At 46.6% G+C, this 57671-nt stretch carries 53 protein-coding genes and 5 pseudogenes (1 of these 58 running past the window's edge); 28 read left to right on the plus strand and 30 right to left on the minus strand.

Annotated elements, in window-relative coordinates; all coding sequences use genetic code 11:
* The 9 genes from ACK5NH_RS12840 to ACK5NH_RS12880 form a co-directional block, all read right to left on the minus strand.
* A partial coding sequence (locus tag ACK5NH_RS12840) for an ABC transporter permease (RefSeq protein ID WP_416920628.1) occupies window positions 1-509 on the minus strand: 509 nt, incomplete at its 3' end.
* Window positions 506-1444 carry an ABC transporter ATP-binding protein gene (locus tag ACK5NH_RS12845; protein WP_416920630.1) on the minus strand — a complete coding sequence of 313 codons (939 nt, stop codon included), beginning with the start codon at window positions 1442-1444 and terminating at the stop codon, window positions 506-508. The genes ACK5NH_RS12845 and ACK5NH_RS12840, both read right to left, overlap by 4 nt.
* Window positions 1445-1695: 251 nt before the next feature.
* On the minus strand, window positions 1696-2226 hold the full coding sequence (gene hpt, locus ACK5NH_RS12850; protein WP_011623888.1) for a hypoxanthine phosphoribosyltransferase: 531 nt from the start codon (window positions 2224-2226) through the stop codon (window positions 1696-1698).
* A 7-nt stretch (window positions 2227-2233) separates the two neighbouring features.
* The gene (locus ACK5NH_RS12855; protein WP_416920632.1) at window positions 2234-2893 is read right to left on the minus strand and encodes a flavin prenyltransferase UbiX; all 660 of its coding nucleotides are present in this window, start codon (window positions 2891-2893) and stop codon (window positions 2234-2236) included.
* 1 nt (window position 2894) lies between these two features.
* Window positions 2895-4292, minus strand: coding sequence for a UDP-N-acetylmuramate:L-alanyl-gamma-D-glutamyl-meso-diaminopimelate ligase (mpl, locus tag ACK5NH_RS12860; protein ID WP_416920634.1), 1398 nt, complete (start codon window positions 4290-4292; stop codon window positions 2895-2897).
* 171 nt (window positions 4293-4463) lie between these two features.
* A complete protein-coding gene (locus ACK5NH_RS12865; protein WP_416920636.1) occupies window positions 4464-5096 on the minus strand; it encodes a hypothetical protein in 633 nt (210 codons plus the stop codon).
* A gap of 196 nt (window positions 5097-5292) precedes the next feature.
* Window positions 5293-6156 carry a sterol desaturase family protein gene (locus tag ACK5NH_RS12870; protein ID WP_416920638.1) on the minus strand — a complete coding sequence of 288 codons (864 nt, stop codon included), beginning with the start codon at window positions 6154-6156 and terminating at the stop codon, window positions 5293-5295.
* Between the two features lie 54 nt (window positions 6157-6210).
* On the minus strand, window positions 6211-7242 hold the full coding sequence (locus ACK5NH_RS12875; RefSeq protein ID WP_416920640.1) for a DUF2804 domain-containing protein: 1032 nt from the start codon (window positions 7240-7242) through the stop codon (window positions 6211-6213).
* A gap of 241 nt (window positions 7243-7483) precedes the next feature.
* Window positions 7484-8047 carry a porin family protein gene (locus ACK5NH_RS12880; RefSeq protein WP_416920642.1) on the minus strand — a complete coding sequence of 188 codons (564 nt, stop codon included), beginning with the start codon at window positions 8045-8047 and terminating at the stop codon, window positions 7484-7486.
* Window positions 8048-8183: 136 nt separating this feature from the next.
* Between ACK5NH_RS12880 and ACK5NH_RS12885 the strand changes: the two genes are divergently transcribed.
* The 4 genes from ACK5NH_RS12885 (at window position 8184) to ACK5NH_RS12900 (ending at window position 11303) form a co-directional block, all read left to right on the plus strand.
* Window positions 8184-8750 carry a YajG family lipoprotein gene (locus ACK5NH_RS12885; protein WP_416920644.1) on the plus strand — a complete coding sequence of 189 codons (567 nt, stop codon included), beginning with the start codon at window positions 8184-8186 and terminating at the stop codon, window positions 8748-8750.
* 33 nt (window positions 8751-8783) lie between these two features.
* The gene (locus ACK5NH_RS12890; RefSeq protein ID WP_416920646.1) at window positions 8784-9371 is read left to right on the plus strand and encodes a peptidylprolyl isomerase; all 588 of its coding nucleotides are present in this window, start codon (window positions 8784-8786) and stop codon (window positions 9369-9371) included.
* 68 nt (window positions 9372-9439) lie between these two features.
* Window positions 9440-9760, plus strand: a complete 321-nt coding sequence (locus ACK5NH_RS12895; RefSeq protein ID WP_416920648.1) for a hypothetical protein — start codon at window positions 9440-9442, stop codon at window positions 9758-9760.
* 148 nt (window positions 9761-9908) lie between these two features.
* Window positions 9909-11303 carry an AmpG family muropeptide MFS transporter gene (locus tag ACK5NH_RS12900; RefSeq protein WP_416920650.1) on the plus strand — a complete coding sequence of 465 codons (1395 nt, stop codon included), beginning with the start codon at window positions 9909-9911 and terminating at the stop codon, window positions 11301-11303.
* Between the two features lie 98 nt (window positions 11304-11401).
* Here ACK5NH_RS12900 and ACK5NH_RS12905 read toward each other — a convergent pair whose 3' ends face one another.
* Window positions 11402-11887, minus strand: coding sequence for a YajQ family cyclic di-GMP-binding protein (locus tag ACK5NH_RS12905; protein WP_011623899.1), 486 nt, complete (start codon window positions 11885-11887; stop codon window positions 11402-11404).
* Window positions 11888-12049: 162 nt separating this feature from the next.
* Here ACK5NH_RS12905 and ACK5NH_RS12910 point away from each other — a divergent pair, with 162 nt between their 5' ends.
* The 4 genes from ACK5NH_RS12910 to ACK5NH_RS12925 all read left to right on the plus strand — a co-directional run bounded on the left by ACK5NH_RS12910 (window position 12050) and on the right by ACK5NH_RS12925 (window position 15427).
* Window positions 12050-12412, plus strand: a complete 363-nt coding sequence (locus ACK5NH_RS12910; protein WP_416920652.1) for a VanZ family protein — start codon at window positions 12050-12052, stop codon at window positions 12410-12412.
* Window positions 12412-13395 carry a ketopantoate reductase family protein gene (locus tag ACK5NH_RS12915; protein WP_416920654.1) on the plus strand — a complete coding sequence of 328 codons (984 nt, stop codon included), beginning with the start codon at window positions 12412-12414 and terminating at the stop codon, window positions 13393-13395. The genes ACK5NH_RS12910 and ACK5NH_RS12915 overlap by 1 nt, the downstream gene beginning before the upstream one ends.
* Before the next feature lie 296 nt (window positions 13396-13691).
* On the plus strand, window positions 13692-14030 hold the full coding sequence (locus ACK5NH_RS12920; RefSeq protein ID WP_011625272.1) for a P-II family nitrogen regulator: 339 nt from the start codon (window positions 13692-13694) through the stop codon (window positions 14028-14030).
* A complete protein-coding gene (locus ACK5NH_RS12925; RefSeq protein WP_416920657.1) occupies window positions 14027-15427 on the plus strand; it encodes an ammonium transporter in 1401 nt (466 codons plus the stop codon). Before ACK5NH_RS12920 ends, ACK5NH_RS12925 begins: the two co-directional genes overlap by 4 nt.
* A gap of 54 nt (window positions 15428-15481) precedes the next feature.
* Here ACK5NH_RS12925 and ACK5NH_RS12930 read toward each other — a convergent pair.
* The 5 genes and pseudogenes from ACK5NH_RS12930 to ACK5NH_RS12950 all read right to left on the minus strand — a co-directional run.
* Window positions 15482-15675 (minus strand): annotated as a pseudogene (locus ACK5NH_RS12930) (EAL domain-containing protein); the annotation flags it as partial.
* Between the two features lie 44 nt (window positions 15676-15719).
* On the minus strand, window positions 15720-16592 hold the full coding sequence (locus ACK5NH_RS12935) for a multidrug transporter (protein WP_416920659.1): 873 nt from the start codon (window positions 16590-16592) through the stop codon (window positions 15720-15722).
* A gap of 197 nt (window positions 16593-16789) precedes the next feature.
* Window positions 16790-18013 carry a DUF819 domain-containing protein gene (locus ACK5NH_RS12940; protein WP_416920661.1) on the minus strand — a complete coding sequence of 408 codons (1224 nt, stop codon included), beginning with the start codon at window positions 18011-18013 and terminating at the stop codon, window positions 16790-16792.
* A gap of 21 nt (window positions 18014-18034) precedes the next feature.
* Window positions 18035-18916: a LysR family transcriptional regulator gene (locus ACK5NH_RS12945; protein WP_416920663.1), complete on the minus strand. Its 882-nt coding sequence runs from the start codon at window positions 18914-18916 to the stop codon at window positions 18035-18037.
* A gap of 114 nt (window positions 18917-19030) precedes the next feature.
* Window positions 19031-20059: a porin gene (locus ACK5NH_RS12950; protein WP_416920665.1), complete on the minus strand. Its 1029-nt coding sequence runs from the start codon at window positions 20057-20059 to the stop codon at window positions 19031-19033.
* Window positions 20060-20288: 229 nt separating this feature from the next.
* Here ACK5NH_RS12950 and ACK5NH_RS12955 point away from each other — a divergent pair, with 229 nt between their 5' ends.
* Window positions 20289-22058, plus strand: coding sequence for a flavocytochrome c (locus ACK5NH_RS12955; RefSeq protein WP_416920667.1), 1770 nt, complete (start codon window positions 20289-20291; stop codon window positions 22056-22058).
* 144 nt (window positions 22059-22202) lie between these two features.
* Here ACK5NH_RS12955 and kdsA read toward each other — a convergent pair whose 3' ends face one another.
* From kdsA to ACK5NH_RS12975, 4 genes are all read right to left on the minus strand, one after another.
* On the minus strand, window positions 22203-23051 hold the full coding sequence (gene kdsA / locus ACK5NH_RS12960; protein ID WP_416920669.1) for a 3-deoxy-8-phosphooctulonate synthase: 849 nt from the start codon (window positions 23049-23051) through the stop codon (window positions 22203-22205).
* Window positions 23052-23108: 57 nt separating this feature from the next.
* Entirely contained in the window at window positions 23109-24356 is a 1248-nt protein-coding gene (locus tag ACK5NH_RS12965) for a DUF819 domain-containing protein (protein ID WP_416920671.1), read from the minus strand.
* 144 nt (window positions 24357-24500) lie between these two features.
* Window positions 24501-25289, minus strand: coding sequence for a tetratricopeptide repeat protein (locus ACK5NH_RS12970; RefSeq protein ID WP_011623907.1), 789 nt, complete (start codon window positions 25287-25289; stop codon window positions 24501-24503).
* A complete protein-coding gene (locus ACK5NH_RS12975) occupies window positions 25289-25684 on the minus strand; it encodes a SirB2 family protein (RefSeq protein ID WP_011623908.1) in 396 nt (131 codons plus the stop codon). Before ACK5NH_RS12975 ends, ACK5NH_RS12970 begins: the two co-directional genes overlap by 1 nt.
* A gap of 118 nt (window positions 25685-25802) precedes the next feature.
* Between ACK5NH_RS12975 and ACK5NH_RS12980 the strand changes: the two genes are divergently transcribed.
* On the plus strand, window positions 25803-26216 hold the full coding sequence (locus ACK5NH_RS12980; RefSeq protein WP_416920674.1) for a GNAT family N-acetyltransferase: 414 nt from the start codon (window positions 25803-25805) through the stop codon (window positions 26214-26216).
* Window positions 26217-26343: 127 nt separating this feature from the next.
* On the opposite strand, the gene prmC is transcribed toward ACK5NH_RS12980, so the two are convergent.
* Genes prmC through hemA form a run of 3 tightly spaced genes read right to left on the minus strand, consistent with a single transcriptional unit; the run spans window position 26344 to window position 29563 of the window.
* Complete coding sequence (prmC, locus tag ACK5NH_RS12985; protein WP_416920676.1) at window positions 26344-27204, minus strand: peptide chain release factor N(5)-glutamine methyltransferase; 861 nt, start codon at window positions 27202-27204, stop codon at window positions 26344-26346.
* Between the two features lie 2 nt (window positions 27205-27206).
* Window positions 27207-28298: a peptide chain release factor 1 gene (gene prfA, locus ACK5NH_RS12990; RefSeq protein ID WP_416920678.1), complete on the minus strand. Its 1092-nt coding sequence runs from the start codon at window positions 28296-28298 to the stop codon at window positions 27207-27209.
* 14 nt (window positions 28299-28312) lie between these two features.
* Window positions 28313-29563, minus strand: coding sequence for a glutamyl-tRNA reductase (gene hemA / locus ACK5NH_RS12995; protein ID WP_011715924.1), 1251 nt, complete (start codon window positions 29561-29563; stop codon window positions 28313-28315).
* Between the two features lie 254 nt (window positions 29564-29817).
* Here hemA and lolB point away from each other — a divergent pair, with 254 nt between their 5' ends.
* From lolB to ACK5NH_RS13010, 3 genes are all read left to right on the plus strand, one after another.
* Window positions 29818-30462, plus strand: coding sequence for a lipoprotein insertase outer membrane protein LolB (gene lolB, locus ACK5NH_RS13000; protein WP_416920680.1), 645 nt, complete (start codon window positions 29818-29820; stop codon window positions 30460-30462).
* A 1-nt stretch (window position 30463) separates the two neighbouring features.
* Window positions 30464-31318, plus strand: a complete 855-nt coding sequence (gene ispE / locus ACK5NH_RS13005; protein WP_416920682.1) for a 4-(cytidine 5'-diphospho)-2-C-methyl-D-erythritol kinase — start codon at window positions 30464-30466, stop codon at window positions 31316-31318.
* A 112-nt stretch (window positions 31319-31430) separates the two neighbouring features.
* Entirely contained in the window at window positions 31431-32378 is a 948-nt protein-coding gene (locus ACK5NH_RS13010) for a ribose-phosphate pyrophosphokinase (protein WP_011623915.1), read from the plus strand.
* Between the two features lie 191 nt (window positions 32379-32569).
* On the opposite strand, the gene ACK5NH_RS13015 is transcribed toward ACK5NH_RS13010, so the two are convergent.
* Window positions 32570-34432, minus strand: a complete 1863-nt coding sequence (locus tag ACK5NH_RS13015) for a methyl-accepting chemotaxis protein (protein ID WP_416920685.1) — start codon at window positions 34430-34432, stop codon at window positions 32570-32572.
* Between the two features lie 401 nt (window positions 34433-34833).
* Between ACK5NH_RS13015 and ACK5NH_RS13020 the strand changes: the two genes are divergently transcribed.
* The 3 genes from ACK5NH_RS13020 to ACK5NH_RS13030 are packed head-to-tail and all read left to right on the plus strand — an operon-like array spanning window position 34834 to window position 36904.
* Window positions 34834-35367: an RNA polymerase sigma factor gene (locus tag ACK5NH_RS13020; protein ID WP_416920687.1), complete on the plus strand. Its 534-nt coding sequence runs from the start codon at window positions 34834-34836 to the stop codon at window positions 35365-35367.
* The gene (locus ACK5NH_RS13025; protein WP_416920689.1) at window positions 35367-35951 is read left to right on the plus strand and encodes an anti-sigma factor; all 585 of its coding nucleotides are present in this window, start codon (window positions 35367-35369) and stop codon (window positions 35949-35951) included. Before ACK5NH_RS13020 ends, ACK5NH_RS13025 begins: the two co-directional genes overlap by 1 nt.
* Window positions 35948-36904: a DUF4097 family beta strand repeat-containing protein gene (locus ACK5NH_RS13030; protein ID WP_416920691.1), complete on the plus strand. Its 957-nt coding sequence runs from the start codon at window positions 35948-35950 to the stop codon at window positions 36902-36904. Before ACK5NH_RS13025 ends, ACK5NH_RS13030 begins: the two co-directional genes overlap by 4 nt.
* Window positions 36905-36988: 84 nt before the next feature.
* Here the strand turns inward: ACK5NH_RS13030 and rsuA are convergent, their stop codons facing one another.
* Entirely contained in the window at window positions 36989-37696 is a 708-nt protein-coding gene (gene rsuA, locus ACK5NH_RS13035; RefSeq protein WP_416920693.1) for a 16S rRNA pseudouridine(516) synthase RsuA, read from the minus strand.
* 337 nt (window positions 37697-38033) lie between these two features.
* On the opposite strand from rsuA, the gene ACK5NH_RS13040 reads away from it, so the two are divergent.
* The 4 genes from ACK5NH_RS13040 (at window position 38034) to ACK5NH_RS13055 (ending at window position 42329) form a co-directional block, all read left to right on the plus strand.
* On the plus strand, window positions 38034-40118 hold the full coding sequence (locus ACK5NH_RS13040; protein ID WP_416920695.1) for a M13 family metallopeptidase: 2085 nt from the start codon (window positions 38034-38036) through the stop codon (window positions 40116-40118).
* Window positions 40119-40331: 213 nt separating this feature from the next.
* Window positions 40332-41117, plus strand: a complete 786-nt coding sequence (locus tag ACK5NH_RS13045) for a RelA/SpoT domain-containing protein (RefSeq protein WP_416920697.1) — start codon at window positions 40332-40334, stop codon at window positions 41115-41117.
* 262 nt (window positions 41118-41379) lie between these two features.
* Complete coding sequence (locus ACK5NH_RS13050) at window positions 41380-41787, plus strand: SMI1/KNR4 family protein (RefSeq protein WP_011623923.1); 408 nt, start codon at window positions 41380-41382, stop codon at window positions 41785-41787.
* Window positions 41788-41828: 41 nt separating this feature from the next.
* Window positions 41829-42329 carry a DUF4447 family protein gene (locus ACK5NH_RS13055; protein ID WP_416920699.1) on the plus strand — a complete coding sequence of 167 codons (501 nt, stop codon included), beginning with the start codon at window positions 41829-41831 and terminating at the stop codon, window positions 42327-42329.
* A gap of 72 nt (window positions 42330-42401) precedes the next feature.
* On the opposite strand, the pseudogene ACK5NH_RS13060 reads toward ACK5NH_RS13055, so the two are convergent.
* Together ACK5NH_RS13060 and ACK5NH_RS13065 are read right to left on the minus strand one after the other, a co-directional pair.
* Window positions 42402-43032: pseudogene (locus ACK5NH_RS13060) on the minus strand (glutathione S-transferase family protein).
* A gap of 105 nt (window positions 43033-43137) precedes the next feature.
* Window positions 43138-45723 (minus strand): TonB-dependent receptor plug domain-containing protein, encoded by a 2586-nt coding sequence (locus tag ACK5NH_RS13065; protein WP_416920701.1) that lies wholly within the window; start codon window positions 45721-45723, stop codon window positions 43138-43140.
* A 201-nt stretch (window positions 45724-45924) separates the two neighbouring features.
* On the opposite strand from ACK5NH_RS13065, the gene ACK5NH_RS13070 reads away from it, so the two are divergent.
* The 4 genes from ACK5NH_RS13070 to ACK5NH_RS13085 all read left to right on the plus strand — a co-directional run bounded on the left by ACK5NH_RS13070 (window position 45925) and on the right by ACK5NH_RS13085 (window position 50409).
* Window positions 45925-46467 (plus strand): PH domain-containing protein, encoded by a 543-nt coding sequence (locus ACK5NH_RS13070; RefSeq protein WP_416920703.1) that lies wholly within the window; start codon window positions 45925-45927, stop codon window positions 46465-46467.
* Window positions 46468-46550: 83 nt separating this feature from the next.
* Entirely contained in the window at window positions 46551-47837 is a 1287-nt protein-coding gene (locus tag ACK5NH_RS13075) for an Nramp family divalent metal transporter (RefSeq protein ID WP_416920705.1), read from the plus strand.
* A gap of 150 nt (window positions 47838-47987) precedes the next feature.
* Window positions 47988-48452, plus strand: coding sequence for a DUF1456 family protein (locus ACK5NH_RS13080; RefSeq protein WP_416920707.1), 465 nt, complete (start codon window positions 47988-47990; stop codon window positions 48450-48452).
* Window positions 48453-48720: 268 nt separating this feature from the next.
* Window positions 48721-50409 carry an NAD-dependent malic enzyme gene (locus ACK5NH_RS13085; protein WP_416920709.1) on the plus strand — a complete coding sequence of 563 codons (1689 nt, stop codon included), beginning with the start codon at window positions 48721-48723 and terminating at the stop codon, window positions 50407-50409.
* Window positions 50410-50479: 70 nt separating this feature from the next.
* Here ACK5NH_RS13085 and ACK5NH_RS13090 read toward each other — a convergent pair whose 3' ends face one another.
* Window positions 50480-50914: a DUF3069 domain-containing protein gene (locus ACK5NH_RS13090; protein WP_416920711.1), complete on the minus strand. Its 435-nt coding sequence runs from the start codon at window positions 50912-50914 to the stop codon at window positions 50480-50482.
* A gap of 24 nt (window positions 50915-50938) precedes the next feature.
* Window positions 50939-51466, minus strand: a complete 528-nt coding sequence (locus ACK5NH_RS13095) for a phosphatase PAP2 family protein (RefSeq protein WP_011625247.1) — start codon at window positions 51464-51466, stop codon at window positions 50939-50941.
* Between the two features lie 113 nt (window positions 51467-51579).
* Here ACK5NH_RS13095 and ACK5NH_RS13100 point away from each other — a divergent pair, with 113 nt between their 5' ends.
* Window positions 51580-53520, plus strand: coding sequence for a diguanylate cyclase (locus tag ACK5NH_RS13100; RefSeq protein ID WP_416920713.1), 1941 nt, complete (start codon window positions 51580-51582; stop codon window positions 53518-53520).
* Here the strand turns inward: ACK5NH_RS13100 and ACK5NH_RS13105 are convergent.
* A pseudogene (locus ACK5NH_RS13105) lies at window positions 53517-54325 on the minus strand (substrate-binding periplasmic protein). The gene ACK5NH_RS13100 and the pseudogene ACK5NH_RS13105 overlap by 4 nt on opposite strands.
* 161 nt (window positions 54326-54486) lie before the next feature.
* On the opposite strand from ACK5NH_RS13105, the gene queG reads away from it, so the two are divergent.
* Window positions 54487-55662, plus strand: a complete 1176-nt coding sequence (queG, locus tag ACK5NH_RS13110) for a tRNA epoxyqueuosine(34) reductase QueG (RefSeq protein WP_416920715.1) — start codon at window positions 54487-54489, stop codon at window positions 55660-55662.
* A gap of 17 nt (window positions 55663-55679) precedes the next feature.
* Here queG and ACK5NH_RS13115 read toward each other — a convergent pair.
* Window positions 55680-56458: pseudogene (locus ACK5NH_RS13115) on the minus strand (TOBE domain-containing protein).
* Window positions 56459-56660: 202 nt separating this feature from the next.
* On the opposite strand from ACK5NH_RS13115, the pseudogene modA reads away from it, so the two are divergent.
* Both modA and modB read left to right on the plus strand, forming a co-directional pair.
* A pseudogene (gene modA / locus ACK5NH_RS13120) lies at window positions 56661-57445 on the plus strand (molybdate ABC transporter substrate-binding protein).
* A protein-coding gene (modB, locus tag ACK5NH_RS13125) for a molybdate ABC transporter permease subunit (protein ID WP_416920717.1) crosses the window boundary here: on the plus strand, window positions 57445-57671 show its 5' end (the start). 511 nt of this gene lie beyond the right edge of the window; only the first 227 of its 738 coding nucleotides appear in the window; the start codon lies at window positions 57445-57447; its stop codon lies beyond the right edge, outside the window. Before modA ends, modB begins: the two are co-directional and overlap by 1 nt.

Raw genomic sequence — 57671 nt, forward strand, 5'->3', positions numbered from 1 at the left:
ATATCATCGAAACTCTTGGCAAATACCGCATTAATTAATCCCCCTAAGGAGAACAGCACTGAGGTTAAAAATACCGTCATGACCACAAGGCCTGCATGGTGCAAGCTGATGTCGACAAAGAACATGGCGACAAGCGTGACGATTAAACCAACGCATAAGCCGCGAGCGACACCGCCACCCACGTAGCCTGCGATCATCACATAGTGAGGTACGGGCGCGACCATTAACTCCTCGAGATTGCGTTGAAATTTCGCGCTATAGAAAGAGCTCGCCACATTCGAATAGGAGTTAGTAATCACCGACATCATGATTAGACCTGGCGCGATAAACTCCATATAAGATACGCCCCCCATATCGCCAATGCGGCTACCGACCAAGTTGCCAAAAATCAAAAAATACAAGGTCATAGTGATTGCAGGCGGAACTAAGGTCTGGATCCAGATCCGGGTAAAACGATTGATTTCCTTAGTTAATATGCTTTTGAAGGCGATAAAATACAGCTGTTTCATGCCTTAGCTCCTTGGGTTTTCTTCACTAACTCGACGAAGAGTTCTTCTAAACGATTGGATTTATTACGCATCGACAAAACCTCTACCTTAGCGGCGGTTAATTGCGTAAATACATCATTGAGATTGTGATCCTTCGCCACATCGACCTCTAAGGTATGCGGATCGGTTAAACGGCACACCATGCCTTCGAGAGTAGGGGCGACATCGATGTCGCGACGTAGATCGAGGATAAAGGTTTCGAGATTCAGCTTACTCAGCAAAGCTTTCATGCTAGTACACTCCACCAGCACGCCCTTATCGATAATGCCGATATTACGACACAGCATTTCAGCTTCTTCAAGGTAGTGGGTGGTCAGAATGATAGTCACGCCCTGCTGGTTGATTTGCTTGAGGAATTCCCACATTGAGCGGCGCAGCTCAATATCGACCCCCGCAGTTGGCTCATCTAAGATCAGTAACTTAGGTTCGTGCATTAGGGCCCTAGCAATCATTAAGCGCCGCTTCATCCCCCCCGACAGCGTACGGGACTGACTATTGCGCTTATCCCACAAATCCAGCTGGCTTAAGTATTTTTGGGCTCGCTCAAGAGCCACGGCTTTAGGCACACCATAATAACCTGCCTGATTCACTACGATTTGCAGTACCGTTTCAAACTGGTTGAAGTTAAATTCCTGCGGCAGTAAACCTATACACAGCTTGGCTTCTTCAAGCTGCTTATCGATATCAAAATCAAAAACGTGAACAGAGCCAGCGGTTTTCTGTACCAAGGAGCTGATGATGCCAATGGTAGTCGACTTACCTGCGCCGTTCGGGCCTAGCAGGGCGAAAAAGTCTCCCTGCTCAACGGTAAGGCTAATCCCCTTTACCGCCTCAACACCGCCTTTGTAGGTTTTTTTTAGCCCCTCGAGTACGAGAGCATGGGCATGATTGGCCATAGTGCTATCTGATCCTGAAAGAATGAACAAAACAATAAGATGGTGTCGAAAACAGCAAATGCAACACGCCAAGCTGTATAAAAACGAAGTATGACTCTAGTTGATTGAATCAATACAGATTAATTTATTAAAAATAACTAATAGATCACCAAACACGGTTAAGTAACCCCAAACAACATTTGCGTCGCCAACTTTCGGCACAAAACAAAACTCCCGCCTAGGCGGGAGTTTAAGTCATAACGCATCGGGGCTTATTCGAGCGGCACCACTTTGGCGATATAAGGCAAGTTGCGGTATTGCTCAGCATAATCGATGCCGTAACCCACAATAAACTCGTCAGGAATCGTAAAACCGATAAAGTCGACTTTAACATCCACTTCGCGGCGCTCGGGTTTATCCAACAGAGTGCACAGGGCTAAGCTCTTTGGCTCACGCAATAACAGCATTTCGCGCACTTTGTTTAAAGTGTTGCCCGAGTCAATTAAGTCTTCCACAATCAGCACGTCGCGGCCAGCGATATCCGATTGCACATCCTTCAGCACTTTCACATCCCGTGAGCTGGTCATGGCATTGCCATAGCTCGAAACCGACATAAAATCGATTTCAACATGGCCTTTAATACGGCGGCACAGATCAGCCATAAATACGACTGAGCCTTTTAACAATCCCACCATCAGCAAACGCTCGCTGTTGGCATAGTGGGCATTGATTTGCTCGGCCATTTGATCCAATTTTTGGCTGATCTCTTCGGCGGAGATCATCACTTCGGTGGTGTGTTTCATATCAGTCTCAATTGTCGATGTCATTGGGGGAGTGTTTGTCGTAGCCCCAGCGACTCGTTAATGCATGGTCAACGCCCAAATGATCGAGGATTCGAGCGACCATGAAGTCTACCAGATCTTCTACAGATTTGGGATTATGATAAAAGCCCGGTGCCGCAGGCATAATAGTTACACCTAAGCGAGACAGGTTTAGCATATGCTCTAAGTGTATGGCATTAAACGGGGTTTCCCGCGGAACCAGGATCAGCTGACCGCGCTCTTTTAACACCACGTCCGCCGCACGTTCGAGCAAATTATTGCTCATCCCCGTTGCAACAGCCGCAAGAGTCCCCGTCGAGCAAGGGCAAATCACCATTTGCTTAGGTGCCGCGCTACCGGATGCTGGCGGCGAAAACCATTCATCTTTGCCTAAAACCACTAGCTCGCCAGATAAAGTCGTATTCTTTTCTGCAAGCACTTGCTGCAATTGCGCCTTGGCTTTATCGCTGTTAGCACTAAGCTGCAGGCCATGTTCTGTGGCCAGCACCACACGGGCAGCGCTCGAGATCATTAAAAACACTTGATAGCCCGAGGCCAATAAGCATTCTAATAATTTCAAACCATAGGGCGCGCCCGAGGCACCTGTCCATGCTAAACTAATGGACTTTGATGATTTGGCATAGGCCATATTAGTTCGCCTGCTCGACAAACTGTGGACTGACTTCGAGCGCTGCCAACAGTTTCTTATGTAAGCCGCCAAAACCGCCGTTACTCATGACAACGATAGTGTCACCCGCTTTTGCCGAGGCGGCCACTTTAGCCACAACTTCATCAATTTGGTGCAATACAGTAACGGGGATCACCGCCGCTTCCATCGCCTCTTTCATATTCCAATCGATAGTATCGGCTTGATATAAAAAGGCTTCGTCCGCTTGCAGCATTGAATGGGCCAACGTGTCTTTGTGCACACCACTCTTCATCGTGTTTGAGCGCGGCTCTAATACGATAGTGATTTTGCTTTGACCCACCTTGGCACGTATACCTTTGATTGTTGTCGCAATCGCTGTCGGATGGTGGGCAAAATCATCGTATATGCTCACACCGTGGACAGTGCCCAACAGCTCAAGACGACGTTTAGGCGGTACAAAGCGGGTTAATGCATCAATCGCAGCACTCGGTTTAACCCCCACATGGCGCGCTGCCGCGATCGCCATCATAGCGTTTTCGATATTGTGTTGACCAATCAGCGCCCACTCGAGCACGCCTTGGGATTCGCCATCGAAGAAAACCTCAAACTCATGGCAATCATCACTTAACGCCTTAGCATGCCAACCCTTGGTCACTTCAGCGGTATGGAAAGTCTCTTGTTCGCTCCAGCAGCCCATATCGATAGTTTGCCTCACCGCGTGGGAATCGGCTGGCCAAATCACTTTGCCTTGTCCTGGCACGGTTCGGATCAGATGATGGAACTGTTTTTGGATCGCCGCTAAATCGGCAAAAATATCGGCATGGTCAAATTCGAGGTTATTAATCACCAGTGTACGTGGATGATAATGCACAAATTTAGAACGCTTATCGAAGAAGGCGCTGTCGTATTCATCGGCTTCAACGACAAAAAACGCCGATTCGCCTAAACGGGCCGATACGCCAAAGTTTTGCGGCACGCCACCAATCAAAAAGCCTGGTTGATAACCGCAGTCCTCTAAGATCCACGCCAGCATGCTTGAGGTGGAAGTCTTTCCGTGGGTGCCAGACACGGCTAACACCCAACGCTCAGGCAAAATATGATCGGCTAAAAACTGTGGTCCTGAGGTGTAAGGGATCCCAAGGTTTAATACCGCTTCGACACAAGGATTGCCTCGGCTCATGGCATTACCTATCACCACGAGATCGGGATAACTGCCCGCTTCACCTAACTGACTTGGGTCGAAACCTTGAATGAGTTCAATACCTTGCTCTTCAAGCTGCGTACTCATCGGTGGGTAGACGTTGGCATCCGAGCCTGTCACTCTGTGCCCTTTTGCCCTAGCCAAGAGTGCTAGGCCACCCATGAAGGTTCCACAAATTCCTAAAATATGTACGTGCATACCGCTCGCTCTGATGTTTTTGAATTCAAGGCTATTCTAATCCATAGCACCGCAGATTGGCAGGTTAGGATCTCGGAAAAGCCACCTGTTTGGCAAAGAACTTGATAGCGAAAGGGATTTTTACAATTGGATGAAATTTAGCTAACAGAATTGTGCCACTACGCTCACTTATTAGCGCAAGCTGGCATAAAGTTTAGGGTACTGACTGCGGTGACGATTAAAGAGGAACTGACGCAGGGCCTCACGCTCTTCGGTTTCGGCCTCAAATCTGACAATTGCTAACCCTTGTTCGTGACGTATGGGCTCAATCTTTACCCGCATGGTTTCGCCATCGGGCAGCTGTAACTGCAATTCCTGGCTATCGATCAATTGCTCAAACTGTTGTGGTGATTTAGCACGAATCGCCATACCGGAACTCGACAAAGACACCACAGACCATTGCTCGCCCTGATCTTGGTCGAATATCCACACATCCTCAGGCTGTGCCACACGCCAACTCCGCTCCGCACCAATAGTGTCGAACACTTCTGGTACACCCAGAGTAGGTTGCAATTGACCAAAATCATCGAGGCGCATCTCGAGGGGAAACCAGAGTTTATAAGGACCGACTTCAGCCAACAGAGTCAACTTAGCCTTACCTAATAGTGAGGCAAGCACCTGCGGTACATCAGTTTTTACCGTCAGCACATGGTTAACCAAAGACTCGGTATTAGCGTCTTCGGTACTATGAGTTATACGATTAGGGGAAAATAGCTCTCTAAAACAAGCCAATTCCTCTAAGGTTAAATGCGGCTCATCAACCATACGGCAACCTACTCAGATGAATCACTTGTACAAAAAATTACCACCAAAGCATGGCGCTGTACATTTTTTCAGCGTGCAATTTGCAAAAAAAGAAAAGTAGGCTAACAAGGCTGAGGTCTGACTCCAATTAGCCATTTGCACTATTTGGAGGTGACATTTGTCGTATTTGAGAGTGGAAAGTGAGTATTAAGGTAAATCACTCATCCTTTTGCTGACTGGCGGGTGGCGCAAAGAGCAGCTTGAATCGCTCCGAAAAACTCAGCTCCTTAGTCGTTACATCCCTAAACATATCGCGCCATTCACTGAAGGTGACTTTGAGCGGATTAAAACTGTTAACGGGTTTAGTGATACCATAAATCACTGTTTCCTCCTCTGGGACAAAGGTACCGAAGAGTTTGTCCCAAATGATCAAGATACCGGCATAATTTTTATCGATATATTGGGGATTGCGCCCATGGTGCACCCTATGATGGGAAGGCGTATTAAAAAGCCATTCTAATGGCCCAAGCTTTCTTACCGCTTGAGTATGTACAAAAAACTGTAATCCCAAGTTCAGCAGCACCACGAAGACCACCCAATTAGGATCAAAGCCAATAATCACCAGCGGCAACCAAAACAACCACATGCCAGCGAAGGGATACATCAAACTCTGCCGAAACGCGGTGCTGAAGTTCATATTCTCCGAGCTATGGTGTACCACATGGGCCGCCCACATCCAGCGCACCCGATGGCTCGCACGGTGAAACCAGTAATAGCAAAAATCTTGGGCAATCATCAGCAACACAAAGCTGAGTGGCCCCATTTGAATATCGAATAATTTCCAGCCAAATACCGCCAGATACAACTTAGCGATCAATACCCCCGCTAGAATATCCGCCCCTTGATGCATGGCGGCAAGACTAAAATTACACAGCACTTCCTTCGGGTGGTATCGGGCACTCATTGGCAATTTTTGTCTTCTGTCGCCGAAGTACCATTCCAGCAAAATGCAGACAAAAAATAGTGGAGCCAGTACCAGCAACAATATCTCAGGGTGATTGATTAACGCGGCGATATCCATATACCTTATCCTATTGTTATTCTTGTTATATTAAAGCGTAAATCAGCCCTTAACCTACCAGCGGGCGTAATGATCCTCGGTCAATCCCAACACATTATCGAGTTGGAATTTACGTCCCTGATTGTCAATAATGAAGCCACTAAAAAGCCCCAGATATTGACGAAAATTACTCTTAAGTAAGATAAAATTGCGCTTCTCACTACGGCAATTACGTGCCGAAAACTCTAAATCGACCCGACCATCGTGGCTATGAATACGCCAAAGATCAGTGCCCTGCTGGCCATGACGATCAAATTCAAATTGTACCGGCCCGAGTAAATGCCGCTCACCATTGATCCAAAATACGTTCTCATTGCCCCCGGTTTCATTAACGCCAGCGGCAAGATTTAATCCAATCACCCCTTCATCAATTTGGCTATTGATGGATGCCCAGCGCCAACTGGTGTCCCTACGCATAAACCCCGCGGAAAAATCATAACCTGCAAGGGCAAAATTCAATGGTTGCGGTTCATGGTCTATGGTGAGTTGTCCTTTGACCGATAAGCCATTGTGTTTTTGGGTATAGGTCCAGCCGTTGTATCCCGTGGGACTACACATGGCCATAGGTAAACTTAAGGGTAAGGCATGCAGGGTTAAATCGGCTTGAATACTTTTAGTATCAATGACTAAATGCCAATTACCCTCTTGGATCTTAAAAGTCACGCTAGCGCCTTTACCGCCGATTGCGGCAACCCCGTTGGCGGGTGAAGGCGTCATCCGGTAGCCAATCCCAAAGGGTTTTAGCCAGTCCTGTTGAGTTAAGCTGTTGTTTTTAATGTTATATAAATAACAGAAACCACTCCCCAGATAAGCGATATCCGCCAGTGCAATGCCAATGATGTAGCGCGGCGTGATAATCGAAATAAACTGGAACTGCTTAAAATCAAACCGTTTTGCCCAGGCCGATGCGGGCTTGTCCATGGTATCGAAATAGGCAAAATCCGCTAAACCTAAGCTACCGACTATGCCATCGAAATGGCCGAAATGTGGCTGACCTTTGGCATTGATTAAACTGTCGGGGGCGATTTGGGTAATAATCCTAGACATAAACTCGCCTTTGCTTGTGCTGTCGAAGGAGCATTTATGCTCTCTTATTTAATGTTGAATTTTTACTCTAACCTGTCGCCCATTGCATTAAAAGAGTGCAAGCTCAAATTGTTGTGATTTTGTTGCCGGCGAGAATTTGGTTTAATCTCCCCCCTAAAGCCATTAAAAAAGCGCCTGAGGGCGCTTAATTGAAACAAACTCATACGCCAACTATGACGATTGAACCTGTAGCGGGAAACCGTTAGAAACGATAGCTCATGCCAAAGTTTACCCCTTGTAACTCTAACTCTTTCATCGGCACATATTGGTATTCTAGGTTCAGCCCAAAGCCCGACTGGAAACGATATTGCCAACCGACCGCGCCGTAAAAGCCTACATCGTCCGAATCCATCTCTTGCTTATCCATCTCATAACTCACTTGGGTGTAAGCAGCGCCGAGTTTGGCGTACAAACTATTACCACGGGAGAGCGCATATTCGCCATAGGCGGTAGCTCTAACACCTTGGAAGCGTAAATCTTTTATGTCGCTGAATGTACTAACGAGCGCACTTGCCACGCCACCAGACCCCGCTAAATACCCTGCTTCAAACCCCAAATTCTCGTTGAACATATAGCGATAATATAAGTCGCTGGTGAAGGTATCGCCGGCATCATATTTACCGCTCTTGGTCTCAAATTCTTGAGTGCCATAACCTAAGCTGCCACCTAACACATGGGGTGAATCTGTGGCATTCGCTTTACCCACAACAAGACTCGCAAACAACACGCAGGACAATATCCAAGTGTTGATTGTTAAGTATTTCATATTATTTAAATTCAGTATTCAAATGAAGGCACATCATAACCTTTGCACCTGTATAAGGACTGAACCCGAGTGCATTGTGGTATCGGGAGGGATTTCTGGTATGCTGTAGCCACTTTTTACTTGCATGAGATCCCCCATGAAAAGGTTATTTTTGACGCTGACTTTCCCCCTGCTCTTCGTGGGCTGCGCGAGCCAAAATCCGACTCATATGGCATTTAGCCCACAGGTTCCCGATATTAGCCAACAGACTTCCAGACCCGTACAGATCTCATTGGATACTGTCGATACCCGTAACGTCGAATACGTGGCGCGCTTTATGGAAGAAGGTACTAAGACTCGTCTCGTCGGTCCGAGTGAGCCACCTAAATTATTGCTTGATGAAGTATTCCGTAACGGTTTCACTCAAGCGGGCTATCAGATTGATCCAAGTGCGACCAACTCTGTTCAAGTTCAACTAGAAGAATTACAGATGGATGTCACTAAAAAGACCTTCGGTTACGAGGCCAAACACAGCGTGCTGATTGCCGTACAAGCCCGAAATTCCAGTCAAGAATTGGTCAAACGCTATAAAGCCAAGGGCACATTAAAGGGCCCCTTAACGCCAGACTTTGCCACTCTAGAGCTGGATATGAACAAGTTACTCGGCCAACTCACAGGGGAAATTTTGAATGACCCTGAGTTAAACCAATTCCTGCAACAATAATAGTGCTAATCGGTAATTAATAAGGAAATCATAATGTTTCGTTGGATATCTGCACTCTTAGTTCTCTGTGCCAGCTATAGCAGTTGGGCGGCAATCGACATTCAACCCGATACCTTGTATCCCCAAGTCGAGTTTGATACTAGCTTAGGTAAGATAGTGGTCGAACTCGATAGAACCCGCGCACCGATTACCGTTGATAACTTTCTGACCTATGTAGTCAAAGGCGAGTACAACAATACGATTTTCCATCGCATTATCAGTGACTTTGTCGTTCAAGGTGGCGGACTAAACCCACAATTAGAAGAGTTACCCACAGGCAAGGCAATATTTAACGAGTCTGGCAACGGCTTATCCAACAGCATGGGCACTATTGCGATGGCGCGCGACAACGATCCTCATTCGGCTACCCGTCAGTTTTACTTCAACGTGGCGGATAACACTAAGCTGGATCCATCCAAACGTCGTTGGGGTTATGCGGTATTTGGTGAAGTAATTGAGGGTAAGCAAGTACTGGAAGCCATGGCCGTGGTCGAGACTACCACCAATGCCAAACTGAATTGGCCCGATGTGCCTGTGACACCTATCATATTGAAAACAGCTAAATTACTGCCGAAAAAATAATCGAAAAAATTTGAGCAAAAGCCCTAATCCTCTGTCTATACTCAAAAGGCAACAGAAAGGAGGCAAGGGTGACGATTGAAGAATTTATCGATAATAAAGCGCCCCAACTTGCTATGTATGGCAAAGCATTTTTGAGTGACGAGCTCGATTTCCATGAAGTCCAGCTCTATCTTTGGGACACACTCGAGGAATGGCAATTACTCATTCCGACCAGTGAAGCGCAAACAGAAACGGAAACCGTGTTTTGGCATTTGCTCCATAGTTTTAACAAATGGCCTGACTGGATGATCCGCGGCAACCAGTACCTGTATCAGCAGTTACATGCGTGCTGTGACTTCCTCAGTTTGGGAGGCCAAATGCCCTCAGGATGTATTGGTATTCGGCCTTGAGAACACGAGCCTTAAAGACTCAGCTTGCTGGGTCTTTTTATTTTCATCCATCAGCACACAAATCCATCGAACATCAAAAGGATAAGTATTAGTCCTTGAACCTAACCGCATCTTACCCGTAAGCTAGTCGGATTCGACTCCTCGGCTAATGCTTATGTTCGTCATCGGTTTAAATCGGCGCATCTTAGAATTCTTTAGCGTTTACTATCATAAGCGCGTTTTGATACTGCTGTTACTTGGCTTTTCTGCTGGCCTGCCATTGATGTTGGTATTTTCAACCTTATCTTTTTGGCTGCGGGAAGCGGGGGTCGATCGCACTTCTATCGGCTATTTCAGTTGGATAGCCTTGGCCTATGCTTTCAAATGGGCTTGGTCGCCCTTGGTGGACAGATTATCTTTACCCTTACTGACGCGCTTTTTAGGCCGGCGCCGCAGTTGGATGTTGTTCGCCCAGCTGCTGTTGGTCTGTGCGATTTTAGGCATGTCCTTTAGCGATCCACTTCAAGATCTCGAACGCTTGGCCGTATTCGCCTTAATGGTCGCCTTTGCATCCGCTACTCAAGATATTGTGATTGATGCCTTTCGTATCGAATCGGCCCCAGAAAAAATGCAGGCCGCGCTTGCCGCCGCCTATCAGGTGGGGTATCGCAGTGCCATGATTGTGGCCACCGCAGGGGCGCTGACCATTGCCGCTTGGGTTGAGCCCGGTAATATCGAATATAACTTAATCGCTTGGCAAACCTCATATTTAGTGATGGCAGGACTGATGTTTATCGGGGTGTTAACGACGCTTTTTAGCCGAGAGCCACTGGTCGATACACGCGCCGCTGATGAGACCGAATTAGCAGTAAAACAACGCTTAAGCGAGCGTTACCCAAAGCCGATTGCTGCGAGTCTCTCGTGGATTTATACCTCCAGCGTACTGCCCTTTATCGACTTTTTTAAACGCTATGGCCGTAGCGCTATTTTGATTTTATTACTGATATCCTGCTATCGCATCTCGGATATTGTGATGGGGATTATGGCAAACGTCTTCTATGTAGACATGGGATTTACCAAGGAAGAGATTGCTTATCTGAGTAAGATCTACGGTCTTATCATGACCTTAGTTGGCGCCGCCTTCGGCGGCATCCTGTTAGCACGCTTCGGCACTATGAGGATCTTATTCCTTGGCGCGTTCCTAGTCGCCGTAACCAATCTGCTGTTTGCCTGGCAAGCGATGATTGGTTATAACGTCCAATTTTTAACCTTTGCCATCTCGGTCGATAACTTTAGCGCCGGCATTGCCACCGCCGCCTTTATCGCTTACCTCTCAAGCCTCACCAGCAGTGGCTACAGTGCCACCCAATATGCCCTGCTCTCCTCGATTATGCTGCTCTTCCCTAAGTTTATTGCTGGCTTCTCGGGCGCCTATGTCGATGCCTATGGGTATGTGAACTTCTTCGTCGCCGCCAGTGTGATTGGCTTTCCTGTGCTGTTACTCATTCATTTAGTGAATAAATACTCGCCACACGTCAGTGCCAAGTCAGACCAAGAAGAATAATCATAAAAAAGCCCCAGACCGTAAATGGTTTGGGGCTCGAGGTATTTTCCAAGCTTAAGTTAGCTTAACGCGAACTAAAGCTAAACCAACATTCACGATTAATCGCGGAAGTTATTGAATTGGAAAGGCTGACCTAGGTCTGCTTGACGTACTAATGCCATCACAGCTTGTAAATCATCGCGAGCCTTACCCGTAACACGCACTGTGTCGCCTTGGATCTGAGATTGCACTTTAATCTTGCTATCCTTGACCATCTTAACGATTTTCTTGGCGATATCCGTCTCGATCCCCTGCTTAAAGCGCACTTTAAGGGAGAAGGTTTTGCCACTGTGAACCGACTTTTCGTCTACATCCATAGTCGAAGGCTCAACATTACGTTTGCTCAATTGGGTACGCAGAATATCGACCAACTGTTTGCACTGGAAATCATCTTCCGCGGTGAGAGTCACCACATGATCTTTATATTCGATGCTGGCATCTTTACCACGAAAATCGAATCGGCTGCTGAGTTCACGGCGGGAGTTTTCGACCGCGTTACGTAATTCAACCTCATCCACTTCAGACACAATATCAAATGAAGGCATAGTTGCCGCCCCTTAGGTGATTGTAAATGCCCATAGTTTACCGACTCCCTCCCCCAAGTTGAAGGTTAACTTTGTCCAAGCAAGATAAAACTCGGGTTATGGATGACTTTGGCGGCACATTTTCCTATTATGGCGTCACACTAAGATAATCAAATTGTATTTGTGATAATTAAAAACACCCTATTCAAATTGGCTTTAGCCGTAGCCTTTGTCGTGATCAGTTATCTGGTGTTTTCCAGACCAACCTATTCGCAAAGTATCCCCAATATCGATAAGATAGGCCATCTTGGGAGCTTCTTCTGCCTCTCCTATCTTACTTTTCTCGCCTTTCGCCCTAAGTGGTATTGGCTCTCGATGGTACTCGCCACCTACGCGATTTTGATTGAGCTAGTTCAGTCCCGTTTACCCTACCGCAGCGCCTCTGTCGGTGACGTATTAGCGGATTTTTCCGGTATCGCCTTGTTTTATTTCTGTCTTTGGGCCTATCGAAAATATTTTAGCGCCGCCCAACTTAAGGAAGAATAATGTTAGGCCAAGGTGCGCCATCAGCTGTGGAGCCTCAAACAACAGACATCGCAATTTTAGGTGCAGGCGCCGTGGGGCAATTAATTTGCCATCAACTGCATTCGGCGGGATTAGCCGTAGGTTTGATAGCGCGGGAGATCTCAGCCTCCCCTTCCGAGGCAACGGATTGGCAAGACCTAGTGTTTTGCCCTATGCCGTCAAATGATGCCAATACCGACTCAGTATCCTACCGAGTGCCCCAATTTGGCTTAAACAGCACTAGCTTGCAGCAAATCAAGCTGTTGATCATGTGTGTAAAGGCTTATCAAGTACTTGATGCAATAAGCCCGTTACTCGAAAAGCTCTCGCCACAGTGTCATATCCTGTTGTTGCATAATGGCATGGGTCCACACTTGGCACTGACGCCCAAATTAAATGGCCGCGGCCTAAGCCTAGGCACCACCTCCCAAGGAGTATTGCGCCAGTCTCGCTGGCAAGTCAGGCAAACAGGCCAAGGCCTAACCCAGTTTGGCCATTTTACCGGCCCTGCATTAAACCAAACGCTGCAGGACGGCCTGCTCAAAGCCATCCCCAACAGTGAATGGGTTGAGGCGATTATCCCCTGTCTTTGGCAAAAGCTCGCGGTAAACGCAGCGATTAATCCCCTAACCGCCCTGCATCAATGTCCAAATGGCACATTGGCTCAAGCGCAATTTACCCAGATCATTGCCAGTATCTTAGATGAACTGGTCGAGGTTGCCGCCCATGATAGCGTTGAGCTAAATAGGCAGTTCTTGGAAGAACGCGTGTATCGGGTGATTGAACTTACGGCTGCGAACTTCTCGTCGATGCACCAAGATGTGGCACACCATAGGCCAACCGAGATTGAGCAAATTAACGGCTATATTTGCGACCGCGCCAGCGCGCACGGTTTAAGTGCACCCATCAATGCCCAAATCTGCCAAGCTATTAAACAACTCTCGGCGACAAAACCAAAGATTTAATAAATTCAATTATCTGATTTTAAAAAGATTTAACAATAACCAACCATCATAAATCAAACTAGGCGATATTCTGCTACCTTCAAATGCACTCTAATTGGCATTTTTCATACTAAATGCACCATTACTTCGCACCAAATCGGTGCTTAATCATCTGTTTTTGCACTCTTTTGCTGCAAAACAAAGGCTTATTTAAGTGCGATATATTGTTAACGCAATGATAATAAAACCATTGTTGTTATGGCCTGATTCCTGCTTTGTTCACCCCACTTACGTCTGAAGTTCGTTGGAGAATAAAGTTGAAACTCATCACCGCTATTATTAAACCCTTTAAAATTGATGATGTACGTGAAGCACTGACGCAACTTGGCATCCAAGGTATGACAGTGACCGAAGTGCGCGGCTTTGGTCGCCAAAAGGGACATACAGAGCTATATCGCGGCGCCGAATATGCGGTCGACTTTCTCCCCAAAATGAAGCTCGAAATCGCCATCCATTCCGAGCAAGAAGATGCGGTCATCGAAGCCATTGTTGCCGCCGCCCACACGGGTAAAGTCGGTGACGGCAAGATATTCGTCACCCCACTCGAGCAAGTGATCCGTGTACGCACCTCGGAAGAAGGGAGTGATGCGATATGATCCAACAGACAGCCGCACTTAACGCTAAGCTCGAGCGCAGCACGAATACGCCAAACGACCAGCACGATAAGTTCGCTCAGCCAAACGCCCGTTATTCAAAATTGGGTTATCAGGCATTATTGGCTCTGCTCACCAGCGGCTTTGCGAGCTCGGTTTTGGCCGATGAGGCGCAGCTCAGCGGCGCCAATACAGCATGGATTTTAAGCTCATCTGCTCTCGTCCTATTGATGACACTTCCAGGGCTGGCACTGTTTTACGGCGGTCTGGTGCGCAGTAAAAACGTGCTATCGATTTTAATGCAGTGTTTTTCTATCGCTGCTATAGCCTCTGTACTGTGGTTTGTGGTGGGTTACTCCATCGCCTTCGATACTGGCAACGGTTTTATCGGTGGGCTGGGCAAAGCTTTTCTAGCCAGCATTGGTCGCGACAGTGTCAGTGGGGATATTCCTGAACCTCTGTTTATGCTATTCCAAATGACCTTCGCCATTATCACGCCAGCGCTGATCATCGGTGGCTTTGCCGAGCGGATGAGGTTCTCCGCCGTACTGATGTTTTCAAGCGCTTGGTTACTGTTAGTCTATGCACCTATTACCCACTGGGTGTGGGGCGGCGGCTGGTTGGCCGAGCTTGGATTGTATGACTTTGCTGGCGGCACAGTTGTACACATTACCGCTGGGGTGGCGGCACTGGTGGCGGCAAAAGTGTTAGGGCCGCGTAAGGGATTCTTAAACTCGGCCATTATGCCCCATAACTTGACCATGACAGTGACAGGCGCGGGCATGCTGTGGGTGGGCTGGTTTGGCTTTAATGGCGGCAGCGCCTTAGGCGCCAATGGCACTGCGGCCATGGCGATACTCGCGACCCATTTAGCAGCGTCGATGGGCGCCATTACTTGGGCGGGTATCGAGTGGTATAAATTTGGTAAGGCCAGTGCGCTTGGTATCGTCACTGGCATGGTGGCAGGCCTTGGCACTATCACGCCGGCATCGGGTTATGTTGGCCCTGCAGGCGCATTAGTGATCGGTTTTCTTGGCGGCGTGGTTTGCTTCTTTTCAACTGTTTATATTAAACAAAAGCTTAAGATTGACGACTCGCTAGATGTGTTCCCAGTACACGGTGTCGGCGGCATTCTCGGTACTTTGCTGGCGGGAGTATTTAGTTCGACTCATCTTGGGATATTCAGCGGTTATGGTTTTGCCAGTGTTAACCCCACTATGCTCGACCAACTCGGGGCGCAGGCCATTGGGGTTATTGCCACCTTGAGTTACACCGCCCTAGTGTCTTGGTTGTTGTTTATGGTCATTGGCAAAATCCTCGGTGGACTTCGTGTCAGCACCGAACAAGAAGTGAATGGCCTCGATCTTTCCGAACATGAAGAAACAGGCTACAGCCTCTAATACTCGCCTCGCAAAACTGACCGTCAGGGGCATGTCTGCCCTGACGGTTATTAACTAGTTATGCTCCTTAAGCCACAGTTCCAGTTCATTTAATTTCATCGGCTTAGCGTATAAATAGCCCTGCAAAAAATGCACATCACGGCTGATTAAATAGTCTGCCTGCTCTTGAGTCTCACCCCTTCCGCCACGGCAACATAATTCATCTTATTGCAGAGTTCGATAATAGTATCTAGCACATGGGAACTGACCCAGCTTCACATGTGTTTGAAATGAAAAAATATATTTCAAATAGTCACTCCCACATCACGAGAATTGCTGCGACCGCAATTAGCACTAGACCAAACATTTCTTTTATTTTTACTCGTTCCTTTAGCCAGAATGCCGAAATCAGCATCATAAAGAAGATTTCCACTTGGCCTAAGGTTTTAACATAGGGCACAGCTTGTAGCGACATAGCACTAAACCAGCCAATGGAACCAAAGCAACTTGTGGTACTCGTCAGCAAGGTTAACCTTGGTCGTTGGATTAAAGCGGTGAGGGTTGTTTTATCTTTCAAGACTAAATAACCGACTAATACTAAGGTTTGCAGACAGATCACCCACAACAGTACCCAAGCTGCGCTATGGGGAAAGCCGACATATAATCTCAGGCTTGCTTCCCTCACCCAAAGCGAGGTCAGTGCAAAGGCACTGCCGCTAGCAATACCGAGTAGCACAGTACTTAAGGATAACTGCCTAAGCCCTTGCTTGGCGCTCAGTAAAAACACCGCTACCCCACCTAAAATCACCCCAATCCAACCGAGTAACGATAGGTGAGTACCAAAGAAGAAGGTCCCTAAGATAGCTGCGACGATTGCCTCACTCTTTGCCAGCCCCGCACCTATGGCAAAGTTTTGCTGCTGAAACAGTTTAACCATCAAGCCGGTAGCGAGGATCTGCATCATAGACGCACCGACAATAAAGCCGATAAATTCCCCGCTAAAATGCGGTAATCCCACATTGTTCCAAAGATATAGCAGGGCAAGATACATCGCTGCTATGGGGCCCGCCCAAATAAACCGCGCTAAGGTGACGCCCGCAACCTTGACCTCTTTGCTCAGTTGGCTCTGAAAGGCGTTTCGCCACGCCTGCATAAAAGCGGCTAATAGGGTAAATAAAATCCACATGAACCTATATCCATCAAAGTAAAGTCACTTACTTTAGGCATAAAAGATAAGACAGAGTCATATACTACATGGAAATGCTAGACATTACGCAAAATATGATTGAGACATTACTACTAGTAACGTTAACCTGAGAGTATCGCTAAAAATGAGTAAACGATATCACACAAAGAAAAATATTAGCTTTAATTAAAATAAAACTATGGATGTATATATTGCATAAAAGAACCAATAATCGAAGCTAAAAAAGATGCCCATGTATAACCTAACACTGCCATTAAAACTGCCACTGATGCAAAATTAGGATTAAAGGCACTCGCCACAACAGGTGCAGAAGCTGCGCCACCAATATTACATTGGCTAGCGATTGCAAAATAAAATATTGGCAACCTAAGATACAAAGTGCTTAAAAAAAGAATAAACACATGAATTAAAAACCAAACCAACCCAATAATAAAATAATATAAAATAGATTGAAAAGACGTAAATTCAATATTCAATCCAATATTCATAATCATGAAATACAACAAAAAAAACGAGACAAACCGTACTTGTTTAACAAATACATGCCTAGCATAACTCATTGAAAGCAACAAACCAAAAAGTGTCGATATAAACATAGACCAAAAAAAAGTTGAACCGAGATTATAGTGTAATAACGCAGGAAACTCGTTTATTAAAACCGTCGATATATATTCAGAAAACGAGTGACAAAATAAAAAAACAAACAGTAAAGATAAAATAAGTAGACTTAAGCCCCAAAAACGCTTTCTACGATCTAATGATGGTTTAACACCTTCAATAAAAACGGGGGCATTTTTTAGATCTGCATTGATAAACCTATCAATAATAGGTTGTTTTTTAGCGATTAACAGCAGTATCGCCATCCAGAGACCAGAGAAAAAAACATTAATGGTCACCATAACAGCAAACACTGCATCTCCAACATTATGAATTTCTTTAACAATAAGTTGGTTTGCTGTACCACCTAACCAGTTCGCCATTAACGTAGCCATGCCGCGCCACGTTGCGTTACTCCCCTCCCACAAAAGTTGATCGGGAAATAATATTGAGCCAATCCATAAACTTATCGGGCCGCCAATACAAACACCTATTGCCCCAATAAAAAACATCAATAAGATTTTCCCTCCAACAGACTTCAATGTAACAAAGTCTGTGCTCATCACTAACAAAAATAAACTACATGGAATAAAATGCGCCTTAAAGTAATCATCGACACTTGATTCACTTGCATCTACGATACCAAAATAACTGAATACGGCCGGTAGGGTATAACAAACAAACATTACTGGAAATATACTATAGAAACGCTTGATAAACCCAAAAGACAACTGATTTGAATATAAAACGAGTGCAAGAAGCAAGATCAAAAATGTAACAATGCCATATTCTGAAGAAATCAATCACATCACCAAGACTTACGATCATTCATTATTTAAAAATTTCATAAAACTGCTCGACTGCAACGAGAGTCCATCAGACTCACGTTGGATTGACCAATAAGTACGTTTATAATCCCAGCCTTCCAAATCGATCAAGCATAACTCGCCTCGCTCTAATTCCTCTTTAATTGCAATATATGGCAAAATACTCAAACCGATACCTGTTCCAATAGCTCGCTTAATAGCACCGATAGTCGACATGCAAATGTCATTTCTTACATAAACGTTTAAACTTTTTAGTAACTGAACCGCGCGAATATGTGATAGCGAGGATTCGTGGTCAAAAACCCACAATTGCTCACTTAGTAACTTATTAGAACATTCTTTATTTGCTAGAGGATGAGAGTGGCCACTGACAATACAAAGATTATCTTGCATCCATTGTTCACATACTAGATTTTTGCTCGCAGGTTTAGCATCGATAAAACCTAAATCAATTTCTTTTTCTGATACCATTTTTTCAATAATCAAGCTATTTTCAATAATCAACTTTATTTTCACATCAGGATATTTATCTTTAAACAAAGGGATTTTTCTAGATAGAACATAATTACCAACAGTTTTACTACTACCAATTACTAAGCATCCCTTAACACAATCCTCTGAGAAATTAAATAGCTTTTCTAATTCATTTCCTTTGCTGAGCATTTCGTTAGCATATGGAAGGATAACCTTCCCATGGGCATTTAACTCCAATCCACCACTCACCCTCTCAAACAGGCGGCATCCTAACGAACTCTCCAACTCTTTTAGAGCCATACTCACCGCTGGAGTTGACATATGCATCATTTTCGCCGCTTTTGAGATCTGTTTCTCAGAGCAGATAGCTTTAAAAATCATTAGCTGTCTTAACGTTATACGCATCAACATCCCCAATCTGTTTCAATTGATACAAGATATATGAAAGACACATTTTTAAATATGACTAATCTCTAATTTTAATAAAGCGGCCAACTTGGCCGCTTTCATGACAGTGTTTTAAAAAAGGTATTTTGTTGAAAATGTGATTAATGTATCATTAAAATCCTTTTCGCCTTTAGAATCCACATACCTTCCGTCAAAGTAGCTAACAGCCGCTCCAAAGGTTAATTCTTTTGCCAAATTATAATCAACACCTATAGAATATTGACTAGCATCACTATCCTCGAGTGTTTTTAGATCTGCACCAGCATTTTTGGTAATTTTGCCTAAACCTGCATCGTCACTTAAGTATTGAAGTTTAAAATCATACTTTTTAAATGGAATGCTCATGCTTAATAAATATGAGTTTCCTTTAACATTTTCATAGAGAGTTGATTTTGAATGTTGATAAATTGCTCCGATTTTCACTGATGAAATAGAAGCACCAGCGACGACTCTTGTTGCATCTAATGAATTTAAGCCATCCGCATAGGCAACTGAAAAATATGTATTACCTTTTTTGAAGGTTGGATCGCCATACACTAGACTCAAGGCATAATTGTTTTGATTATCAGATAACGTTGGATTTTTTTGGTTAAAATCATCTTCAAATGCATATGTAATCCCGAGCGAAATACCAGCAAATTTCGCACTATTGATAGTGACTAAATCTCCAAGCCTATCGTTACCTGCAATAATCATATTCATATCACTTGATGTAATATTGAATAAATCGACTTTACCCTCAGAAGTTTTGAATACTGTATCATTTCTCCCAAAAACAATACTGCCATACTTAACTTTAAATCCTAAGTATGAGTTCCTTGGTTTAAAAATGTTTGAGTCATCATTATCAAAGCTTTCAATGCCAGCCTCAAATTTATATATTAAACTAAAATCATCATATACTTCATAATCCCCCTTCAAGCCGACATATGAAGCATAATTTTCAAGTGAAAAACCATCAACTTTTTCATTCCCAGAAATTCCATGACTAGAATTTGCTACACCTAGCCATAATCTACCATAAAAATCTAATGGTTCAGATAATACTTGAGTAGAACAAAATAACATCGCAACAGGTATAAAATATTTAGTTTGTTTCATAAATCTCATCCTTTAACATAAAACCCTATATATGCTAATTCTATGTTAAACTTCCCATTTGAACTTAAGTCACACCTCCAATATAAATTCAGCTGCTTAATAATAATTTAACTCAGTTTAAATTTAATTTAATCGATACAGGTTGTTGCGCAACATCACTATTTAACCATAAATAAAAAATTACTATACGTCCCGTATCATCTCAATAAAACTATAATTGGAGAATTATATGAAGTTAACACTTTTGAGTTTTGTCTTGTGCTCAATATTTTCAACTGCATCCTGGGCTGCAAATGACAAAAATGATTTAGCCTCTTTTCATAAAGAAATGGGTGGATGTAAGAGTTGTCATACTCAACCAGGTAAAGTATCCGATAGCGAAACCCATGAGAATCAACAATGTAAGTCATGCCATGGTGACTACAGTGCTTTAGCGAATCCCAAGCTTAAGTTAGATCCGCATGCATCGCATTTAGGTGATATTAACTGCACAAGCTGTCATAAAGGCCATGAAAAACCCAAACTATATTGTAATGAATGTCACTCATTTAAAGGGCTTGAAATGCCTTTCAATGATGCAAAATCAAAAGAAGCATGGGATAAAGGTTGGGATAATGAGGCTATCAACAAAGCCATTGCTGCTGGTCCAAAAGAAACAACCGATGTCATTGTTGTAGGCGCAGGTAGTGCTGGCTTTAATGCCGCAATTGCAGCTAAAAAAGCAGGCGCGCGAGTAATATTACTCGAAAAAGCACCATTTAGTGGTGGTAACTCTATGCTTGCTGCAGGTGGTTACAATGCCGTAGGAACCGAACAGCAAAAAGCACATAAAGTGGATGACAAAATCGAATGGTTTGTTGAAGACACTATGAAAGGTGGACGTAACGCTAACGATCCAAAATTGGTGCAAATTTTAGCTGAACAATCTGCTGATGGCATTAAATGGCTCGAATCTTTAGGTGCAAACATGGACGACTTAAAACGTTCTGGAGGCGCAAGAGTTGACCGTACACATAGGCCATCTGGTGGCTTGAGTGTTGGTCCTCATATTATCGATGTATTGAGAAAAGCATCTATAAATGAAGGCGTTGATACTCGATTAAACTCTAAAGTTGTTAAACTTGTCGTTGATGATGACCAAAAAATTGTCGGCGTAGTTGTTCATGGCAAACATTCTGGTCACTATATGGTCGCTGCCAAATCCGTTGTTTTAGCGACGGGTGGATATGGCTTTAATAAAGAAATGATCGCATTTTATCGTCCTACATTTAAAGGAATGACCAGTTCAAACAATATTACTTCTACTGGCGATGGTATCGAGCTAGCGAAAGCGATTGGTGCAAGTATGACCGATATTGACTGGATACAGGCGCATCCTACAGTAGGCAAAGACAGCCGCATTTTAATCTCGGAAACCGTTCGAGGTGTAGGTGCTATTATGGTCAATAAAGATGGTAATCGTTTTATCAGTGAATTAACTACCCGCGATAAAGCATCCGATGCCATTCTAAAACAACCTGAACAATATGCTTGGTTAGTCTTTGATAATGAGCTTTATAAAAAGGCTAAAATGGTTCAAGGCTATGACCATTTAGATATGCTGGAAAAAGCAAATACAGTTTCTGAACTTGCTAAAATTACAGGCATGAAAGAAAGCTCATTAGAAAAAACGATTTCAAATTACAATCGTTATTTTAAACAAGGTAAAGATGAGGAGTTTGGTCGCGAACAAATGCCATTACCATTAACAAATGCTCCTTTTTATGCTGTAAAAGTAGCTCCTGGTATTCACCACACTATGGGTGGTGTTGCAATCGATACCAAGGCTGAGGTACTGGATATCCAAAGTAAACCGTTAAAAGGTTTATTTGCAGCAGGCGAAGTAACTGGTGGTGTACACGGTTATAATCGTTTAGGTGGTAATGCCGTTGCTGACACCGTAATTTTTGGCAAAATTGCAGGTACCAATGCGGCAAAACATGCGTTAGAAACTAAGTAACTCAAGCTCAGAGAGGCGTGGAAATCGCCTCTCGTCTCATCTCATCGCAAGCTTTATTCATCATGATTATTGGCAATCAATTTATTGCCTGATTTCAAAAGCTCCCCTGCTTATTTTGAGAGGTTAAGTTAACCTCTCTTTTTTTTATTTGCTGGTATCAATCGGCTCGAAAGATTTAACTAAATCGTCAATCGCCTTCATCTGCTTCAGGTAGTTTTCTAACTGGTGCAGTGGTAACGCGCATGGGCCATCACACTTAGCATTATCTGGATCAGGGTGAGCCTCAATAAACAGACCTGCTAATCCTAACGCCATGCCACTACGGGCTAATTCTGTCGCTTGAGCACGACGGCCACCCGCCGAATCGGCACGACCACCCGGACGTTGCAATGCGTGGGTCGCGTCGAAAATCACCGGATAGCCAGATTGCTTCATCTCATCCATTCCCAGCATATCAACGACTAGGTTGTTGTAACCGAAGCATGAACCACGTTCACACAAGATAATCTCATCGTTACCCGCTTCGTTGAACTTAGTGATGATATGGCGCATTTCATGGGGCGCTAAAAACTGCGGTTTTTTCACGTTGATGATAGCGCCCGTTTTCGCCATCGCGACAACCAAATCGGTTTGACGCGCTAAGAAAGCAGGTAGCTGAATAATATCAACCACTTCAGCTACAGGCGCACATTGGTAAGGCTCATGGACGTCGGTGATCAATGGCAGATTGAAAGTCTTTTTGATTTCTTCAAAAATCTTTAAGCCTTCTTCCATACCAGGACCACGGTAAGAGTTAACAGAAGAGCGGTTGGCCTTATCGAACGACGCCTTGAAAACATAAGGAATACCCAGCTTTTGCGTCACTTCGGCATAGGTTTCAGCAATCGACATAGCGAGATCGCGAGACTCAAGCACGTTCATGCCACCAAACAACACGAAAGGTTTATCGTTAGCGATCTCGATTGAACCTAGGTTTATGATTTTATTACTCATCGCAACTTCTCTCTAAAATGCTGGAACCTTACCAGCGCTGAACAGGAGCTAAGGCAACTATATCGCGACGACTTGCAGTAACTGACCGCAAAGCCACGCCATATAGGTTCCTAGCGCATAACCAAATACGGCTAACAATACCCCAACAGGGGCTAAAGCTGGATGGAACGCCGCTGCCACAACTGGCGCCGATGCTGCCCCACCCACGTTTGCCTGACTGCCAACGGCCATATAAAACAATGGAGCCTTAATTAATTTAGCAATCAATAACATAAAGCCTGCGTGCACTATCATCCAAATAATGCCCACTAAAAAATATAGCGGTGTATCAAGGACTTTGCTTACATCCATATGCAAACCAATGGTCGCCACCAAAATATACAAGAACGCTGAGGCCACCTTAGAAGCACCCGCCGCCTCTAAATGGCGCATAGGGCTAAAGGACATGGCTAAACCTATGCTTGTCACTATCACCACTAACCAGAAGAACTTAGAGGTTAAGCTGTAATCCTCAGTCCAAGGATAGTTGGCCTCAAAATAAGGGCCGAGGAAATCGGCGGCAATATGGGCCACGCCCGTGATACCAAAGCCAACGGCCACAATCAGCATCAGATCACGCAGGCTTGGAATGCGTGCATTCTCAGCGTGATACTGCTCTACCTTGTTCTTTAAGGTCTCAATCGCCGAGGTATCTGCACCGGTTTTGGCATCGATTTCCTTGGCCTTTGACGCCATAAACAACAATACTGCCATCCAAATATTGGCCACAATCACATCGACTGTCACCATCACGGAGAAGATATTGCCGCCCACTTCATAAATTTCTTTCATCGCGGCTTGGTTAGCACCGCCGCCAATCCAGCTACCCGCGAGGGTAGTCATACCGCGCCACACCGCATCAGGGCCATCAACACCAATCAACGATGGTTCGATAAAGGACACCACGAGCAGTGCAATCGGTCCGCCAATTACAATACCGATAGTCCCAGTTAAGAACATGACCACCGCCTTAGGCCCAAGTCCTAAGATGGCTTTTAAATCCACACTTAAAATCAGTAGCACCAAACAGGCGGGCAATAGATAACGCGAGGCCACATAGTAAAGCTGTGATGTTCCACCATCGATCACCCCAAAGGTATTCAACAACGATGGCAAGAAATAGCAGAGTAATAACGCTGGGATAAAACGGTAAAACTTTTGCCAAAATGGATGGTTACTGCTGCTGGTATAAAACACAAATCCCAGAATCGTAGCCAATATTCCCAGCGCCACCGCGTCATTGGTGACTAATGCCGTGCTTGCCATGTGTATTCTCCCTGTTTGGTACAGTTGTTATTGTATTTATGCTAATAACTGCCGTTTGCAGTTAGTGGGCAAACTTCCCATTCGCCCCGTTTATTGTTGTTTTTAAGAAAAACAAGGAGAGCCTGTGAGGCTCTCCTTTAAGATTTAGTGATAGATTTCCGCGTGTTCACTGAGCTCTTTGAGCTGCATTTTGACGATTTCGATAACAGGATCATGCGGGCTGTTATCGACAAAGTGTTGCAGATCAGCCGCAGCGACATTGATACACCCCAGCTGCTGGGCGATAAAGGCGCGCTCCCGATTTAAATGCACATCATCTGGGTGCCACTGTAGCAGTAAGTTGCAACATTCCATCGCCGCCTCAAATTGATGCGACACGATACACCCCGCCTTAAGCTCATGCAGCATGCGCGAAATCAGCTTCTTCACCGACGCCGCCTTTAAGTAGCTTGGCTTAAGTTCAGCCGCGTTACCCAGCTCACCGCGCACTAACACATGGAGCTGGTGTTTCGTTAGCTCTTTGCCCGTCAGCGGATCGTGATAACGCACAACGCCAGCAACATTACTGCGAAGCACGGTATTACCCGGTAAGAGTAAGGCTTCGAGCTCTAAATCGAGCTGCTTGGCCAGTAGCATCAAAACCGTCGCCAGTGTGGTGCTATTGCCCTGTTTAGTGATAAGGCAAGTGCCTAAGTCCGCCGCTTCGGTACTGAAGTAATTGTCGCGGACACAAAAACCCAAGTCCTGATAAAACCAATGCAGCAACGCATTTAAGCGTTGCTGTTGATCCACCAGGTAATGACTTAATACGGCTCCCGCCAATTCAAACCAAGCCCATTTCGCCGCTTCGAGGTTTGAAAATCCAAGGTGAGCACCTACATCCAATGCCGACTCAGGCAAAGAAATGCCATCTTGCAGATTGTATTTACCCATTAACCCAATAATACCGCTTGTTTAAAATGCGCCAATTTGGCCGCGTAAACTAACCAACCTAATGCACCTAAAAAGGCAAAAACTTTGAACAGTTTGTTTCTGTTCGCTTTTATCGCAATCACGCCCAAGGCAATATATGCGAGCACGGCGCCAATCTTTTCGGTCAACCAAGGATCCACAAAGGGATATTGCTTGATCATAAAGCACAGTGTTAAGCCCGACAGCAGTAAGAAAGTGTCGATAACATGGGGCGCGATTTTGAATACTTTCTTGCCCATCAGTGCTGACTGACGTAAATGCAACACAAAACGAACGACAAAAAACAGCACACTCACAGCAATTAAGGTTAAATGCAGGTGCTTAACAGCAGGATAAAGACTGTAAAAAGTTTCCATTGTGATACTTATGGCCAGTGACAAAGGCGCTAGTTTACCCTAATCATAACGCCAGACCAATGCCTAACGCGCGAGATTCACAGACGAAACCCCGTCCCTCAGTTTGTAGGAAACCACAATGAATTTAATGATAATTGACGATGAGTCCGCCGAATTTGCCGATGCGGTAAAACAAAAAATCGTCGAATTTAATCAGCTGCACTGGCAAACATTAAAACGCCAAAACCTAGGACTAAAATTACAGGATGAGGACGGCAATTTACTCGCGGGCTTAAGCGGTAAAACCTTTGGTAATTGGCTATTGATTGACTACCTTTGGGTCGATGCCGCATTCCGCCAGCAAAATATCGGCTCATGCTTATTACTCGAGGCCGAAACCAAGGCCAAACAACGCGGCTGCCAATTTGTCCTACTCGATACCTTAGATTTTCAAGCCAAACCTTTCTATGAGCGCCACGGATATCGCGTGCAATGGGTACAACAAGCCTACCCAAAGACCGGCAGTAAATTCTTTATGGTGAAGGTGCTCTAGTCTATGCCAAAGATTGAATGTAGTTTTTAAGACATTTAGTCGTGAACTAAACGCTAAGTGGCACAAACAAAAACGCCATTGATGGATAATCAATGGCGTTGTTTTAAGTGCTCAATACAGGACAGAATTAAATCCCTATCAATCCCATCCATTTGCCCATAGTACATCTGTCGTTGCTGCCAAAATCACGCACTGTGGCAACATTCTGATAGCCCAATTCGCTCAGTTTTTCCCTAAGCTTCACCGCCTGCTCAAATCCGTGTTCGAGCAGAATATAGCCGTTGGGCTTTAAATAATCCCGAGCGGTTTTTGCGATATAGTAAAGATCGGCAAAGCCCTCATCGGCGGCGGTGAGCGCACTTTGCGGCTCGAAACGCACATCCCCTTGATGCAAATGCTCATCGGCCTCATCGATATAAGGCGGATTTGAGACAATTAAATCAAAGTCGTGGGCCTTGATAGCGCTAAACCAGTCACTTTGGAGGATCTCCACCTGCTCGAGCTTAAGGTTACTCCGGTTCGCCTTCGCGAGTGCAACCGCCTCTTCTACTTTATCGACGGCGGTGATTTGCCAAGTTGCGCGCTCAGAAGCCAGCGCCAGCGCAATCGCACCGGTTCCAGTACCCAAATCGAGCACCTTGGCATTGCTCTCAAGGGGCAAATTTAAGGCAGTTTCGACCAGGATTTCGGTATCGGGGCGAGGAATTAACGTGGTGTCATTCACGATAAATGGCAGCGACCAAAACTCACGCTCACCCACAATATGTGCAACAGGTACGCCCTGTTGGCGACGTTGCACCATTTGCTGGAAACGTTTCCACTGCTCCACCGTCAAGGCTTTTTCGGGCCAAGTGTAGAGAAATGCACGGTTTTTATTGAGGCAATACAGCAGGAAAACCTCTGCATCCAGATGGGCGGATTCAGAGGTAGGCGCTAGCTGAACGTAGGCCCATTGCAGGGCCTCGGCGATACTCGATTGATCAGCCAAAATTACCCCTGCTCATCAGCCAGAGCGGCTAATTGGTCGGCCTGATGTTCTTGCATCAGCGGTCCTAAAATCGCATCTAAGTCGCCTTCCATCACTTCGTTTAAGCGATACAAGGTTAAGTTGATACGGTGCTCGCTCACGCGACCTTGCGGGAAGTTATAGGTACGCACACGCTCGGAGCGGTCACCACTAGCAACCAGACTACGACGAGTCGACTCTTCGGCGCTGCGACGTTTTTCGTCTTCAACGGCTTGGATACGCGCCGCTAACACGCTCATCGCTTGTGCACGGTTTTTATGTTGTGAACGTTGATCCTGACATTCCACCACAATCCCGGTCGGAATATGGGTAATACGAATCGCAGAATCGGTTTTGTTAACGTGCTGACCACCCGCGCCCGATGAACGGAAGGTATCAACCTTCAGGTCGGCTGGGTTAATTGAAATCGCTTCGGCTTCAGGCACTTCGTGCATGACTACCACAGTCACAGCTGAGGTGTGTACACGGCCCTGAGATTCAGTTTCAGGCACACGTTGAACACGATGACCACCGGATTCAAACTTGAGTTTACCGTAGGCACCTTCACCACTGACTTTAACGATGATTTCTTTAAAGCCACCGTGTTCGCCTTCGTTCGAGCTCATGATCTCGAGCTGCCAACGGTTTGCTTCAGCATAACGGCTATACATACGGAACAGGTCACCCGCGAAGATAGCGGCTTCATCGCCACCCGCACCGGCACGAATTTCGATAAAGGCGTTGGTGTCGTCGTTAGGATCTTTTGGTAATAACAGAATTTGCAGCTCGGCTTCGAGACGCTCGAGTTCGGCTTTAGCTGCCTTGATTTCTTCCTGCGCCATTTCACGCATTTCAGCGTCATCTTCTTCAAGCATTTCCTTGGCAGACTCAAGATCTACCTGTGCTTGCTGGTAGGCTTTAAAGCCTGCAACCACTTCTTCTAACTGAGAATATTCTTTGGATAACGCGCGAAAACGCTCCTGATCGGCGATAACGGACGCATCACCAAGCAAGGCTAAGACTTCTTCATTGCGCTCGAGCAAGCCTTCCAGCTTGCGGATAACGGATTCCTTCATTTAACTCGCTAACCTTAGTTTTTATCTAATCCGAGCGCTGTTCTTAACTGACCTAAGGTATTCAAATCACCCTGACGACTCGCCACTGTGAGGGCTTGGGTTGGTGCGTGAATGAGTCTATTCGTCAGGCGATTGGCTAGTTCAATCAATACCTGCTCAGTGTCGCCCCCCTGCGCTAATTTATTCAGGGCGCGTTCCACTAACTCATCCTTTATCGCCATGCTTTGGCTGCGATATTCGCGAATACTGTCGACCGACTCCAAAGAACGTACCCAATCCATAAAGAGGTAGGATTGTTCTTCAGTAATTAATTCAGCTTGCTCGGCGGCCTCCTTACGGGAAGCCTTATTCTGTTCAATAATGCTATGCAGGTCGTCCACTGTATACAGAAACGCATCGTCCAAATCGGCGACTTCCGGCTCAATATCCCGGGGAACTGCTATATCAACCAATAACATAGGTTGATGGCGACGCTGCTTTAGCGCTTTTTCTACCATGCCTTTACCAAGGATTGGTAGCGGACTGGCGGTAGAGGATATCACGATATCGGCTTTAGGGAGAAAATCTGGTATCTGTGCCAGCGTAATTGCCGTGGCATTAAACTCTTCACACATGCTTTGGGCACGTTCTAAGGTGCGGTTTGCCACGACCATAGAGGCAACACCGTTATCCTTAAGATGTTTAGCCACCAGCTCGATGGTTTCACCGGCGCCGATTAACAGCACCTTAGTGGTCGACAGCGAAGAGAAGATATGTTTTGCCATGCTTACGGCGGCAAAGGCCACCGAGACGGCCGCAGCACCGATTTCGGTTTCGGTACGGACTTTTTTCGCCACGGAGAAGGTATTTTGGAACAAGCGGTCGATGGTGAGCGCGACGGTACCTGCTTCTTTGGCTTTGACAAAAGCCTGCTTAACCTGCCCCAGAATTTGCGGCTCACCGAGGATCAACGAGTCAAGACCAGAGGCAACGCGCATCAAATGCCTTACCGCCGCTTGACCGTGGTAATTGTAGAGGCAGGGCGCAACATCTTGATGATCTAGGCCGTGATATTCTTCAAGCCATTCAATGATATCGGCCTCATCGCCATTGTTACAATACAATTCAGTGCGATTACAGGTCGAGACGATAACGGCTTCACCCGAGCGTGTACGACTGGCCAGACTCTTCATGGCATCATGAATTTTGTCCGGAGAGAAGGCAACTTTCTCACGCAGGTCTACCGTGGCTGTTTTATGGTTAATACCGATTGCTACAAGGCTCATCTGACTCTTTTCTAGATTCTTGGCGTCTCTCTTAATAAGGGCATTCTACTGAATTGGCCCAACTAAAAACAGAATACGCTTAACAAAACCGAATAAAGGTCTAACTTCTTACCTAAATTTTCTATCAAGGATAGACAAATGCGGCTTAGCACGACTGAAGTTATCCCAAGTGACCGCCAATGGAAATTTTACGATTGGCATTGGTATTCTTTACAAGCCCTCGTATCATAAGGACTTTGGTATATCAGTTATAGATGAATAATTTGAAGCGCTTCACAAAATCCATTTTCTCTTGTATCGCCTTGAGCGGCCTATTGTTTTTAGGCGGCTGTGAAACCCTGCCGCCAACGACAGATCTCAGCCCTATCACAGTCGATAACGCCGCCCAAGCCAAAGCGTGGGAGTTGCAGGGGAAACTCGCTATCCGCACGCAGGAAGATAAGCTTAGTGCCAACCTCTATTGGCGCCACAGTGAGGAGCGGGACGAACTCACCCTCACGACTATGCTCGGCACCACAGTATTAACCTTGGATGCCACTGCAAACTCGGCTCACTTGCATATCGATGGCAAAGATTTTCGCGATAACAATGCCCAAGCATTGCTAGAACGAGTCAGCGGCTGGTCTATCCCGATTAACGATTTACCCCAATGGATTACTGGCCAAGTCGGCAGTTTAGATCGCGTTATCGCCGTAGATAGCAATGGCAAAGCCAAACAAATCCAAAACTCGCAAACGCTGCCGCCTTGGTTAATTACATTTTTGAGCTGGCAGTCTCAAAGCGGTGCCGAGGTGCCTTATCAGTTAAAGCTTGAACGCGGCGATTTACAGCTCAAGCTGCAACTTAATCAATGGCAAGCCTTAGGTAAACCCTCAATACTGCTCGGAGAAAAACCTTAACATGTCGAATGAGATTTCGCGCAATTGGCCCGCGCCCGCCAAATTAAATCTGTTTCTGCATATCAACGGACGCCGCGCCGACGGTTACCATGAGTTGCAAACCCTATTTCAATTTATCGATTGTTGCGATCTGCTCGACTTTAGGGTGACGCAGACGCCTGAGCTGATATTGCACTCGAACATGTCGGCCGTTGTCGCCGATAGCGATAACTTAATTCTGCGAGCCGCAAAATCATTACAACAGGCGACAGGTTATCGTGGCGGCGCAGAAATCTGGCTCGATAAACGTTTACCTATGGGCGGCGGTTTAGGCGGCGGGTCCTCCGATGCGGCCACCACGCTCGTAGCGTTAAATAAATTGTGGGATACCCAATTATCCAACGATGAATTAGCGGCGATTGGTTTAAAACTTGGTGCCGATATCCCTGTTTTTATTCGCGGTTTCGCGGCATTTGCCGAAGGCGTTGGCGAGCGTTTACAGGCAGTGACGCCCACTGAATTTTGGTATTTAGTGATAGCGCCCGATGCCCATGTATCTACCGCAGCGGTGTTTCAAGATCCCCTTCTGCCCCGCAATACCCCTAAGCTTGGAATCGACACTCTAATGAGCCAACCTTGGGTAAATGATTGCCAAGATCTGGTCGTATCCAAATACCCTCAAGTTGCCAAGGCCTTAGGCTGGCTGCTAGAATATGCGCCGTCGAGAATGACCGGAACGGGCGCATGCGTGTTTGGGGAGTTTTCTTCGCAGCAGCAAGCTCTCGCAGCCTTGGCGAAATTACCGTCTGATATGCAAGGATTTGTTGCAAAAGGGATGAATATTTCGCCGCTCATAGTGCGACTCAATCGTCCATAAACTACTTTCTTCTAGAGCAACTTTTTACGATAGCCCACGGGTTCCGCTCCCGTCCCCGCATCGTCGTTGCTCTAGCCACTAAAATATAAAGCAAACGCCTGAGGTTCATACAGTGCCCGACATCAAGCTCTTTGCTGGGAACGCCACCCCCAGTCTCGCTAAGAAGATAGCCGATCGTCTATTTTGTAAACTCGGAGACGCAGTGGTTGGTCGTTTCAGCGATGGTGAAATCAGTGTCCAAATTAACGAAAATGTACGTGGTGCCGATGTGTTTATCATCCAATCCACCTGCGCCCCAACCAACGATAACCTAATGGAACTTATCGTTATGGTTGACGCGCTACGCCGTGCTTCAGCTGGTCGTATCACTGCCGTTATTCCTTACTTTGGTTATGCTCGTCAAGACCGTCGCGTACGTAGCGCACGTGTACCTATTACTGCGAAAGTCGTTGCTGACTTCCTGTCAAGCGTTGGTGTTGACCGCGTTCTGACCTGTGATTTACACGCTGAGCAAATTCAAGGCTTCTTCGACGTACCAGTAGACAACGTGTTCGGTAGCCCTGTACTGCTCGAAGATATGCTGGCGAAGAAATTAGATAACCCAGTGGTTGTTTCTCCAGATATCGGTGGTGTTGTCCGCGCTCGTGCAGTGGCAAAACTATTAGATGATTCTGATCTGGCTATTATCGACAAGCGTCGTCCACAGGCAAACGTTGCGCAAGTGATGCACATCATTGGTGACGTTCAAGGCCGTGACTGCATTATCGTTGACGATATGATCGACACAGGCGGCACTCTGTGTAAAGCGGCTGAAGCCTTAAAAGAACACGGTGCAAACCGCGTATTTGCTTACGCGACTCACCCAGTATTCTCTGGCAAAGCGGCTGAAAATATCGAAAACTCAGTGATCGATGAAGTGATCGTGACCGATACAGTACCTTTAAGCCCAGAAATGCTTAAAGTGGCTAAAGTGACTCAACTGACTATGTCGGCCGTATTGGCAGAAGCCATTCGCCGCGTTAGCAACGAAGAGTCTATCTCTGCAATGTTCAGCCACTAATCGCGGCGCTTTGCATAAAAAACGCACCTTAGGGTGCGTTTTTTGTTTGCGAGTTTTATCGTGGTTTAAATTTCGAGTCTTTAGCTTTATCTGCTTGCACTATCATCTTGAGGCGAAACCCAAACCTATTAGCGCCTGGACTTCGCCATAAAAAAACGCACCCTAAAGTGCGTTTCTAACATAATTATCGCTTAGATCTTAAAGTGGCTGACTGCACTCACCAGATATTCGGCGCGGGATTTAAGTTCATCTGACGCCGAGGCATTGGCATCGGCAGCCCGAGAGGAGTCCTCTGCAATATCACGGATAACGACCACGTTCTTATTCACTTCGGCGGCTACCATGCTCTGCTCTTCAATCGCAGCGGCAATCTGGGTGCTCATATCCATAATATTATGGACATCGCCATTGATAAGTTTCAGCAGCTCTCCCGCCGCCGCTGCCTGCTCGGCACTCTCAGCGCCTTGCTTTTGGCTAGCATCCATTAATTGCACGATAGCGCGAGTTCGGCTTTGCAAGGTTTGAATAATGTTGGCAATTTCCTGAGTCGATGTCTGAGTCCGCATGGCTAGGCTACGCACTTCGTCGGCAACCACTGCAAAACCACGGCCTTGTTCACCCGCGCGGGCCGCTTCAATCGCCGCATTCAGTGCGAGTAAATTGGTTTGCTCCGCAATGCCACGGATCACATCGAGCACGCTGCCAATGGTTTCGCTATCGCGCTCGAGCTCATCCACCACTGAGGCACTGCTATTAATCTGCTCCGATAATTGCCTGATCTTGAGTATGGTCTGCTCAACCTCAGTTTGTCCTAACTGGGCGTTTTCATGGGTTTTACCCGCTTTGAGGGCCGCAAGTTCTGTGGTTTTAGCAATTTCATCAATGGTTGCGCCCATTTCGGTAATCGCCGTCGCCACCATATCGGTTTCGTTTAGCTGCTGTGCAACGCCTTCGGACGCAAGCATAGCGTTCTCTGACACACTTTTACAGGAAACATTGATTGTCGCGACCGAGTCAATAACCTGCTCGATAAGCTGCTGGAAGCTGCCCACCATACTATTGAAATGCTGTGCAATTTCGCCCAATTCATCTTGGGTTGAGGCATCGCATCTAAGGGTTAAATCCTTGCTGACCTCGATACGTGAAATCACCTGCGTAATACGCTCAACCGGAGTGATAATGCTGCGGATAATAAGGTAGGTAATGACCCCAAGAATAAGGGCAATAATCGCGAAGACGAGGATCCCAATATTTACGCTGTTGCTTTCGGCATCGTCGATGGCCTTTAACGCAAGGTGATGTAACTCATCGGCACTCGTCTCGGTCAACTTATTGGCTGCGATCAGTTTCGCCATAGTGCCATCTTTTTCGCTGAGTCCTAGTTGCTGCTCTTTGTTAACTAAGCTCTTAAAATCCTTTTGATATTGTTCAATCAAGGCGCCAATTTTATTTTGAGTATCAGTGTCTAAACTCGATGCTCTTAGGCTAGCGTTGAACTTGGCGATGTTAGCGTCGAAGGTCTCGACATAGCTCATCTCACGGCGCAGCATAAAGTCTTTCTCGTTGCGTCTAAGCTGTAACATAGCCACTTCGAGGGATAACTGATCATATTCCTTTAACATGGACTCGACATTATGCACCGCGGTTCTTAGGGTGCCGTATAGCCCCGTTTTGGGCGTTAAACCAATTTCTTGCTGAAGTTGTACCACTTCTTTGAAGGCCACTTGGTACTGATTAAGGTTACGGTCAAAGCTTTCGAGTGGTGCCGTTGAGACCTGATATTTTTTTAAAATACTCTCAAGATTGGAAACTAGGGCATCTATTTTGGTATGCACCTCGCTATGTCTTTCAACATATAGAATATCTTTACGACCAAAAAAATCCTTTTCATTTTTACGCAGCAGCAATACGTCTCGCTCTAGCTCGAGAATGTTTTGGGCTGCGTGGGAAAGCTCCGACTCGACCGAATTAGAATAAAGCTGCAATCCAAACATGGCAATCAAGGCCGTAACGGATACAGCGGCACTGAGTAACAACTTTGAGCGGATTAACATAAAAAGCCCCTAATAAATAACATCTCTTAAAAAGATAGCTGGGACTTAGGCCTTTAACAGCAAAATATCCCTGATATACAAAGTTTATCTTTTATTTATTGTGCACTGGTCGAGCAATGCTCCTCTGTTGGCTATCTCTATGGGTAGCTATATATGCATTGCGCTTAATATAGCGAGCGAATAATCGCGCTTTTTTAGCTATTACAACCGAATACCATTTGGTATAAAATTAATAACTTCAAAACGTTAGCACCAAAAATCCTAACTGATTTTACTACAGCTCACAAAAGAGTGAGCCAATATTTAAAAATAAACCGACTATTTTTTTATTCGATACAAACCTTTTTAGCTTTTCAGAGCGTCCAATCAATAACCATTCACCTAGATGACAGGAAAATACAGTGACGACAGGGAGACTCCCACTCAATAATGCGATGTCAGAATTTGACCTCATCACCTTGGCTAGCCAAGGCAATAGAGCCGCATTTAAGCAACTGTATTTACACCATCATCCAAGGGTATATGCCCTATCACTGCGGTTAAGTGGCCAAGCCTCGCAGGCAGAAGAAATCACCCAAGAGTGCTTTATTCTGGTCTGGCAGAAATTACCGCTGTTTAGGGGAGAGAGCCAATTTTCCACTTGGTTACACAGTATTTGCGTCAATCAGGCACTGAGCAGTATCCGTAAGCAAAAGTCGTTTTGGGCGCGTTTTATCCCAATGGAGAGCGATATTGAGCACCCAAGCTCAGATGAACATTATCAAGGGTTAGACAAGTTGATCCTCAAACTGCCGGAGCGAGCGCGCATCGTGTTTGTGCTCTGCGCCATTGAAGGCTATCAACATGAAGAAATTGCGCAATTAATGGGTATTGCCGTGGGAACCAGCAAGACCCAGTACCACAGAGCCAAGCAATTACTACAGGAGATGCTGTAATGTCCTTATCAAATGCTTCCCGCGAGGCCAAGCTCCAGCAATTGATTGATGATGCGCCTAAAGCGTTAGTCCCTGAACGGGATCTTTGGCAAGGCATCGAAAAACGTATGGACAAACCTTTAGGGTCTCAAATAGTTCATACCCGAACGCCTCGATTGCAAGGTGCGCAATGGGCGCTTGCTGCAACTGTGGTGCTGGCAATGTTCTTCAGTATCTACACCCAAGAGACTGCAAAACCGACATTGACTGGCACTGAGCAAATCGCCAGCCAACCAGCGGATGATGAGCAAGCGCTGCACGCTTTGCTGACCCAAATTGCCAAGACTCACCAAGCTCAAGTAACAAACCTGGAACAAACCTCAACAGTGGTCGCATGGCAAACCAGCCGTTTTAGCGCACCGCTAGAGCAAGGCTTAGCGGAATTACGCCGTGCGGGCGAGCAGATTTATCAAGCTCTGCTGGCCAACCCCACAGATAAACAACTTTGGCAACTCTGGCTTTGGGTGCAACAACGTGAACTCGATTTGCTACAGCAAGGCCAAAAACTACCGATTCAAAACTCAACAAAAGGAAATAACATATGAGCCATTTTACCCTCACGAAAACCAGCCTATTCGTATCAACGCTTTATCTGAGCCTCATGGGCAGTGTATTCGCCGCTGAAAGTGTAGATAAGCAGCTAAGCATCGGCAGTGATACTCAAGTTCAAATCAAGATCCAACGGGGCGAAGTGCAAATTGAAAGCTGGGATAAGAATGAAGTCAGCGTGACTGGTACCCTCGATGAGCTGAGTGAAGGCTTTGTCTTTGAGCAAAAAGGTAACAATCTGAATATTGAAGATAAAATGCCACGCCACTATAACGGCGGCGACAACAACGGCTCAAAGCTCACCATTAAGGTGCCTAAAACCGTCAAGTTAAACGCCGATACTATTTCAGCCAATCTGCAAATTAGCCAAACTCAAGGCGAGCTTGATCTCAATACCGTCAGCGGAAATATCACCGCCGAGGCGCTGGATGGTAACCCAACATTACACACGGTGTCTGGCGATATCATTACTAAGGGATTAGCGGGCAAAGTGATGTTAGATACCGTCTCCGGTGAGATTAAAGACACCCAAAGCAAAGGCGAAATCAAATACCGTTTAGTGAGCGGCGATCTAAACAGCCAAACCTTAGCCGATAAAGTGAAAGTCGAGCAGGTTTCTGGGGAAATTAAAGCCGACTTTAACGCCGTCAAAGAAGTCAATGTCCGCACCGTGAGCGGCGACACTCAAGTGTCACTGGCGAAAAGCTTCGATAAAGCCAATCTTGAGAGCGTCAGTGGCGATATTATTGTGACATTTACCGATACGCCCGATGCCAATTTCGAGCTCAATGGCGGCCCTGGTGGCAAAATCAAAAACGGCTTGAGCCAAGATGTGCCACAAAGACAAAAATACGTGCCTAATGAATCCTTAAGCTTCCAGACGGGTTCGGGTAGCGCCAGTGTGAAGATGGATACCATTAGCGGTAATCTTATCCTGAAAAAACAATAGACTTATCATGTAACACATGTCGCAATAAAAACAGCAATAAAAATGCCGCTCAATGGGAGCGGCATTTTTTAATTCCAAATGAGCTTAAATCGAGGCGATTTCCTCATTCGTCAGATAACGCCATTCACCAGGGGCAAGCTCTGAGTCCAACTCAATTCTGCCAATGCTTTCACGGTGTAAGCCAACCACATGATTTCCCACAGCGGCAAACATCCGCTTCACTTGGTGATACTTACCTTCGGTAATGGTTAGACGTACAAGCTGTGGTTCAATGATTTCGAGTACCGCAGGTTTAGTCAGGCCATCTTCGTTTCTGAGCTCCACTCCGGCGGCAAATACGCCTACCAGACTCTCATCAACAGGCTCGACTAATGTCACTAAGTAACGCTTGCCACAGTCTTTTTTCGGCGAAGTGATCCGATGCGACCATTGGCCATCGCTAGTAATCAACACAAGGCCAGTAGTATCTGCATCTAAACGGCCGGCAATGTGTAAGGTTTCCGGCTTTTCGATATCCAGCAGACTCAATACCGATGGATAGGCTTCATCGATAGTTGAGCAAATCGTATCCACGGGCTTATTGAGCATCAAGTAACGCTCACCGACGAGGGAGATAGGCTCGCCATCGAGGCATACTTGCATCCCCTCGAGCACTTTAAAGCCAGAGTCTTTGACCACCACACCGTCACAGGTAATCTCACCACGGTGTAAGGCTTTTTTCGCTAAGGAACGGGTAAGCGAGGTACTTTCACAGATAAATTTGTCTAAACGCACTGGACGACTCAACTTCAATAAATGAAAACCGCCGTATTATGGGGCCCAACGGGCGAAAGGGCAAAGCCTACCCAATGAAATTGCTCTGAGGTACTCTTGGCGACTACGGGTAAACCTAAGTGCTCACTAACTTGTCAAAGCCTGCATACGGTATGTTTGGCGTTTTTTAGGCCGATTACCGCCATGGTAATTTTTAGTTACAACTGATGGAGAATAAATCCGATTGAAAAAGTGTGATCACCTTGTTTAGATTCCCGCTAAAGCATTAACATACGTTGCGTTGCGCCTGAAGCAATCCCATTTTGCACCAAACAGCCCCAGAGATGGGCACAATAATAAACTCGAAGGAAACGACATGAGAAAAGTACTCATTGGGGGACTGTGTGCCTCACTCATCGCGGGCCTCACTGCCTGTAATGACAAACCCACTGAAGTTAAAGCGCCAGAAACCACCAAAACCGCCACAGCTACCGCTGTGACTAAAGCATTGGGCTCAGGTATCGAATTTGAAAACTTTGATAAATCAGTCCGTCCACAGGACGACTTCTATGAATATGTAAACGGTGCTTGGCTGAAGAAAGCCGAGATCCCTGCCGATCGCACTAGCATTGGTGCCTTCTACGATCTGCGTGAAAAATCCCGTGATGACGTTAAAGCCATTATCGAAGAAGTGGCCGCAACGCCGAATCTGGTCGAAGGTACTGACGAGCAAAAAGTGGCAGACCTTTACCGTTCATTTATGGACACAGCAACGTTAAACAAACTGGGCGTGACGCCACTTAAAGGCGAGTTTGATGCCATCAACGCCTTAAAAGATAAAAATGAGCTGGTGAAGTACTTCGCCCATAGCCAAATCATGGGCGCCGGTACGCCTATCGCCTTCTACATCGATATTGATGCGAAAAACTCAAGCCGTTACGCCACTCACCTATGGCAATACGGTTTAAGCCTGCCGGAAAAAGATTACTACTTCAACGAAGCAGAACGTTTCGTCAATATCCGTAAAGCTTACGTTGCCCATATTGAAAAAATGTTCACTCTGGCAGGTCTTGCGGATCCAAAAGCCAGCGCAGAGTCAATCCTCGCACTCGAAACTGCGATTGCCTCTAAACACTGGGATGTGGTTGAAACACGCGACAGCACTAAGACCTACAACCTGTACCAAGTTAAAGATCTGCCAAGCTTAGCGCCAGATATCGACTGGGCAGGCTACTTAACGGCATTAGGTGCTGACAAGCAAACCGACATTATCGTTAACCAACCAAGCTATATCCAAGGCCTGAACGAAGTCCTCAAAACGACCGATTTGGCCACTTGGAAAACCTACATGCAATGGCAAGTGCTGACCCACGCGGCAAGCAACTTGAGCGAAGAGTTAGACAACGAAAACTTTGCTTTCTTCTCTAAAACCCTTAACGGACAAGAAGAACAAGAGCCACGTTGGAAGCGCGGTGTCGCAGCGGTTAACGGCGTATTAGGTGAAGTGGTGGGTAAAGTGTATGTGAAGCGTCACTTCGCCCCAGAAGCCAAAGAGCGTATGCAAGCGCTAGTTGAAAACCTGCGCGGCGCCTACGGCGACAGCATCAAAGATCTGACTTGGATGAGCGATACCACTAAGCAAGCCGCTGCCGAAAAATTAGCGAAATTCAACCCGAAAATTGGTTATCCAAATAAGTGGGAAGATTACAGCAAGCTGACCATCAAAGCCGATGATTTGATTGGTAACGCGGTTCGCGCAAGCGAAGTTGAGCACGCTAAGTCACTGGCTAAGTTAGGCGCGCCAATCGATAAAGACGAGTGGCACATGACCCCACAAACGGTTAACGCCTACTACAACCCAACCATGAACGAAATCGTGTTCCCAGCGGCAATTCTGCAACCACCATTCTTTAACATGGAAGCGGATGATGCCGTTAACTACGGTGGTATCGGGGCGGTTATTGGTCACGAAATGGGCCATGGCTTCGACGACCAAGGCGCTAAGTTCGACGGCGAAGGCAATATGCGCGACTGGTGGACAGAGAAAGACTTAGAAGAATTCTCTGCCCGTGGTAAGGCGCTGATCGCACAATACGATGGTTACTATGTGTTTGACGATCTGCACGTGAACGGCAGCCTGACCTTAGGCGAAAACATCGGTGACTTATCGGGCGTGACTATCGCTTACCGTGCGTACAAAAAATCACTCAATGGTAAAGAAGCCCCGGTTATCGACGGTCTGACTGGCGATCAACGTTTCTTTATCGGTTTCACGCAAATTTGGCGTGCAAAAGCCAAAGAAGAAGCCCTGCGTAACCGTGTAGCGACAGATCCACACTCACCTGCGGAATTCCGCGCATTGGGCGCGCTGTCTAACATGCCAGAGTTTTACACCACCTATGATGTGAAACCAGGTGATGCTATGTACATAGCACCAGAGAAACGCGTGAAAATTTGGTAATCCCAAATTAATTCAAGATAGTAGTTAACTCTGTAACCTAGTTAACTGTCCAATGGCGCCGCTCACAATAGCGGCGCTATTTTTTTAGGCGCGAAAAATGTGAACCTAAGCCAAACATGAACAAGTCTTCATCATTGATTCAGCTTTAATTAAGCCACTCCAGCCTATGGTATTCTCGTGATGTGTATCACTCCCATAAGGAAGTAGGCCGTTATGAATAAGTTATTTCGTACCTTTTTTATCTTTCTACTCTTATTATCGACCCGCACAGGCGTAGCCAATCCTTTAGATATCAATGACAGCGGAGCCGAACGCGGCAATTACAGTGCAAGACAGGCTCAAAGCCATGATCTGCATGGTCTTTATGCGCTCAACACTCAAACCTTTCACACCCCACGCCAATCTTCAGCCTGTCTAGACAACCTATATTCCAACGCCCACGCGGCTCAAGATGAACTCGCGAGCCTGTTGCAGACAGTGACAGCAAGTTCACAGGCTCAAGTGATTCTGCCGGACGTGAAAAGCTATCAACGCGCCGCCGAGAAGGTCGCCACCAAATTTAATGGGGATGCGAGCCAGATCACCGACCTTGCCCGCGCCAGCATCGTCAGTAACAGTATCTCCGAGCTAATGCAAAGCTATTACGCCTTAAGCGAGCAAGCTCAGGTCGTGAAACAGAAAAACCGTTTCGCCGAGCCTAAAGCCTCAGGTTATCGCGACCTTAACTTACTGGTACGTTTGCCCGAAAGCGGCATGATTGCCGAGGTCCAATTGCACCTTAAGGATATTGCCGACATTAAAAGCGGCCCAGAACACAAGGTTTATGAACAGGTTCAACAAATTGAGGCGAATGCGATAAAACAGCAACGGGGGTTAAGTGAGTTTGAAACCGCACAAATCGCTAAGCTGCGCCAAGAGTCGCATAAGCTGTATCACAAAGCTTGGCTTAACTATAAACGCGTCGATGAAGGACTGCTGCTCACTAACTCAGTCGCTTAATCGCTCGTTTATTTAATCGCTTTACCGTTTAACTCTGTACCAATTCCACTGTTGCGCTGGCTATTTGTAAAAACAGATGCCAGCGCTTTTTTTCCGAGAAACACCAGACCCCGCCCCAAGCGCCATTTGCGCTAACACCTCAACCTAAAGCCGTCAACTTGAATCCGACCTCTGCCTGTCAGATGCTCACAGCCCGTCCCTCGCATCCAACCTTGTTTCCCTATATAATCCCGCGCCATAAGGCGCCCCTTAAGGAAATTCCATGCACGACATTATTGAGCAACTCCAAGAACGCAGCGAAACTGTGCCTGTGCCACTCGAGTTACCCACATTCGAGCAGTTAGTGGAGGTTGAGGAACAGATTTTGATCCCACTGCCACGGGAATTAAAGGAATACCTACTCCATGCCAGTGATGTGATTTATGGCGCGATTGAGCCTGTGACAGCAGCCGATCCCTATTCGCACACCTATTTACCCGAAGTCACCTGCTATGCTTGGTCAATCGGCTTGCCGAGGGACTTAATCGCCATCTGCCAATTGGGCGATGACTTTTACTGTATCGATCAGGATGGCCAAGTTCACTTCTGGCAAAACGGTGACTTTACCGATACTTATTGGGAATCCTTCTGGGAATGGGTCGAAGATATTTGGCTTAAAAACAAATACTGATTTTACCGAGATTTTATTTTTATCAACTTGAGAACCGCATTATGTCTAAAAATATTGGCTTGAACGCCATCGAAATGAGCTACTTACGCCAATCACTCAGCCTCAGTGCGGCTCAAGTAGGACAACTGACCAACCATAGCGAAGCTGACGTGGTAGCCTGGGAAAATGCTGAAACACAGGCCCCTGAACTGGCGCAGAAAAAGCTGTTGGATCTCGACGATATTATCGAGATGCAAGTGCTTAATACCACAGACGGCATCGAAGCCTTATTTAAGAAAGAGCCTAAGCGTCACTTGGCCTTCGTGGTGTATCCAACCCAAGCCGTTTACACCCAATATAATCCTGAATTTTTAAGCTCGCTGCCGTTAACTGAGCTGTACAACACTGCGGCATGGCGCATTAAGAAAGAATGTAAACTGGTGCTCGAAGTGGATGTTAGCCTAGTCAATCTCGATGTTGAGGCCTACAAGGCATTCCGTGAGCAAAATGGGTTAAGTGAAAGCCGTGAAAGCCGTGCAAAATGGGCGGCGACTCAGCTATAAACGCCAAACGACTAAATCAAAAAGGGCAGATGTGAATCTTCTGCCCTTTTGTTTTTTATTGCCTAGTGCTGATTAAGCCTGCGCCGCTGCTGCGACAGCCTCCATTTTGGCCAGTGCCGATTTACGCGAAGGACGCGCCGCAATTCTATCGCGATAGGCCGCCAATTTAGGCGGGATCTGCTGCTCAAATAAAGTGCCCCAAAGCAGTGTATGGGCCAGCAGGATATCGGCAACCGATAAGGTATCGCCGAGTAAAAAGTCACTATAGGGTAACATAGCTTCAGCCAAGGCCGCCGCCTTATCAAACTCCCACACAGCGCAAGGCATGATGGAGGGATGACGCTGCGCCTCTGGCAGCGCGAATTTATGCTTGCCTAAGGTCCACAGAGGCTGCTCGAGTTCGGTAATAATAAAGCTCACCCACTGATGATGCAGACCCGATGCCGCACTGCCCGCTTCAGGTAACAACTTGCCAAACTTCTCCGCCAGATACAGGCAAATGGCCGCAGACTCAGACAATACAAGATTATCGTCGGTTAACACTGGCACTTTGCCGCAGGGATTGAGCGCTAAGAACGCGGCGCTACGGTGCTCGCCCTTATTTCATATCCACAAACGAAAAGGCCCATTCGGCACCTAACTCTTCTAACACCCAAGCTACTCGTAATGCACGGCTGCGGGGCATGCCATATAAGGTGATCATATTAACGTCCTTTTAGTGATGACTGATTAACGAGAACGAAGATACACTGTGTCGCGGCAGAGTAAAATACAAAAACGGCGCCGAAGCGCCGTTTCCAATGACTCGTTAGAAGTTCATTGTCAGTTTGGTGTAGATATAACGTCCCATAGGGTTGTGTACAGAAATCACATAACCATAGAGGTCGGTATCGCCGTCACCAATCGCAAACGGTGGCTCTTCATCGAACAGGTTGTTCACGCCTAATGTCAGCTTAAACATCTCGTTGAAACGGTAACTACCTGACATATCAACTAATAACTGTGCATCCACCATACGAGACTTGTTCGTTTCGAAGTCTAACACGCCGTCAAAGTCGATATCTGGAGTATCTTCGAACTCACCGATGTAGCTCAGGTTTACGTTGGCAGCGAAGTTATCCATGGTCCAATTCGTGGTGAGTAACCAGCGATGTTGTGGGAACTTGTACTCGCCAGTGTAATCGAGACCGTCTTTTTCGAAGTTATGTAGGTAGCTGTACTCTAGGCCAAACTTCAAATCACCAAAGCTATCTAGCTCAAGACCATAGTGAGTTGACAGGTCAACGCCCTGCACATCCTGCGAGCTTAAGTTGATAAAGCTTGAGTGGATAATGCTGATAGGACCTAAGGTTTGACCCGCTTGCGGTGCTAAACGCTCACACACTGTGCTGTTTTGATCGTTACAGTTTGCGGTATAGATATCACCTAAAGGTTGTTTATCAATTTTGTTATCTTGAGTGATGCTGTAGACATCAAAACCAATATCAAACTTCTGGCTTGGCGCCCAAATCATCCCCAGGTTCCATGTTTCTGACTCTTCGGCATCCAACTCAGAGTTACCTTGGAATTCAGTGTTGTAGTCGAGCGCTTCACAATCCACCCCATCGGCGGCGCAGCGATAAGTATCGATAAAGAAGCTACTTTCGCGTGATGGGCCTAAACCGATTTGAGCTAAAGAAGGCGCACGGAAACCCGTTGACCAAGAACCTCGGCTCGTCAGCTCATCGGTGATGCCCCATTGGAACGCCACTTTAGGGTTAGTGGTTGAACCAAAATCGCTGTAGTGGTCGTAGCGACCCGCGAGTTGCAGCTCAAAGTTATCCGTGACAGGAATAGAGAACTCCACATAACCCGCGTATTGGTCACGAGAGGCAGCCGCAGAAACCGCTTCGGTACCGAAAATCAGTCCACGTTGGAACTGTTCATCCGGCACGTCACTCACGCTTTCTTCGCGGTATTCCACACCTGCCGCCATCATAATGTCGCGGTCCGCCAGCGTGAACGCTTGACCCGAAATGTTCGCCGCGTAAGACGTCATGCTCGATAAACCTTGGCGAACTAGGCTAGTCGTAATGGCATCGATCACATCCTGCGAGTTCATGGTGCCACCAAAGGGATTGTAGCGACCCGCATCGATCTCGGCTTGCAGGTAATCGGTTCTGACCCAACCTTGGCTACGATCGCCTGTTTGCGTCGATTCACTGCGGCCGCGTTGTACCGAGGCTTCCCAATCCCACTCTTTGATCGTACCACGTAGTCCTGCGACTAAACGTAAAGTATCGGACTCGATATCCCAACGACGGGCACCCGCATCCACGGTACGGAAACGACCGATTTCAATATCTTTACCCCAAGGATTATTAGGGTGCGTGCCCGGCACTGTTAAGGCCGCATCTTCATCCAAGGGTGTTGGCGCCCCACCAGCAATAGAACTGTTATGCTGCGCCGCTAACTCGAGGAAAGCGGTTAAATCATCGCTAAAATGGTAATCAAATTGGCCAATTGCCCCAATACGCTCAGCTTCGGGGATGACTAAGTTGTAAGGACCATAGTCAAATAGACAGCTACCACTGGCCGTTGCGCGATCGGGCGGACAGGAAGGGTCAATAGTCTTGACACCATCGACATAAAAATAACCGGGGAAGCCGCGTGAAGAACGGAAATCCTCACCACCGTAAGGACTTTGATCGGCTGTGCCAAAACGGCCTAAGTCGGTTGCCGCTAAGGTGTCGTTTTTAAAATAGTCGAGAATAACCGACGCGCTACCCTTTTCAGATTTTGTCCCCCAAACGACGCTCGCCGTGGTTTCATCGTAACCCGTACCAGGGGTGTCACCGTAACCTAGGTTAACCTCAATACCTTCGATGTCTTTTTTCAAGACGATGTTAACTACACCCGCAATCGCATCGGAACCGTAAATAGCCGATGCTCCGTCTTTCAGAATATCAATGCGCTCAATCGCTGAAACCGGAATATTGTTAATGTCGACGAAGGAGTTAGTAATACCTTCGGCAAAGGCACTTGCCGCGACACGACGACCGTTAATCAATACCAAAGTGGCGTCAGGACCTAAGCCACGCAAACTGATCGAGGCACCACCGTTGGCGGTCGAATCTTGGCTGTTACCACGGGTAGAGAAAGCACCTGCACCGTTCGCGGGCATACGTTCGAGTAACTGCTGCAGGTTATCAAACCCCATGTTGGCAATATCTTCTTTGCCGATGGATTGGATAGGCGACGGTCCCTCGATATCGGTGCGCTTGATACGAGAACCCGTCACTTCAATACGTTCAACTTTATCGGCACCATTGTCGGCTGCATGGCTAATACTCGGGGCAAACGCCATGGCGATCGCGATAGCACAAGCACTGGGTAGAATCTGAGGTCTTTTCATTTACATCCCCTAATCTTTGTCTGTTAAATTTATTTTACTTTTATTAAACGAATTTTTAACACAACCAAGGTAATGGGTTGAAAAACAAAGTCAATGGGACACCGAAAAAAGTTAAACTTTTGTTATAGAGGAAAACCATGTATTTTCCAGCAGAGATCTTTCAAAATAGTTAACAACTGGATGCTCAGATTAGGGAAGAAAATGCAAGAACTAACGATTCATGAAGCCGACTTTGAAGCCAACTTAGGCATGTATTGGTTACTCTCTGGAGCCGCTTATTTCACCCTAAGCATTATTGGTATTCCCCTATTATTACTATGGTTCCCTATCGGTTTATGGGGAACTCGCCGCTACATCCGCAATATGAGCGCACGCTTAACCAGCAAAAAACTCATTGTGCGACGAGGCATATTAACTCGCACTGAAAATACGGTACCCCTAGATAAAATTACTGATATCGCCTTAATTCAAGGGCCGATAATGCGTCTGATGGGATTACATAAACTCACAGTCGAAACCGCAGGACAATCGGGAAGCGGCGCCTTAATCAGTCTCGTTGGCATAGTCGATGCGCCTAGTTTTAGAGCGCAGATTTTGGAGCAAAAAGAACGCCTGAGTGACGCACTTCCATCCGCAGAGACACTAGTCACCACAGACGATAGCGCACTACTGACTCAACTCGTGGAAATGACGGCAAGCATAAAACGCATCGAAGCCCTACTCGCCTCCAAATACAATTCTTAACAGATAAAATCGCGACTTAAGGGTTTGGATAGAACAGTATCGAAAAGATAATTTCCAACGGATAAGGAAACACGCAGCGCATTATGACTACTTCCCAAGTTAAACCATTCCCCATGAATTGGACGTCCCAACTAGCCCTCGGTATAAAAGCCATGGGACCAGGCGTATTAATGGCCGCTGCAGCCATTGGGGCTTCACATTTAGTGTCATCCACCCGCGCTGGTGCAGATTTTGGCTGGCAACTCGCCTGGGTGATCCTCGGAGTCAACTTGCTGAAATATCCCTTCTTTGCCGCAGGTGCACGTTACACCGCCGCTACAGGTGAAAGCCTGCTGCATGGTTATCTAAAGCAAGGCCGGGGCTATCTGTGGTTATTCACTGGGCTCAATGTGCTTGCCTCCATCGCCAGTACGGCGGGAGTATGCATGTTAACGGCCGCCATGCTGACTCAGTTTATTCCCTTACCGATTGATGTGTTGGCGCTGTTGGTGCTGATAAGCTCGCTGTTGTTATTGATTTTGGGGCATTATTCGCTGCTGGATAGGCTGACAAAAATCATCATGTTTGCCCTGACCCTCACTACATTAATCGCCGTCGCCTTGGCATTGGATCATATGAAACCACTGGCTAGCCAATTCGTATCTCCCTCACCTTGGCAGTGGGCCTATGTGGGATTCTTGGTCGCTATGATGGGCTGGATGCCAGCACCGATAGAGGTCAGTGCTTGGAACTCTCTGTGGTTATTAGAAAAACAAAAGACCTCAGCCGTTACCCCCTCCCAAGCCATCTTAGACTTCAACTTAGGCTATATAGTCACCGCCGTGTTAGCCGTGGTCTTTTTGGCCTTAGGCGCGCTGGTAATGCATGGCAGTGGTGAGCACTTTTCCGACTCTGGCGCGAAATTCGCGAATCAATTAATCAACTTATATAGCCAAGTCATGGGCGGCGAAAGCCGCTATTTGATTGGTATTGTTGCATTTTTATGTATTTTCAGCACCACAGTCACTGTTATCGACGGCTACAGCCGCACCCTGAACATGGGTTGGCAACTACTATCACGCACGGCAGTAACCGACGCGCAATCGGACAGACGCCTAACAGGTATCATGTTGAGCGTTAGCGCCTTAGGATTAATGTTAATCCTGTTTTTTAAGGGCGCCCTACTGCCACTGTTGGAGTTTGTGATGATTTTAGCCTTTATGTCCACAGTGGTTTTTGCATGGCTAAACTATCGCTTAATGACCAGCTCCCATCTACCCGAAGCCCATCGTTATGGCACCAAAATGAAATGCCTCTCCTGGATAGGATTAAGCTATTTGCTTATTTTTGCAGTGCTTTTTATTTACTGGTACCTGGCAGTGAAAGTTTAGTTTTACTCATTTGAGCATGAGTCCTCAGTGAGGACTCATGCTCTACTGTGCCACTTGCTCACCCACACTAGACTTTCCTGCTTTTCTGTTGCTTTAAGTATATAATGTCAGCTCTTAAACCAGACTGCGCAGCCGCGCCTAGAGATGACCATGATTAACAATGATATTTTGCGCCGTTTGCGCTTCGTGTTTGATTTCAACAATGCCAAAATGATTAAGATCTTTGCCAAAGTTGGAAGAGAAGTGCCAACCGAAGAGATGATTAGTCTACTGCGCAAAGAAGAGGAAGAAGGCTACAAGGCCTGTAACGACACGACCCTATGTCAGTTTTTAGATGGCCTTATCATCGAAAATCGTGGTTTACGCGAAGGGGCTGAAATCCCCAAACCAGTGTCACGTTTAAACAATAACTTAATCTTCAAGAAGTTACGTGTAGCCCTCGAAATGCGCGAAGAAGATATTGTGGCCACCTTAGCGCTCGCCGAAGTGCAAATGTCTAAGTCTGAATTAAGCGCTCTGTTTCGCAACCCAGATCATAAAAACTTCAAGGCCTGCGGCGATCAGATCCTGCGTAACTTTATCCGAGGCTTATCGCTGAAATACCGCGGAGTCTAATGTTTATTCCGCTTAAAATAGTAAACGCAGCCTAGGCTGCGTTTTTTGTTTTTACCTCGCCGTTAAACAAGCTTTTGCTCGGCCAGTGCATTTACAATCAATTAACAGATGCGTGTTTTAAACAGTCTGATTAATGTCTGCTGCAAAAAAAGCCACAAATAGCGTAAGACACAGGCAACAAAGATCACATTTCATGATAACCTTACGTGACTTACAGCACGTATCAAGCACGTACCGAACCACTTAAACAATAACTCAAAGGTTACCCATGGACGATAATAAACGCCCCCTCTATCTTCCGTTTGCAGGACCTGCCATTCTTGAAGCGCCATTGATTAACAAGGGCAGTGCATTTTCGGAAGAAGAGCGTATTTTCTTTAACCTCGAAGGCCTAGTGCCCTACGCCATTGAAACGATTGAAGAACAGGCGTCGCGCGCCTACGATCAATTTAGAAGTTTCAATAATGATCTCGATAAGCACATCTATCTGCGCAACATTCAAGACACCAACGAGACCCTGTTTTATCGTTTAGTGCAAAATCACATCAGCGAAATGATGCCGATTATCTATACCCCTACGGTAGGTTTGGCCTGTGAGCGCTTCTCGAAAAACTATCGCCGTAACCGTGGTCTGTTCATCTCCTACCCGAATAAGGACAGAATCGACGATATCCTCAATAACTCGACTCGCCAAAAAGTAAAAATCATCGTTGTGACCGACGGTGAGCGCATCTTAGGCTTAGGCGACCAAGGTATTGGCGGCATGGGGATCCCGATTGGTAAATTGTCGCTCTACACTAGCTGTGGTGGGATCAGCCCCGCATACACACTGCCAATTACCTTAGACGTAGGTACCGATAATCCACAGCTGTTGGAAGATCCAATGTACATGGGTTGGCGCCATCCGCGTATTGGCGGCGAAGAATATGCCGAGTTTATAGAAGCCTTTATGCAAGCCGTGCATGTCCGCTGGCCAGACACACTAATCCAATTCGAAGACTTTGCCCAAAAGAATGCGATGCCAATCCTTGAGCGTTATAAGGAGCGCTACTGCTGCTTTAACGACGACATCCAAGGCACCGCTGCCGTGACTGTAGGCTCATTACTCGCCGCCTGTAAAGCCGCGGGCACTGAGCTCAACAAACAACGTATCGCTTTCTTAGGTGCGGGTAGCGCAGGCTGCGGTATCGCCGAAGCCATAGTTGCACAAATGGTGTCTGAAGGTATCAGCGACGAGCAAGCACGCAGCCAAGTCTGCATGGTTGACCGTTGGGGTCTGCTGCTCGACAACATGCCTAACCTGTTGCCATTCCAGCAAAAACTGGCTCAAAAATGTGCCGATATCAGCAACTGGAACAACTTCAGTGACAATATTTCACTGCTCGATGTGGTCAATAACGCTAAGCCAACGGTACTGATTGGTGTATCGGGCGCACCAGGTCTATTTACCGAAGAGATAGTGCGTGCAATGCATAGTCACTGTGAACGTCCGATTATCTTCCCGCTGTCTAACCCAACTAGCCGCGTTGAAGCGACACCAAAGGACATTCTGCACTGGACGTCTGGCCAAGCCTTAGTGGCAACGGGTAGCCCGTTTGAACCAGTAGTGGTGGATGGCGAAACCTATGAAATCGCCCAATGTAACAACAGCTTTATCTTCCCAGGTATCGGTTTAGGTGTACTCGCCTCGGGTGCCCGCCATGTATCGGATGAGATGCTGATGGCATCGAGCCGCGCACTGGCTGAATGCTCACCTTTAGCCATTAATGGCACGGGTGCTTTATTGCCGAAGCTGGAAGATATTCACTCTGTCAGTAAGCATATTGCGTTCGCCGTCGGTAAAGTGGCGATTGAGCAGGGTTTATCCTTACCTGCAAGCGATGAGCTGCTGATGCAATCTATCGAAGATAATTTCTGGAAGCCTGAATATCGCCGTTACAAGCGTACTTCTTTCTAATTTCAGATATTCATCCAAACAAAAAGCCCGTCAATTGACGGGCTTTTGCTATCTTGCATCAATTGATGAATTAAGGCGCCATCACCTGTTTAAAGCTGTTGAGCATAGAACGGTCTGTACGCGCTTTCTTTAATTTACGCACGCACTCCTTGAGCGACTCATCGGCCAAACGGGTAAATATCCCGTTGTATTCCTTCTCGTTAATCGCCTCATCGGTATCCGCCTGCTCGGAAATCTCCTGCGCAACTCGGCTGAGTTGCAACCAAGCATTGGCAATATAAAAACCGTGGAATTCAGCCTGTGGCATTAAATTGCGCGCACTTGCCGGTAATGCTTCCCACGCTTGGGTAAATTTAGCTTCTCTGTCTTCTAACAGTTCAGCACATAAACCTTGGTAAGCCGCTAACAGGCTCTCCGGCATTTTCGCCATAGGTAAGACTTTGTTGGCAACATTGTAGGAAATGCGCTCGGAAGTTTCACGATACTCAACTGATACTTCAGCCATAATTACTCTCTTAACTTAAGCGACTTAAAATTGGCCGCTAATATATAAACCATAGATCCCATTGTGGGCTAAAGGTGTCACTGTGATCCCCTTGTAGGGCTCAGTAAAATACCAACCCGCCAGTGCGCCAATGGCAGCGCCTGCGAGGACATCTTCTAAATAGTGCTTATCGCTCTCGACCCGGGTATATCCCACATAGGTCGCGGCAAGATACGCGGGCAGACCATATTGCCAACCATAGCGTTGCTGGATAAAAGTAGCCGCCATAAAGCTGTCCGAGGTGTGTCCAGAGGGGAAAGAATCATCACCACTACCATCAGGTCTGTCCTTACTGACACCCAATTTAAGTCCTTCAACAATCACTCGGCTCGATACCGCTGCCTTAAGTAACTGCCAAGAACCTTCATTCCCCTCTTCATAGAATAGGGTCGCGCCTAAGGCTGTCGCAGGCAGGAGTAGATGCACCACATCGCCCGAGGTTTCGATATCATCCGAGTTTGCCCAACTCGCTCCCGTGAATAACAACAGGACGGCACAGAGTAATTTTTTCAAGGTTTTCCTTAATGGGTGAGATCCAAGGCGACGTTTATACCCTGATAGCGGAATGAATGCAAAAATTGCAAACTTAGCATGTAAACGGTACGTAAAAAGTTTATGCTAAGATAATGATTAGCTATCTGTTTCAGCGTGAACAGGAAACCTCTCTCTTGCGATATTGCCTACGATATTTAGCCATTTGTCTTATGCTGCTCATAGGGCCGTTAAGAGTTGCTATGGCTGAAGAAAAGGCACAAGTCGATCAGATTTTTGCATTATTCGATAGTGGCGAGACCATGACCCGTGAATCTATCGAGCAAAACATATCCCTACTGGAAAAACTCATTTCGAGTGATGATATTGTACGTATCGAAAAACTGAATCTGCTCAAATGCTGGAATCAGCCTTCGGAAACCGAAGCGGACGTATCCCGCTCTCTCAAGCATACAGAACAAATACTGACACAGATTCCGCCAACCTCCTCCCCGCATTTCGTCATTGATCTAACCCTTTGCCATGCTTGGTTTTTACAGCTTAGTGGTGATATTACTGGTGCAATGGAAGGCTATAGTAAAGGCGTTAAAAGTGCATACGAGCATGAGAATATAAAGCTCATCGCCGACGCGCGTAGTCTTCGTGGTGCCTTGTATTCCTACATAGGAGATTTTTCAGAGGCCTTAGATGATTTAGTCACCGCACAAGGACTGTACGAATCCTTAAACTTAACGGGCTGGGCAAACATCAATTTAGCGGATATCGCCACCAGCTTTAGGCGTTATGGCGACCCTGAGAGTGCGATCAAATACTACAATAAACTCAAAGAGTTTTACTCACAAAAAGGCAACCAAGAACAAGTTGCCAACGTGACTTCGGATATTGGTCTCGCGTTAGATGAACTGGGTGAACATGAGCAGGCCATTGAAAATTTTCGCTTCAGCTATCAGTACTTTAAAGAACACAAATACCCTCTCATTGCCGCTATCAACGCGACCAATATTGCCTACAGTCTGATTCAATTAAATCGCCTCGATGAAGCCGAAACCTATTTAACGGAAGCGGCGCAGGCAATCACGGATAAAGAGCCCACTGCTTACAGCTTTATGAAGCTGTTTATTGGGAAAATTCGCTATCAACAAGGCCGTTATCCAGAGGCCTTGGGCGAACTGGCTGCTGCTGAAAATGCGTTTCGTGCGATGCAGAATGATCGCGGCTTAGTTCAGCTATTGCAACTCAAGAGTGAAATCTATGCAGCGATGAATGATTTGCCATCGGCCTACCAAACTTTACAGCAGTTTGTCGCCTTGACTCGAAAGGTAGAAGACAATTCTTTTGCCCATCAAACGACTGAGTTAAAAGTAAAATTTGATACTAGTTGGATCGAGTCCGAAAACAAGCGATTACTCGATAACCAAAAATTGAAGGAGCAAGAGTTAGCGCTGCTCGAAAAAAATAAATCGTTACAGCTGATTATCCTATTACTTACAGGTTTCATCTTGGCCATAGTATCGCTGTTTGCCTATAAACAAGTGCACAGAAATCGGCATTTACAAACCATAGCTCTCACCGATTATCTGACCCAATTACCCAATCGTCGATATATTTATGCCCAAGCGGAGCGTTATTTTCAGCTGGCGATCAAACAACAAACGGCATTATCTGTGATTATTTTCGATGCGGATCATTTTAAAAAAATTAACGATAATTTCGGCCATGAAATAGGTGATCAGGCACTGTTGACCATAGCGCAAGCCAGCCAAGCAATAACTGCGGACCGCGCTCTGATTGGCCGAATAGGTGGTGAGGAATTTTTAATTTTACTCCCGAATACCGATGCTAACCGAGTGTGGGAGCTGGCCCACGAGTTACAAACCTTAATCACCCGTTATGGCGCCATTAATTTACCCATAGAGTTAAAACTGACAGTCAGTGCAGGGGTTGCCACCTTAAGCCCAGAATCCAAACCGCAAGATGAAAGCTTTGCGCATTTACTTAAGCGGGCAGACAACGCCCTCTACCAAGCCAAAAACGCCGGAAGAAACTGTGTTAAAGCTGCCGAAAAGATAGCTTAATTATCTTTATGCCAAAAGATTTGATGCTCTAGAGGCGGCGGTAATGCGCCAAACCATTTTTGATAGAGCCGAGCAAAATCCCCCGACTCCTTGAACTTTTCTAACTCGACTTGCCAACGCTGAACCGTGACAGCAGATGTGCCCTTAGAGAACGCCAGATAAAGATGGATTTCAGAGATGACATACACGGGTTTGATATCCGATTCCTTCGCACCAACATCTTGAAGTATATGCTTGACCGCCAGATCGGCCTGACACCAAAACCGTACCCGTGAAAACAACAGCTGCTTAGCCGATTGCTGCGGAAAACTTGCCACTAATAAAGAGTGTACACCTTGCTGTTGTAATAGCTGCGCGCCCACGGACTCACGATAAACACCCACAATCCCTTCGCACTAACCTCAGATAACTGATTGATATTAATGGGATCATCGGCTCTGGCGTAGAGGGTAATTTTACTGGTGGCAATGGGGCCAATAAAATCGAAATGGCTCTCCCGCTCATCGCTGATGGAAGTGGCGAACAGCAACACATTCGGCGCAGAACTCGCAATCGAATATGCCCGCGCCCAAGGCAAGACTTCGATTCTTTCCTGCTGCCCGATACGCGTTTGCAATTGATTGACCAACTCAACACCAAAACCAGTGGGCACACCATCTTGCTCAAAGCTCATGGGTGGCCAAGCCTCTGTCACTAAGCGAACGGGTTTTGTTGCAGCTTCTGTTGCCGCTAAGCTAAGCCCTGCATAGCCTAAGCTTACACACAACAATAAGCGATAGCAGTGTTTGCAAAGGGTAGGCAACATAGGCAAGACCTAAGGGGGAAGTTACTATCCATCATAGATCTAATTTATATACAGAAGAAAGCAAATTAAGGATTTGACTAAATCCCCTTGGAACGACACTCGTCCCTAGTAGCATAAAACTGCTATCATAGCGCCATCTTATTACGCCCACAGCCGCTTCCATGTCGATCACCACTCCTAGCAATATTCCCGATGCCGCCACCCTATCCTGCCTCGCTTTACAAATTAAGCATTGGGGAAAGGCGCTCGGATTTGCCCAAATAGGGATTTGTGACACCGACTTAACCGCGGAAGAAGTCAAATTACAGACTTGGTTAGATAAAGGGTATCACGGGGAAATGGGTTACATGGCCACACACGGTATGATGCGTGCCCGCCCCCACGAGTTGCACCCTGGCACAGTTAGAGTGATTTCAGCTCGGATGGATTATTTGCCGCCAGAGGCGGGGTTTGCCACTAACTTAGCCTCGCCGAATATGGGCTATATCTCGCGTTACGCAGGCGGCAGGGATTACCACAAACTCATCCGTGCCCGCTTAAAAAAGCTGGGCGATCAAATCAGTAGCGAGCTTGTCGCCTTGGGGTTCGATGCCGCCGACTTTAGGCCTTTTGTCGATTCAGCCCCAGTGCTAGAACGCCCACTCGCCGAAAAAGCCGGCATAGGTTGGACAGGTAAGCACTCACTTATCCTTAATCACGATGCCGGCAGTTGGTTCTTTCTCGGGGAATTGCTGATCAACCTGCCCTTACCCGTAGACATTCCGATCCAGGAAGACTGCAACACCTGCGTGGCCTGCATCACCTCCTGCCCGACAGGCGCCATAGTCGAGCCTTATACCGTGGATGCACGGCGCTGTATTTCTTATCTGACAATCGAGTTACAGGGTGCTATTCCCGAGGAGTTTCGCCCCTTAATGGGAAATCGCATTTACGGTTGTGATGATTGTCAGTTGGTGTGCCCGGTCAATCGCGAGGCGCCGCTGACTCAGGAGAGTGATTTCCACATTCGCCCTAAACTCAAGCAGCCTGAACTGCTCACCTTGTTTGCGTGGAGCGAAACCGAGTTTCTTAAACAGACCGAGGGCAGCGCCATTCGCCGTATTGGTCATCAGCGCTGGCTACGCAATATCGCCATCGCCCTAGGCAATGCGCCGAGTTCGCCGCAAATCATCGCCGCCCTCGAGCAACGTAAAGCCCAAGCGGATGTCGATGATATGGTGAAAGAACATATCAACTGGGCCCTAGCTCGGCAACGTGCGGGCGGCTCACAAGCCAATAACCGTAAAACGGAGCGACTGGTTAGGGTCATTCAAAAAGGCTTACCACGGGATGCCTAGTATCCTCGCTGCATGCTTTAATTCATACTGGCAACAATCACTTGTGTGGCATCAAAACAGGCAAAACAAGGCTCACCAACTTTGAGCGTTTGAATGTCGGCCAATGGCATCACCGAATAGATAATCTCTTTACCGCCAATCTCTATCGCTAACTCAGCCTTATCGGCCAGTTCAGTCACACTCAGTAAGTGCCCACTGACGCAGTTTTGCCCAATGCTCTGGCAGGCATCACGACTAGCCGTCACCGCAGGTGCCTTAAACAACAATAGAATCGATTGGTCCAAGGCTAACTGCAGACGCTCAAAACTGGCATGGGTCACTGAAATTTGGATCTGTTGCCCCCCGCCAATGTCACCCTTAGGCTGTCATTCAAGCCGAGTGACTCAATGCCGTGGATACGCCCCGTTAATTGGTTACGGGCACTGGTTTTAAGGGAGAAATGCGCCATCACATCCAACAAACTGTGCATATCGACCGAATCATCCAGCAACGCTGACAGCGCCATTTCCTGCACCTGCGAGGTGATGGAATACACCTTAAGTAAACGCTCACCAAACTCGGTCAGTTTGGCACCACCACCGCCCTTCCCCCCCTTTTCGCTGCTGACGACGGGCTCGGGCATAGTGATATTCATCTCATTTATCGCATCCCACGCTGCCTTATAGCTGATCCCCGCCAACTTAGCGCCCTGGCTGATAGAGCCAGTATTAGCCACTTGGCGTAGCAAAGCTATCCGCCGAGGATTGGCAAAGGGTTTATCCCCCAATGACAGTGTCAGTAGTGCGTGTAAGTCCATGTTCCTGCGCGCCTTAACTTAAGTGAATGTTATTGTCCCCGATCAATCTTGAGATACCAATACGCACAGTCGCAAATATCCACCAAGGCATTGCTGTTTTGGCAGATAAATCGAGCAGAGATCACTAATTTACACATCTGGGCTTGAATGATCGATATATAGATTGGCATATAACGATCACTTTTTATCACGGAGGAACACCATGAGCTCGCTCAAACACTTTTTACGCTTTACCACAACCTCAGTCGTTGGCTTAGCCCTCAGTTGCAGCGTCAGCTTTGCCGCAGACAAAGAACAAGTGACGGTTTTTGCCGCCGCATCCCTCACGAATGCGCTGAATGAGATTGGCCAGCAATATGAGAAAGAACATCAAACGAAAGTGATTTTCTCCTATGCCTCCTCCTCAACACTCGCAAAACAAATTGCCAATGGTGCGCCTGCCGATCTGTTTATCTCCGCCAACCAAAAATGGATGGATTACCTCGTCGATGCCAAGGCGGTGAATGCCGATAGCCGTATCATCCTGTTAAAAATACCTTAGTGCTGATTGCCGAGAAGAATAACCCAGTAGACCAAGTCACCCTAAACAGCGATTGGGATATTAAGGCCGCGGTCAATGGCAGCCGTTTAGCGGTGGGCGACCCAAATCATGTCCCCGCCGGACAATACGCTAAGCAAGCGCTTGAAAACCTGAATCTTTGGAAGACCGCCGAGCCCTTACTGGCGAGAGCAAATAATGTGCGCGCCGCCTTAACATTGGTAGAACAGGGTGAAGCACCGCTCGGTATCGTTTACTCGACCGATGCCAAAGTAGCGCAAAAGATTAAAATTGTGGCGACCTTCCCCGCGACCAGCTATAGCCCGATTGAATATCCCAGCGCCTTAACGAAGCAGGAATCCACCGCCAGCGCTAAAGACTTTAATCAATACCTTCAAGGCCCAAGTGCAACAGCAGTATTTGAAAAATATGGCTTTGGAGTGAAATAGTGCTGAGTGATGTTCTCTTGAGTGGCTCGCTGTTTAACGGGCTACTGCTCAGCGAATACGAAACCGCCGCACTGCTACTCAGCCTCAAAGTCTCAGCGGTTGCCGTGATTGCCAGCTTACCCTTAGGCATTTTATGCGCTTGGTTGCTGGCACGCGTGGAGTTTCCCGGTAAATCCATTTTCGACAGCATCTTGCATCTCCCTCTGGTATTACCGCCAGTGGTGGT

The organism is Shewanella sp., from assembly GCF_047975355.1.
GTDB lineage: Bacteria > Pseudomonadota > Gammaproteobacteria > Enterobacterales > Shewanellaceae > Shewanella.

Coding starts and splice junctions, on each gene's coding strand:
- ACK5NH_RS12845 (WP_416920630.1), bottom strand. CDS start 1,444: ATGGCCAATCATGCCCATGCTCTCGTACTCGAGGGGCTAAAAAAAACC.
- hpt (WP_011623888.1), bottom strand. CDS start 2,226: ATGAAACACACCACCGAAGTGATGATCTCCGCCGAAGAGATCAGCCAA.
- ACK5NH_RS12855 (WP_416920632.1), bottom strand. CDS start 2,893: ATGGCCTATGCCAAATCATCAAAGTCCATTAGTTTAGCATGGACAGGT.
- mpl (WP_416920634.1), bottom strand. CDS start 4,292: ATGCACGTACATATTTTAGGAATTTGTGGAACCTTCATGGGTGGCCTA.
- ACK5NH_RS12865 (WP_416920636.1), bottom strand. CDS start 5,096: ATGGTTGATGAGCCGCATTTAACCTTAGAGGAATTGGCTTGTTTTAGA.
- ACK5NH_RS12870 (WP_416920638.1), bottom strand. CDS start 6,156: ATGGATATCGCCGCGTTAATCAATCACCCTGAGATATTGTTGCTGGTA.
- ACK5NH_RS12875 (WP_416920640.1), bottom strand. CDS start 7,242: ATGTCTAGGATTATTACCCAAATCGCCCCCGACAGTTTAATCAATGCC.
- ACK5NH_RS12880 (WP_416920642.1), bottom strand. CDS start 8,047: ATGAAATACTTAACAATCAACACTTGGATATTGTCCTGCGTGTTGTTT.
- ACK5NH_RS12885 (WP_416920644.1), top strand. CDS start 8,184: ATGAAAAGGTTATTTTTGACGCTGACTTTCCCCCTGCTCTTCGTGGGC.
- ACK5NH_RS12890 (WP_416920646.1), top strand. CDS start 8,784: ATGTTTCGTTGGATATCTGCACTCTTAGTTCTCTGTGCCAGCTATAGC.
- ACK5NH_RS12900 (WP_416920650.1), top strand. CDS start 9,909: ATGCTTATGTTCGTCATCGGTTTAAATCGGCGCATCTTAGAATTCTTT.
- ACK5NH_RS12905 (WP_011623899.1), bottom strand. CDS start 11,887: ATGCCTTCATTTGATATTGTGTCTGAAGTGGATGAGGTTGAATTACGT.
- ACK5NH_RS12915 (WP_416920654.1), top strand. CDS start 12,412: ATGTTAGGCCAAGGTGCGCCATCAGCTGTGGAGCCTCAAACAACAGAC.
- ACK5NH_RS12925 (WP_416920657.1), top strand. CDS start 14,027: ATGATCCAACAGACAGCCGCACTTAACGCTAAGCTCGAGCGCAGCACG.
- ACK5NH_RS12935 (WP_416920659.1), bottom strand. CDS start 16,592: ATGTGGATTTTATTTACCCTATTAGCCGCTTTTATGCAGGCGTGGCGA.
- ACK5NH_RS12945 (WP_416920663.1), bottom strand. CDS start 18,916: ATGCGTATAACGTTAAGACAGCTAATGATTTTTAAAGCTATCTGCTCT.
- ACK5NH_RS12950 (WP_416920665.1), bottom strand. CDS start 20,059: ATGAAACAAACTAAATATTTTATACCTGTTGCGATGTTATTTTGTTCT.
- ACK5NH_RS12955 (WP_416920667.1), top strand. CDS start 20,289: ATGAAGTTAACACTTTTGAGTTTTGTCTTGTGCTCAATATTTTCAACT.
- kdsA (WP_416920669.1), bottom strand. CDS start 23,051: ATGAGTAATAAAATCATAAACCTAGGTTCAATCGAGATCGCTAACGAT.
- ACK5NH_RS12965 (WP_416920671.1), bottom strand. CDS start 24,356: ATGGCAAGCACGGCATTAGTCACCAATGACGCGGTGGCGCTGGGAATA.
- ACK5NH_RS12970 (WP_011623907.1), bottom strand. CDS start 25,289: ATGGGTAAATACAATCTGCAAGATGGCATTTCTTTGCCTGAGTCGGCA.
- ACK5NH_RS12975 (WP_011623908.1), bottom strand. CDS start 25,684: ATGGAAACTTTTTACAGTCTTTATCCTGCTGTTAAGCACCTGCATTTA.
- ACK5NH_RS12980 (WP_416920674.1), top strand. CDS start 25,803: ATGAATTTAATGATAATTGACGATGAGTCCGCCGAATTTGCCGATGCG.
- prfA (WP_416920678.1), bottom strand. CDS start 28,298: ATGAAGGAATCCGTTATCCGCAAGCTGGAAGGCTTGCTCGAGCGCAAT.
- hemA (WP_011715924.1), bottom strand. CDS start 29,563: ATGAGCCTTGTAGCAATCGGTATTAACCATAAAACAGCCACGGTAGAC.
- lolB (WP_416920680.1), top strand. CDS start 29,818: ATGAATAATTTGAAGCGCTTCACAAAATCCATTTTCTCTTGTATCGCC.
- ispE (WP_416920682.1), top strand. CDS start 30,464: ATGTCGAATGAGATTTCGCGCAATTGGCCCGCGCCCGCCAAATTAAAT.
- ACK5NH_RS13015 (WP_416920685.1), bottom strand. CDS start 34,432: ATGTTAATCCGCTCAAAGTTGTTACTCAGTGCCGCTGTATCCGTTACG.
- ACK5NH_RS13025 (WP_416920689.1), top strand. CDS start 35,367: ATGTCCTTATCAAATGCTTCCCGCGAGGCCAAGCTCCAGCAATTGATT.
- ACK5NH_RS13030 (WP_416920691.1), top strand. CDS start 35,948: ATGAGCCATTTTACCCTCACGAAAACCAGCCTATTCGTATCAACGCTT.
- ACK5NH_RS13040 (WP_416920695.1), top strand. CDS start 38,034: ATGAGAAAAGTACTCATTGGGGGACTGTGTGCCTCACTCATCGCGGGC.
- ACK5NH_RS13045 (WP_416920697.1), top strand. CDS start 40,332: ATGAATAAGTTATTTCGTACCTTTTTTATCTTTCTACTCTTATTATCG.
- ACK5NH_RS13050 (WP_011623923.1), top strand. CDS start 41,380: ATGCACGACATTATTGAGCAACTCCAAGAACGCAGCGAAACTGTGCCT.
- ACK5NH_RS13055 (WP_416920699.1), top strand. CDS start 41,829: ATGTCTAAAAATATTGGCTTGAACGCCATCGAAATGAGCTACTTACGC.
- ACK5NH_RS13065 (WP_416920701.1), bottom strand. CDS start 45,723: ATGAAAAGACCTCAGATTCTACCCAGTGCTTGTGCTATCGCGATCGCC.
- ACK5NH_RS13070 (WP_416920703.1), top strand. CDS start 45,925: ATGCAAGAACTAACGATTCATGAAGCCGACTTTGAAGCCAACTTAGGC.
- ACK5NH_RS13075 (WP_416920705.1), top strand. CDS start 46,551: ATGACTACTTCCCAAGTTAAACCATTCCCCATGAATTGGACGTCCCAA.
- ACK5NH_RS13080 (WP_416920707.1), top strand. CDS start 47,988: ATGATTAACAATGATATTTTGCGCCGTTTGCGCTTCGTGTTTGATTTC.
- ACK5NH_RS13085 (WP_416920709.1), top strand. CDS start 48,721: ATGGACGATAATAAACGCCCCCTCTATCTTCCGTTTGCAGGACCTGCC.
- ACK5NH_RS13090 (WP_416920711.1), bottom strand. CDS start 50,914: ATGGCTGAAGTATCAGTTGAGTATCGTGAAACTTCCGAGCGCATTTCC.
- ACK5NH_RS13100 (WP_416920713.1), top strand. CDS start 51,580: ATGATTAGCTATCTGTTTCAGCGTGAACAGGAAACCTCTCTCTTGCGA.
- queG (WP_416920715.1), top strand. CDS start 54,487: ATGTCGATCACCACTCCTAGCAATATTCCCGATGCCGCCACCCTATCC.